The 57,671-nt window shown below is 39.2% G+C and carries 55 protein-coding genes, 1 tRNA gene and 1 pseudogene (2 of these 57 running past the window's edge); 32 read left to right on the top strand and 25 right to left on the bottom strand.

The window, feature by feature from the left end; genetic code table 11:
* Positions 1-912: the 5' portion of a dicarboxylate/amino acid:cation symporter gene (locus MJX77_RS11490; RefSeq protein WP_049837098.1), read on the bottom strand. It extends 447 nt beyond the left edge of the window; 912 of the gene's 1,359 nt are visible here — the first part of the coding sequence; its start codon is at positions 910-912; its stop codon lies off the left edge, out of view.
* 505 nt (positions 913-1,417) lie between these two features.
* Here MJX77_RS11490 and MJX77_RS11485 point away from each other — a divergent pair.
* Positions 1,418-2,431, top strand: coding sequence for a glycosyl transferase family protein (locus tag MJX77_RS11485; protein WP_252059109.1), 1,014 nt, complete (start codon positions 1,418-1,420; stop codon positions 2,429-2,431).
* Between the two features lie 201 nt (positions 2,432-2,632).
* Here MJX77_RS11485 and MJX77_RS11480 read toward each other — a convergent pair whose 3' ends face one another.
* Positions 2,633-2,905 carry a YeaC family protein gene (locus tag MJX77_RS11480; protein WP_004791223.1) on the bottom strand — a complete coding sequence of 91 codons (273 nt, stop codon included), beginning with the start codon at positions 2,903-2,905 and terminating at the stop codon, positions 2,633-2,635.
* A complete protein-coding gene (locus MJX77_RS11475) occupies positions 2,902-3,810 on the bottom strand; it encodes an NAD(+) kinase (RefSeq protein WP_004791221.1) in 909 nt (302 codons plus the stop codon). Before MJX77_RS11475 ends, MJX77_RS11480 begins: the two co-directional genes overlap by 4 nt.
* 185 nt (positions 3,811-3,995) lie before the next feature.
* On the opposite strand from MJX77_RS11475, the gene mrcB reads away from it, so the two are divergent.
* Together mrcB and MJX77_RS11465 are read left to right on the top strand one after the other, a co-directional pair.
* Entirely contained in the window at positions 3,996-6,392 is a 2,397-nt protein-coding gene (mrcB, locus tag MJX77_RS11470) for a penicillin-binding protein 1B (protein WP_252059108.1), read from the top strand.
* Between the two features lie 21 nt (positions 6,393-6,413).
* The gene (locus tag MJX77_RS11465; protein WP_191899952.1) at positions 6,414-6,962 is read left to right on the top strand and encodes a tetratricopeptide repeat protein; all 549 of its coding nucleotides are present in this window, start codon (positions 6,414-6,416) and stop codon (positions 6,960-6,962) included.
* Between the two features lie 22 nt (positions 6,963-6,984).
* On the opposite strand, the gene MJX77_RS11460 is transcribed toward MJX77_RS11465, so the two are convergent.
* The gene (locus MJX77_RS11460) at positions 6,985-7,887 is read right to left on the bottom strand and encodes an NUDIX domain-containing protein (RefSeq protein ID WP_252059107.1); all 903 of its coding nucleotides are present in this window, start codon (positions 7,885-7,887) and stop codon (positions 6,985-6,987) included.
* A gap of 136 nt (positions 7,888-8,023) precedes the next feature.
* Between MJX77_RS11460 and hemP the strand changes: the two genes are divergently transcribed.
* Positions 8,024-8,194: a hemin uptake protein HemP gene (gene hemP / locus MJX77_RS11455; protein ID WP_004643472.1), complete on the top strand. Its 171-nt coding sequence runs from the start codon at positions 8,024-8,026 to the stop codon at positions 8,192-8,194.
* 72 nt (positions 8,195-8,266) lie between these two features.
* On the opposite strand, the gene MJX77_RS11450 is transcribed toward hemP, so the two are convergent.
* The 4 genes from MJX77_RS11450 to tfpB form a co-directional block, all read right to left on the bottom strand.
* Positions 8,267-9,607 (bottom strand): ATP-binding protein, encoded by a 1,341-nt coding sequence (locus MJX77_RS11450; RefSeq protein WP_252059106.1) that lies wholly within the window; start codon positions 9,605-9,607, stop codon positions 8,267-8,269.
* Entirely contained in the window at positions 9,604-10,266 is a 663-nt protein-coding gene (locus MJX77_RS11445; RefSeq protein ID WP_005307039.1) for a response regulator transcription factor, read from the bottom strand. The genes MJX77_RS11450 and MJX77_RS11445 overlap by 4 nt, the downstream gene beginning before the upstream one ends.
* A 107-nt stretch (positions 10,267-10,373) precedes the next feature.
* Positions 10,374-10,733: a NirD/YgiW/YdeI family stress tolerance protein gene (locus MJX77_RS11440; RefSeq protein ID WP_005307042.1), complete on the bottom strand. Its 360-nt coding sequence runs from the start codon at positions 10,731-10,733 to the stop codon at positions 10,374-10,376.
* A 75-nt stretch (positions 10,734-10,808) separates the two neighbouring features.
* On the bottom strand, positions 10,809-12,566 hold the full coding sequence (gene tfpB, locus MJX77_RS11435; protein WP_252059105.1) for a type IV pilus assembly ATPase TfpB: 1,758 nt from the start codon (positions 12,564-12,566) through the stop codon (positions 10,809-10,811).
* 258 nt (positions 12,567-12,824) lie between these two features.
* Here tfpB and MJX77_RS11430 point away from each other — a divergent pair, with 258 nt between their 5' ends.
* Positions 12,825-14,096: an MgtC/SapB family protein gene (locus MJX77_RS11430; protein ID WP_107882640.1), complete on the top strand. Its 1,272-nt coding sequence runs from the start codon at positions 12,825-12,827 to the stop codon at positions 14,094-14,096.
* 18 nt (positions 14,097-14,114) lie between these two features.
* Here MJX77_RS11430 and tsaA read toward each other — a convergent pair whose 3' ends face one another.
* Complete coding sequence (gene tsaA / locus MJX77_RS11425; RefSeq protein WP_252059103.1) at positions 14,115-14,837, bottom strand: tRNA (N6-threonylcarbamoyladenosine(37)-N6)-methyltransferase TrmO; 723 nt, start codon at positions 14,835-14,837, stop codon at positions 14,115-14,117.
* A gap of 101 nt (positions 14,838-14,938) precedes the next feature.
* Here tsaA and MJX77_RS11420 point away from each other — a divergent pair, with 101 nt between their 5' ends.
* Positions 14,939-15,718, top strand: a complete 780-nt coding sequence (locus tag MJX77_RS11420) for a ferredoxin--NADP reductase (protein WP_005307052.1) — start codon at positions 14,939-14,941, stop codon at positions 15,716-15,718.
* Positions 15,719-15,772: 54 nt separating this feature from the next.
* On the opposite strand, the gene MJX77_RS11415 is transcribed toward MJX77_RS11420, so the two are convergent.
* Complete coding sequence (locus MJX77_RS11415; protein ID WP_252059102.1) at positions 15,773-16,642, bottom strand: PhzF family phenazine biosynthesis protein; 870 nt, start codon at positions 16,640-16,642, stop codon at positions 15,773-15,775.
* 230 nt (positions 16,643-16,872) lie between these two features.
* On the opposite strand from MJX77_RS11415, the gene MJX77_RS11410 reads away from it, so the two are divergent.
* The 4 genes from MJX77_RS11410 (at position 16,873) to abeS (ending at position 20,598) form a co-directional block, all read left to right on the top strand.
* Positions 16,873-18,339, top strand: coding sequence for an aminotransferase-like domain-containing protein (locus MJX77_RS11410; RefSeq protein ID WP_252061329.1), 1,467 nt, complete (start codon positions 16,873-16,875; stop codon positions 18,337-18,339).
* 56 nt (positions 18,340-18,395) lie between these two features.
* Entirely contained in the window at positions 18,396-19,766 is a 1,371-nt protein-coding gene (trhP, locus tag MJX77_RS11405; RefSeq protein WP_252059101.1) for a prephenate-dependent tRNA uridine(34) hydroxylase TrhP, read from the top strand.
* Between the two features lie 2 nt (positions 19,767-19,768).
* The gene (locus MJX77_RS11400) at positions 19,769-20,032 is read left to right on the top strand and encodes a YfhL family 4Fe-4S dicluster ferredoxin (protein ID WP_174744659.1); all 264 of its coding nucleotides are present in this window, start codon (positions 19,769-19,771) and stop codon (positions 20,030-20,032) included.
* Positions 20,033-20,268: 236 nt separating this feature from the next.
* Positions 20,269-20,598, top strand: coding sequence for a multidrug efflux SMR transporter AbeS (gene abeS / locus MJX77_RS11395; protein ID WP_252059100.1), 330 nt, complete (start codon positions 20,269-20,271; stop codon positions 20,596-20,598).
* Positions 20,599-20,672: 74 nt separating this feature from the next.
* On the opposite strand, the gene MJX77_RS11390 is transcribed toward abeS, so the two are convergent.
* The 5 genes from MJX77_RS11390 to MJX77_RS11370 all read right to left on the bottom strand — a co-directional run bounded on the left by MJX77_RS11390 (position 20,673) and on the right by MJX77_RS11370 (position 24,939).
* A complete protein-coding gene (locus MJX77_RS11390; protein WP_252059099.1) occupies positions 20,673-21,449 on the bottom strand; it encodes an ABC transporter ATP-binding protein in 777 nt (258 codons plus the stop codon).
* Positions 21,450-21,458: 9 nt separating this feature from the next.
* Positions 21,459-22,172: an ABC transporter permease gene (locus MJX77_RS11385; RefSeq protein ID WP_005307068.1), complete on the bottom strand. Its 714-nt coding sequence runs from the start codon at positions 22,170-22,172 to the stop codon at positions 21,459-21,461.
* The gene (locus MJX77_RS11380; RefSeq protein WP_087399935.1) at positions 22,169-22,858 is read right to left on the bottom strand and encodes an ABC transporter permease; all 690 of its coding nucleotides are present in this window, start codon (positions 22,856-22,858) and stop codon (positions 22,169-22,171) included. Before MJX77_RS11380 ends, MJX77_RS11385 begins: the two co-directional genes overlap by 4 nt.
* A 91-nt stretch (positions 22,859-22,949) precedes the next feature.
* Positions 22,950-23,735, bottom strand: a complete 786-nt coding sequence (locus MJX77_RS11375; RefSeq protein WP_252059098.1) for an ABC transporter substrate-binding protein — start codon at positions 23,733-23,735, stop codon at positions 22,950-22,952.
* Positions 23,736-23,910: 175 nt separating this feature from the next.
* Positions 23,911-24,939: a LysR family transcriptional regulator gene (locus MJX77_RS11370; protein ID WP_005307076.1), complete on the bottom strand. Its 1,029-nt coding sequence runs from the start codon at positions 24,937-24,939 to the stop codon at positions 23,911-23,913.
* Positions 24,940-25,140: 201 nt separating this feature from the next.
* Here MJX77_RS11370 and adeF point away from each other — a divergent pair, with 201 nt between their 5' ends.
* The 3 genes from adeF to MJX77_RS11355 are packed head-to-tail and all read left to right on the top strand — an operon-like array spanning position 25,141 to position 31,035.
* Positions 25,141-26,361: a multidrug efflux RND transporter periplasmic adaptor subunit AdeF gene (gene adeF, locus MJX77_RS11365; RefSeq protein ID WP_013197220.1), complete on the top strand. Its 1,221-nt coding sequence runs from the start codon at positions 25,141-25,143 to the stop codon at positions 26,359-26,361.
* 6 nt (positions 26,362-26,367) lie between these two features.
* Complete coding sequence (gene adeG / locus MJX77_RS11360; RefSeq protein WP_049837112.1) at positions 26,368-29,547, top strand: multidrug efflux RND transporter permease subunit AdeG; 3,180 nt, start codon at positions 26,368-26,370, stop codon at positions 29,545-29,547.
* Between the two features lie 12 nt (positions 29,548-29,559).
* A complete protein-coding gene (locus tag MJX77_RS11355) occupies positions 29,560-31,035 on the top strand; it encodes an efflux transporter outer membrane subunit (RefSeq protein WP_252059097.1) in 1,476 nt (491 codons plus the stop codon).
* Between the two features lie 61 nt (positions 31,036-31,096).
* On the opposite strand, the gene glyA is transcribed toward MJX77_RS11355, so the two are convergent.
* Entirely contained in the window at positions 31,097-32,350 is a 1,254-nt protein-coding gene (gene glyA / locus MJX77_RS11350; RefSeq protein ID WP_032052288.1) for a serine hydroxymethyltransferase, read from the bottom strand.
* 61 nt (positions 32,351-32,411) lie between these two features.
* Here glyA and MJX77_RS11345 point away from each other — a divergent pair.
* A pseudogene (locus tag MJX77_RS11345) lies at positions 32,412-32,504 on the top strand (hypothetical protein); the annotation flags it as partial.
* Positions 32,505-32,596: 92 nt separating this feature from the next.
* On the opposite strand, the gene MJX77_RS11340 reads toward MJX77_RS11345, so the two are convergent.
* Positions 32,597-33,826 (bottom strand): alpha/beta hydrolase, encoded by a 1,230-nt coding sequence (locus MJX77_RS11340; protein ID WP_252059096.1) that lies wholly within the window; start codon positions 33,824-33,826, stop codon positions 32,597-32,599.
* Between the two features lie 248 nt (positions 33,827-34,074).
* On the opposite strand from MJX77_RS11340, the gene MJX77_RS11335 reads away from it, so the two are divergent.
* The 10 genes from MJX77_RS11335 (at position 34,075) to MJX77_RS11290 (ending at position 42,220) form a co-directional block, all read left to right on the top strand.
* A complete protein-coding gene (locus tag MJX77_RS11335) occupies positions 34,075-34,761 on the top strand; it encodes a 3'-5' exonuclease (protein WP_252059095.1) in 687 nt (228 codons plus the stop codon).
* Positions 34,762-34,905: 144 nt separating this feature from the next.
* Positions 34,906-35,544, top strand: coding sequence for a hypothetical protein (locus MJX77_RS11330; protein ID WP_502806541.1), 639 nt, complete (start codon positions 34,906-34,908; stop codon positions 35,542-35,544).
* A gap of 101 nt (positions 35,545-35,645) precedes the next feature.
* Positions 35,646-35,722, top strand: a tRNA-Arg gene (locus tag MJX77_RS11325).
* A gap of 117 nt (positions 35,723-35,839) precedes the next feature.
* Positions 35,840-36,775, top strand: a complete 936-nt coding sequence (locus MJX77_RS11320; RefSeq protein ID WP_151821294.1) for an ABC transporter ATP-binding protein — start codon at positions 35,840-35,842, stop codon at positions 36,773-36,775.
* The gene (locus tag MJX77_RS11315) at positions 36,772-37,545 is read left to right on the top strand and encodes an ABC transporter permease (RefSeq protein WP_004791025.1); all 774 of its coding nucleotides are present in this window, start codon (positions 36,772-36,774) and stop codon (positions 37,543-37,545) included. Before MJX77_RS11320 ends, MJX77_RS11315 begins: the two co-directional genes overlap by 4 nt.
* Positions 37,542-38,354, top strand: a complete 813-nt coding sequence (gene queF, locus MJX77_RS11310; protein WP_192454941.1) for an NADPH-dependent 7-cyano-7-deazaguanine reductase QueF — start codon at positions 37,542-37,544, stop codon at positions 38,352-38,354. The genes MJX77_RS11315 and queF overlap by 4 nt, the downstream gene beginning before the upstream one ends.
* A 23-nt stretch (positions 38,355-38,377) precedes the next feature.
* Positions 38,378-39,028: a hypothetical protein gene (locus tag MJX77_RS11305; protein ID WP_005307108.1), complete on the top strand. Its 651-nt coding sequence runs from the start codon at positions 38,378-38,380 to the stop codon at positions 39,026-39,028.
* 127 nt (positions 39,029-39,155) lie between these two features.
* On the top strand, positions 39,156-40,298 hold the full coding sequence (gene rodA / locus MJX77_RS11300; protein ID WP_252059093.1) for a rod shape-determining protein RodA: 1,143 nt from the start codon (positions 39,156-39,158) through the stop codon (positions 40,296-40,298).
* Between the two features lie 19 nt (positions 40,299-40,317).
* On the top strand, positions 40,318-41,319 hold the full coding sequence (gene mltB / locus MJX77_RS11295) for a lytic murein transglycosylase B (RefSeq protein ID WP_004791015.1): 1,002 nt from the start codon (positions 40,318-40,320) through the stop codon (positions 41,317-41,319).
* A 289-nt stretch (positions 41,320-41,608) separates the two neighbouring features.
* Entirely contained in the window at positions 41,609-42,220 is a 612-nt protein-coding gene (locus tag MJX77_RS11290; protein WP_004791014.1) for a septal ring lytic transglycosylase RlpA family protein, read from the top strand.
* Between the two features lie 221 nt (positions 42,221-42,441).
* Here the strand turns inward: MJX77_RS11290 and MJX77_RS11285 are convergent, their stop codons facing one another.
* Positions 42,442-42,663: a hypothetical protein gene (locus MJX77_RS11285; protein ID WP_252059092.1), complete on the bottom strand. Its 222-nt coding sequence runs from the start codon at positions 42,661-42,663 to the stop codon at positions 42,442-42,444.
* 129 nt (positions 42,664-42,792) lie between these two features.
* On the opposite strand from MJX77_RS11285, the gene MJX77_RS11280 reads away from it, so the two are divergent.
* The gene (locus MJX77_RS11280; protein WP_252059090.1) at positions 42,793-43,242 is read left to right on the top strand and encodes an Mpo1 family 2-hydroxy fatty acid dioxygenase; all 450 of its coding nucleotides are present in this window, start codon (positions 42,793-42,795) and stop codon (positions 43,240-43,242) included.
* Positions 43,243-43,285: 43 nt separating this feature from the next.
* Here MJX77_RS11280 and MJX77_RS11275 read toward each other — a convergent pair whose 3' ends face one another.
* The 6 genes from MJX77_RS11275 to rpsB form a co-directional block, all read right to left on the bottom strand.
* Entirely contained in the window at positions 43,286-43,603 is a 318-nt protein-coding gene (locus MJX77_RS11275) for an AzlD domain-containing protein (protein WP_252059088.1), read from the bottom strand.
* 1 nt (position 43,604) lies between these two features.
* Positions 43,605-44,321 carry an AzlC family ABC transporter permease gene (locus MJX77_RS11270; RefSeq protein WP_252059085.1) on the bottom strand — a complete coding sequence of 239 codons (717 nt, stop codon included), beginning with the start codon at positions 44,319-44,321 and terminating at the stop codon, positions 43,605-43,607.
* Positions 44,322-44,414: 93 nt separating this feature from the next.
* Entirely contained in the window at positions 44,415-45,239 is an 825-nt protein-coding gene (locus MJX77_RS11265; protein ID WP_252059083.1) for a helix-turn-helix transcriptional regulator, read from the bottom strand.
* A gap of 104 nt (positions 45,240-45,343) precedes the next feature.
* A complete protein-coding gene (locus MJX77_RS11260; RefSeq protein WP_252059080.1) occupies positions 45,344-45,829 on the bottom strand; it encodes a DUF3465 domain-containing protein in 486 nt (161 codons plus the stop codon).
* A gap of 65 nt (positions 45,830-45,894) precedes the next feature.
* Positions 45,895-46,770, bottom strand: coding sequence for a translation elongation factor Ts (tsf, locus tag MJX77_RS11255; protein WP_004791001.1), 876 nt, complete (start codon positions 46,768-46,770; stop codon positions 45,895-45,897).
* A gap of 137 nt (positions 46,771-46,907) precedes the next feature.
* A complete protein-coding gene (gene rpsB / locus MJX77_RS11250) occupies positions 46,908-47,660 on the bottom strand; it encodes a 30S ribosomal protein S2 (protein ID WP_002118204.1) in 753 nt (250 codons plus the stop codon).
* Positions 47,661-47,870: 210 nt separating this feature from the next.
* Here rpsB and map point away from each other — a divergent pair, with 210 nt between their 5' ends.
* The 5 genes from map (at position 47,871) to MJX77_RS19335 (ending at position 53,284) form a co-directional block, all read left to right on the top strand.
* Entirely contained in the window at positions 47,871-48,695 is an 825-nt protein-coding gene (gene map, locus MJX77_RS11245) for a type I methionyl aminopeptidase (protein ID WP_004790999.1), read from the top strand.
* Between the two features lie 207 nt (positions 48,696-48,902).
* The gene (locus tag MJX77_RS11240) at positions 48,903-50,021 is read left to right on the top strand and encodes an OmpW/AlkL family protein (RefSeq protein WP_252059079.1); all 1,119 of its coding nucleotides are present in this window, start codon (positions 48,903-48,905) and stop codon (positions 50,019-50,021) included.
* 405 nt (positions 50,022-50,426) lie between these two features.
* Positions 50,427-51,773 (top strand): MFS transporter, encoded by a 1,347-nt coding sequence (locus tag MJX77_RS11235; protein WP_004790995.1) that lies wholly within the window; start codon positions 50,427-50,429, stop codon positions 51,771-51,773.
* Between the two features lie 172 nt (positions 51,774-51,945).
* Positions 51,946-53,160: an MFS transporter gene (locus tag MJX77_RS11230; protein ID WP_252059077.1), complete on the top strand. Its 1,215-nt coding sequence runs from the start codon at positions 51,946-51,948 to the stop codon at positions 53,158-53,160.
* A complete protein-coding gene (locus MJX77_RS19335; protein WP_286089229.1) occupies positions 53,150-53,284 on the top strand; it encodes a hypothetical protein in 135 nt (44 codons plus the stop codon). The genes MJX77_RS11230 and MJX77_RS19335 overlap by 11 nt, the downstream gene beginning before the upstream one ends.
* A 119-nt stretch (positions 53,285-53,403) precedes the next feature.
* Here the strand turns inward: MJX77_RS19335 and sthA are convergent, their stop codons facing one another.
* Positions 53,404-54,816: a Si-specific NAD(P)(+) transhydrogenase gene (sthA, locus tag MJX77_RS11225; protein WP_004790990.1), complete on the bottom strand. Its 1,413-nt coding sequence runs from the start codon at positions 54,814-54,816 to the stop codon at positions 53,404-53,406.
* Positions 54,817-55,012: 196 nt separating this feature from the next.
* Between sthA and lipA the strand changes: the two genes are divergently transcribed.
* Together lipA and MJX77_RS11215 are read left to right on the top strand one after the other, a co-directional pair.
* Positions 55,013-56,026: a lipoyl synthase gene (lipA, locus tag MJX77_RS11220; RefSeq protein WP_003650609.1), complete on the top strand. Its 1,014-nt coding sequence runs from the start codon at positions 55,013-55,015 to the stop codon at positions 56,024-56,026.
* Between the two features lie 281 nt (positions 56,027-56,307).
* Positions 56,308-57,671, top strand: the 5' portion of a protein-coding gene (locus MJX77_RS11215) for an acyl-CoA dehydrogenase (RefSeq protein ID WP_252059075.1). 1,099 nt of this gene lie beyond the right edge of the window; the window shows 1,364 of its 2,463 coding nt (coding positions 1-1,364); its start codon is at positions 56,308-56,310; its stop codon lies beyond the right edge, outside the window.

Below are 57,671 nucleotides of genomic sequence, written 5' to 3'. Positions count from 1 at the left end.
TACAGACTTTTCACAACCTGCAATTTCGAGTTTACGCAACATGCGAGGTAAAACAGATTCAGAAGAAGATGTACCAAGTACAATTAATAACTCTTCACGAATCATGCGAATCATTTTGAGGATACTGAATCCACTCATACGGCTGATTGTACCCAAAATCAAGAAGATAAAGAGTAGACACGTAATATAGAAGCAGAGAATTAATTGCCCTAATTGTACAAGTGAACCAACGCCATATTTACCAATGGTGAATGCCATTGCACCGAATGCACCAATCGGAGCCAGCTTCATAATCATATTCACAATGTTAAAGAACACATGTGCAACTTGATCAATAAATTTTAAAACTGGACGTCCTGCATCACCTAACTTATGTAAAGCAAAACCAAAGAGAATTGCAAAAAGAAGGACTTGTAAGATTTCACCATTTGCAAATGCGCCAACAACCGTATCTGGAATGATGTGCATTAAGAAATCAATGGTAGATTGTGACTCACCAGAACTGACGTATTTTTGAATGCCCGAGGTGTCTAGAGTTGTAGGGTCAATATTCATCCCTACACCCGGTTTAGCAATGTTAATTACAACAAGGCCAATCAGAAGTGCAATTGTTGAAACAACTTCAAAATATAACAACGCGACGCCGCCAGTTTTTCCGACTGACTTCATGCTTTCCATGCCAGCAATACCGCTGACCACGGTACAGAAAATAACTGGAGCGATGATCATCTTGATCAAACGAATAAAGGCATCACCTAATGGCTTGAGTTTCTCACCTAAACCTGGGATATGCTGTTCAACACCATTGACAATTTGCGTTGAGCTTGGGGAAAAATGCCCTACCAAAACACCCGCAATAATCGCAATAATCACCTGAAAATAAAGTGATTTATAAATCGGTTTTTTAGCCATAACTTTACTTCAATCTATATTTCCAAGTCCGTTGGAAATACCAAAATGAAACGTCTATTCTTTACGAATACACAGCCCTAACCTTTCACATGAACACCGCAAAAGGGAAACGGTTCTTTGTAAACAAAAAACCTTCCTACTACCTCAATGAAAACAAAAAAAGTTGTTTTCTAAAACAGGAGAATACCTGAAGTTTCTAACCACTTTGAGTAGTTAGAAATAACCTCTTACTTTTTCAATAAAAAGCTGAAGATATAGGAGAATCACAGAAAATTATGATATGAGTGCTCAAAAAAGCACGAGAAAGTGTACTCGAATTAAATAATGATTCGGTTAAATTTTTAGCTAATACGCGCAAAAAACACTCATGCAGCCTTAAGACTTTAGTATAAGAAACACTTTTGATATTTTTTCGACAGTTTTTTATGTCATATTGATTAAATACTTGTGGACATTTCATTCTGAGCTGCCTACATCCCATCATTTTTATTGTTTTTGAACCACCATGAATACTAAACGTAATATCTATAAAGATGCTGAACACCCATTCGCTCAATATGTCCGTATTTTAGGTAAGGGAAAAAGTGGTTCACGCTCTTTAAGCTATGAAGAAGCTTATCAAGCATTTAGCATGATTTTAAAAGGTGAAGTGCTTGATGTGCAGTTAGGTGCTTTTTTAATGCTACTTCGTGTTAAAGAAGAATCTATTGATGAACTCGCGGGATTTGTTCAAGCCACTAGAGATCAACTCAATTTTCAACCTTTAGACGTTGATTTAGACTGGTCATCTTATGCGGGTAAACGTAAACATTACCCATGGTTTTTGTTAGCAGCTCTCACACTTGCACAGCATGGCCATAAGATTGTTATGCATGGTGCATCAGGCCACACGCTTAACCGTGTCTATACCGAGCAAGTTTTAGAATATCTAGGTTATCAAATTTGTCACTCTGAACAAGAAGTGCGTACACAACTAACAGAGCAAAATTTCGCATACTTACCACTAGATGTGATTTCACCAGTTTTAAGTGAACTAATTTCTTTAAGAAATGTAATGGGTTTACGCTCACCTATTCATACTTTAGCCCGTTTAATTAATCCTTTTAATGCTAAAGCTACCTTACAAGCTATCTTTCATCCAGCGTATAGGACCTCTCATCAGCATAGTGCGCTTCGCTTAGGCTATCAAAATAGTGCAGTCATTAAAGGTGAAGGCGGTGAATTTGAGCGAAACCCCGATGCTAAAACTCTCATTTGTGGTATTAAAAATGGTGAGCTCTATGAACATGAGTTGCCAAAGCTTACGCCTGAACGTAGCCCAATTGAAGAAGAGTTAGATTTAGCAACGTTTAAAGCGGTCTGGCTTGGTCAGCAGCATCATGAATATGGTGAAATGGCAGTAACAGAAACCATGGGTATTGCGTTATATACCATGGGCGTTGTTGCGAGTTTTGAAGAAGCAATGCAGAAAGCAAAAGTATTATGGGAAACAAGAAATTTAAGCAATCTTAATTCGTAGTTAACAAATGCTATCGTGAAAGTCGATATGGATGTCGACCGTATCACTGCGATACATGGAAGTATCGTCAGTGATACAAAGGATTTTTGGTTACTTTTGATCCTTCAAAAGTAATAAAAGCCTATATGCTATAACTTTTGAAAAACATGGTATTCAAAGCTATATGGAATAACCAAAAATAATTTTCTATCTTATTAATTTTTAAACAAAACGAATAGGTTTAAACTCTGGCTCATGTTTGTGGTGATCATCTTCACAAACCTCACCTTCTTCTTTCGTACCGCGGTCAATATAACCACTACGCTGCTCTTCTGGTAAGTTCTTTAACTCCCAAGCAATTACAGCTTGCATACAAGTTTCACGCTGCTCTTTTGTTAAAACAACGCCGTTTGGCCATTTACCAATTTCTACTGCTGTTTTTAAACGCTCTACAATCTCAGGGTTTAAAATAGATAGCATTTGTTCAATATTCATGATTCATCTCTTTGGAAAGATTCAAAATCTTGGTTCCAACCAAGTTTGGTACGGCAGGCCATATAAAAATCATAACCTGGTGGATGCAATAAACTTAGTTTAAATGGATGTTTGCGGATGTGTAAACTATCTCCAACATTGAGCGATATGCTATGTTGACCATCTGCACTCACCATCGGTAACACCCGATTTTCGCGAATAACAATCTTAATTTCGCTTTGTCCACCGACTACGATGGGACGTGATGACAATGTGTGAGGATGCATTGGAACTAATGCAATAGCGTCCATACTTGGATGTAAAATTGGTCCACCACCTGACAACGCATAAGCTGTTGATCCAGTTGGAGTCGAAACAATTAAACCATCACTATGTTGGCGATAAACATATTGGCCATCAATGTTGAGTTCAAAGTCAATCATGTGGACCGACTTACCCGAGTGCAAAACGACATCATTTAAAGCAATGGCATCATAAATGACTTCGCCATTTGTTCGCACTTCCATTTCAAGTAAGAAACGGCGATCAAGTTGAAAATGCCCTTGAAGCACTTGGTCAAGTTTAAAAATCGCTTCTGACGGTTTGATATCGGTTAGAAAACCTAATCGCCCACGGTTGATACCAATAACAGGGGTATTGTAACGAACCAAAGCTCTTGCCGCGTGGAGTAAAGAACCGTCCCCGCCAACTACAATAACTAAATCAGCAACTTCACCTAATAAATGACGGCTTACTACCTGTGCATGATCATAAGGCACTAATTCAGCAGTTTCCTGATCAAAAATGGGGTTTAAACCTAGGTTCAATAAATGATCATGAATTAAACATAGTGTTTCTACAACTGATGATTTATCTGGTCGACCGATTAACCCGACGTTTCTGAAGGACTTATGTGAAATTTGCACGAATGAGTAAGCTCCGCTGCGATACTTGCCTATAATAACATTAACCTGATTAATTTAAAAAAACATAACTACAAGATGCTGTAAAATTCAATCTAAGTTTTCCAATTATTCACAGTTTTATCATTGCAAATTGATGACAAGCTATCGCATCATTACAGGCATTGTTAGGGTTTTATCTCATTTTTATGAAGTTTGAACGTGGTATCGGTTTCTTTGCACTAATCTTTTCCATTTTGGTCATTGGTGCTTTTATTGCTCTTAGTATCTATCTGATTCGTTTAGATAATATTATCCGTGAAAAATTTGAAGGACAACGGTGGGATATTCCTGCCAAAGTGTTTGCACGACCTCTGGAAATTTATAACAACGCGCCTATTTCCCAAGCAAATTTCACTCAAGAATTGAAGCTACTGGGTTACAAAACTTCAAGTAATTATGACAAATCGGGAAGTTATGTTGCTCAAGGCAGCAACATGTATATTCACACACGTGGTTTTGACTACGGTGACAGTGTTGAACCTGAACAAGTCTTAGAGTTAAGTTTTGCAAATGATCAAGTTGTTGAAGTTCGAAGTACCAAACCTTCTTCAACTGGCGTTGCACGCTTAGAACCGTTACTCATTGGAGGAATTTATCCTCAACACAATGAAGACCGTGTACTCATTAAACTGAATAATGTCCCTAAACCACTCATTGAAGCTTTAATTTCTACAGAAGACCGCAATTTTTATCATCATCATGGTATTTCAATTCGCGGTACGGCTCGTGCACTAGTGAGTAATATCACAGGTGGAAAGCGTCAAGGTGGCTCAACCCTGACTCAACAATTAGTTAAAAACTTCTATCTCACACCTGAGCGTACATTAAAACGTAAAGTTAATGAGGCCTTAATGGCTTTGCTCATCGAGCTGCATTACAGCAAAGATGAAATTTTAGAAGCCTATTTAAATGAAGTGAATCTGGGCCAAAACGGTAGCTACTCAATTAATGGCTATGGTTTGGCTTCACAATTTTATTTTGGTTTACCATTACGTGAACTTAGCGTTGCACAACAAGCTTATCTAGTAGGTTTGGTACAAGGCCCTTCTTTATATAATCCTTGGAAAAACCCTGAAGGTGCAAAAAAACGCCGCGATACCGTATTAAACAACATGCGTGTGATGGGTTATTTAACTCAAGCCGAATATGAAGATGAAATTGCACGTCCTTTAAATGTATTAAGTAAACCAAGTTTAGGGCCTGCAAAATTCCCAGACTTTTTAGATATTGTACGTCGTCAGTTGCGTACAGAATATCAGGAAAGTGATTTAACCAATCAGGGCTTACGTATTTTTACGACCTTAGACCCAATTACTCAAACTCAAGTTCAAAATGCGTTTAAAGCTTCAGTAGATCGCTTAGCAAACAGCAACCCAGCACGTTTGAAAAACCTACAAGGTGCTGTACTGATTGCCCATCCTGAAAATGGTGAGCTTGTTGCAGCAGTTGGCTCTACACAAGACTTTACTGGTTTTAACCGTGCTTTAGATGCAAAACGCCAAGTCGGTTCTTTATTGAAACCTGTCATTTATTTGAGTGCGATTGAATCTGGACGTTATAACTGGGCAAGCCAAATTGAAGATGCTCCAATCAGTGTTCCTGTAGATAGCGGTAAAAGCTGGACACCTAAAAACTATAGTGGTGGTGGACATGGTGTAGTAAGTCTGAGCGAAGCATTAGCAAACTCATACAACCTTTCTGCTGTACGTTTGGGTCAAGAATTTGGTTTATCAACATTTACCAATAATCTAAGAAAGTTTGGTGTTGAGTCAACGATTCCTGCCTACCCTTCTATTTTCCTTGGGGCAGTCAATATGTCACCAATGGAAGTGCTCGGAATCTATGAGAACTTCGCTACAGGCGGCTTTAAATATCCAACTCGTGCAATTCGCTCTGTGGTAGATGCCAATGGTCGTTTACTTGACCGTTATGGCCTGAATGTTCAACAAACGATTGATCCGGCTGTTGGCTATATCATGAATTATGGTTTACAACAGGTCATGTCTTCGGGTACTGGTCGTTCAGCCTATAGCAGCTTATCTCCAGCTTTAAAATTGGCAGGTAAATCAGGTACGACTAACGATACACGAGACTCATGGTTTGCAGGTTATTCGGGTAACCATGTCGCTGTAGTATGGTTAGGTTTAGATGACAACAAAGTAACAGGTTTAACTGGTTCATCTGGTGCATTGCCAGTATGGACTAACGTGATGAAACAGTTACGCCAAACTCCTGTGAATATACGTCAGCCAGACACTGTACAGTGGCAGTGGATTGATCGTGCAACGGGTGATTTATCTGCTCAGGCTTGTGATGGCGCTATGTATATTCCGATGCTAACACATACGGTTCCACACCGCGCTACGCCATGTGGAGCACCTTATTATCAAGTTGATCCAACATATACGCCACAAAGTGATAACACAACGCCTGACTCTCAGGATGATAATACCGACAGTTATATTCGTGAAAGTGAAAGTCAGATGCAACAAGATCTGTCAAATAACTCACGTGTAATTTCAAGTGGTAGTTATAACAACTAAGCGTAAACAGGAAATTAGGATATGTTGAAGAAAGGTGTTTTTTATATTGGTGCTGTTCTTATGGTCGGCTGTACAACTTTGCCTGATCATTCTGACTCCAAAGAGAAAACACCTACTCCTCCAGTCAAAAAGACGGAAACTCCATCGGGTGTAAAAATTACACCTTATGATCATCCGGAAATTCAACGCAAAAATTTACAGGTGATCGTTCCTCAACAGAAAAAGCCTCAACATTTTAGTGATGATGGCAGCCAGTTACCTGCATTTAAAGTCTTAATGCAGAAAACACAGCAGGCTTATAAAAACCAGCAATGGTCAGAGGCTGAACGCTATGCACTTCAGGCACAGCGTTTAGCACCTCAAGCAGCTGAGACCTATTTATTTCTTGCACTTACTGCAAATCATAAACAGCAATATTCTAATGCTGAGTCCCTTGCCAGACGTGGTTTGAGTTTTGCCCAAAGTCAGGCCATGAAAAAACAGCTTTGGCTAACCATTTTAAAAGCTGGGCAACAGCGTAATAATCAAAAAACTGTTCAAGAAGCACAGCAAGCATTAAAAGCACTCTAGCTTTTAATGCTTGTATGTCTTACTAAAAATTACGAATACCCGCCAAGCCATACGCACCATGTTGCTGTGCTGTGACTAAATCATCAGGACTCATGCCTCCCAAAGCGAATACGGGAATCTGGCATTTCTCAATCAAGTCATTTAAACGATCCCACCCTAATGCGCTCGCATCTGGATGGGTCTCTGTTACTTTGACAGGACTTATAAAAACAGAATCACAGCCAATTTGCTGAGCATGCTGTAAAGAAACTGCATCGTGGCAAGCAGCAATAAAACGCACTCCCACTTCCAAGTCGCCTTTATGCAAACTCATTAATTGGGATTGCTTAAGATGTACCGTTTTTATATGAGTTTTTAATTCAGGTTTTAGCTTATGCCAAACATCAACATTCACGATTAATTTTGAAAGCTGATTGGTATCTAAAAGAGCTAATTTTTCTATATCTGCCTGATCAAAACTATCTTTTTCACTACGCCAATACACTAAAGTGTCATCATTTTCGACTGGTGTCAGCGTAGGACTAATTTTAATAAAATGCGGCCAATACAATCTTTTTATGATGTCTTTATTGGCTTTTGGAAAGTTTAAGTGAAGTAATTGTTCACGTGTGTACCATGCCCATGGTTGATGAATAAGATTTAATAGTTCATCAGGTACATAACTATGGAATAAATGTAAATTGACAATAATGTCGTCATATTCATGATAAATATAATCAAATTGATGCCAATCTTTTAAACCAATACCCACTTCTTCATAGATTTCACGGCGACAGGCTTCTTCGGGTGTTTCACCCTGCTCAACCTTCCCCCCCGGAAACTCATGCTTTCCACCTTGATGCTGCTGCTCTTCGCGCCATCCAACTAGTATTTTTCCACGATGGATCAAGATTGCTATAGCGACATCGACGATTGGTTTGGGCATTTTTTTACTCTCTAAAACTTTTCTCAAGTGTAAGCAAATTTTATCATTTTATAAAATCTTAAAAATCTCATTGACAGATCTATTCGATAATGATTATCATTTAAATCGTTCAAGAACATACCACGGAGCACAACAAATGAACGCACCTTTTAGCTTATTTACTCGTAACAATGAAACAGCTCATGCCTTACCAATGTTACATTCTAATAACCTCTTTGCATTAGGCCGTGAAATCCGCATTATGCATGCTGGCGAGGAATATCGTTTACGCCTCACTCGCAATAATCGCCTAATTTTAACTAAATAAAAAATACACTCGCGTTTCAATAATATTCGTGGGAAAACAAAAAATGGATAGCATGGGTAACCATGCTATTTTTTATAATGGAAGATTAACCTCTACCCTCAAACCACCCTGTTCAGCATGCATAAAACGCAATTCACCATTATGCAATTCAATAATTTTTCTTGTAATTGAAATTCCCAATCCTGAACCTTGCTGCTGAGTACCTAATACTCGAAAAAAACGCTGTCCTAAGCGTTGCAATACCTCATCATCTACACCATTTCCTGTATCTTCTATAGCAACTTTAATTTGCTGTTCGTCCTGACTAATCTCGACATGAATAGAACCTAAATTCGGGCTATAACGAATGGCATTATCAAATAAATTTCTAAAAGCAATAAACAGTAATTCTTCATTCGCAAAGGTTTTAGTTTCTGTCGATAAGGTATTTGTCTCTATCAACATCTGTTTAGCATTCGCATCTAAAGTTACAGTTTCAATGACTCTAGCCAATAAATACTTTAAATCGATAACTGTTTTAGGAAGTTGTGGCTGCTCTGCTTCATTGGGTTCCAAGCGAGCCAGAAGCAGTAAGTTTTCAAGTACTTTTGTACTTCTTGAAACGTCTTCTTGTATACGCTCAAAGTCTTGATGAAGTTCTGGAACATGTTGATATTTACGCTGTAAAACCTGAAGGCGCATTTGTATGGCAGACAACGGAGAACGTAGCTCATGGGAAGCATCCGCTGTAAAACGCTGCTCAGCCACTAATGCTCTTTGCAATCTTGCAAGTAATTGGTTTAAAGCATCAATCACAGGTTGAATTTCGGTAATGACATCTGGGTCTTGAATTGGTTCTAAATTTGAAGCTGTTTTTTGGGCAATACGTATAGAAAGTAAATTTAGCGCAGCCAATTGTTGCTCGGTACGCCAACTTACAATGACCCATTGCAGCAACCAGAACAACACCATAAGACCGCTATAGCCTGCAAGTGCTTTGAGTACTTCTTCAATACGTGTACTCATTGGCTGAAAGACTTCAACTTCTAGTTGAGAGTCTTCTTGTTGTGCAGCCAAACTCCGCCATAATTGACCATCAAACCAAAAATATGAAAAACCTTCAGATAACTTTCCTTGTTCAAAAAGTTCATGCTGATAACTATGAGAATGAGTAAGTAATTGCCCAGAGCTTAATAACTCATACTGAATATCAAATTCATCACTGAGCTGATCAAACTGTTTCATAGAATGTTTAGAAAGGTCAGAAACCAGCAAAGTATCTGAAATTTCATCCATGATTTCATCTTGCACTGACATGTTGTGATAAACAGAAAATATGGTAAGTAAGCTTAAAGCCACCAAGCCCACCACCACACTACTCCACATTGTGGTTTTAACCAGTTGTGACTGCAAAGATGAGCGATTCGATTTCATTTTAAATCTCCCATACGGTAACCTAGCCCCCGTATGGTTTTAATGCAGCTACTTCCAATTTTTTTTCGAAGCTGATAAATAAATACTTCGATGGCGTTACTTTCAATTTCCTCACCCCATGCATAGAGTGCTTCTTCTAATTGATCACGGGTAATAATATGTTCAGGATGAACCATCAGCTTACGCAATATTTGAAATTCTTTTGCCGTTAAATCGATAGACTTGCCAGCGCTTAATACAACTTTCGCTTGTGTATCAAGTTGCAAATCACCCCACGTTAAAATCGATTGCTGACTTAAAGTTTGTTTACGCAATTGAGCGCGAATTCGGGCAGAGAGTTCTTCTAAACTAAAAGGCTTAACCAAATAATCATTTGCGCCTAAATCTAGTCCTTCTACGCGATCATGAATGCTGTCACGTGCGGTAATAAAAATAACAGGAACATTTTTTTGTTTATAACGGATCGTTGTTAGAACTTTCTCACCCGCTAATTGCGGCAGTCCCCGATCAAGTAAAATACAGTCATAGTCATGCTGCTCAATTGCCGTAAGCGCATAATCACCTCTTTCCACCCAATCGACCTGATAACCATCTAACTCTAACCATGATTGAATACTTTCAGCTTGAGAGCGATCATCTTCTGCAAGCAAAATTCTCATCTATTTTTCCTGTTATATGCTGTTTTAATCTTGCCAAGCCTTTATAAAAAAAGCAAAGCCGCATCATTTAAATGCGGCTAAAAGTAGTAGATTCAGAGATCAATGAATTAGAACTGAACTTGATCGACCTCAATTTCTACACGTTTTAAAGGTTTATAGTCGATGTCTACTTCACCAATTAGAGTGACATTTGTATTTGCTGAAATAGGACGACCCTGCCAAAGCTCATCATCTACATCCACTGTAATGCTACCTGTCTTGTCACGAAATTGATATTTTTCATCACCTAAAGATTTTACAACCTGCCCATGTAATTTGACTGGTGTATTATCTTTTGCCGTTAATGCATGCTTAACAGTTGTCAGAGTTGCTGGTGCAATTGCTGCCTGATTCACAGGTGTATTTGCCATAGCTACGCCAGTAACAGTTAGACCCGTAGTCATTAGTATCGCTTTAAGCATTTTCATAAGATCACCTTTTTAACCACATCTTCGAATAGCGTAAGTACAACAGGCATAGATGAGGTGAATCTTAAGAAAAAGTTAATTTAATGGCACAACCCGCAATACCTCTTCTAATGTTGTAAGACCATCAATCACTTTACGAGCACCTGCAATTCTTAAGGGTTCTATACCTTCTTTTTTAGTTTGCGTTCTCAAATCATTTAAGGTCATATGGCTACTAATAAGATGCTTAAGCTCAAGACTGACTGGCATAAACTCATAAATACCGACTCGCCCTTTATAGCCTGTATGACGACATTGTTCACACCCTACTGCCTGATAAACTTTTTCTGGCATGTCCATAATGTAGTCGAATGTTAAATGTTGCCATTCATCCTCATTAATATGAGTTTGCTGTTTGCAGTGTGGACAAAGTTGTCGCACTAAACGCTGAGCCAATACACCTAAAATAGTTGCTGCTGTTAAAAATGGCTGCACACCTAAATCATGCAAGCGAGTCAAACTGGACGGCGCATCATTGGTGTGTAAAGTTGATAATACCAAATGACCTGTAAGTGCCGCCTGAATGGCCATATTTGCTGTATCTTGATCGCGAATTTCCCCAATCATAATAATATCTGGATCTTGTCGCATAAGTGCACGAACACCATCTGCAAAACCTAATTCAATTGCGTTATTGACCTGCATTTGGTTAAAACTAGGCTCTAGCATTTCAATCGGATCTTCAATGGTACAGACATTGACCTGATCAGTTGCAAGCTGCTTTAAAGATGAATATAACGTTGTGGTTTTACCTGAACCTGTGGGGCCAGTAACCAAAATAATCCCATGGCTATTTTTTGTTAATTGCTGCCACTGTTGTAATAAACTCTCTTCAAAACCAAGCTGATGAAAAGAACGTACCAACACATCGGGATCAAAAATACGCATGACCAGTTTCTCACCAAACGCTGTGGGTAAGGTTGATAAACGGAGTTCAGTTTCTTGACCTTTAGGTGTCCGTGTTTTTAATCGACCATCTTGCGGTTTACGTTTTTCCGCTACATTTAAACGTCCTAAAATTTTAATTCGGGAAATCACGGCGGTCAGTATATTGGATGGCATGTTATAAATGGTGTGCAACACACCATCAATACGGAACCTGACTTTACCGTTATCTTTACGCGGTTCCATGTGAATATCACTGGCACTCTGCTCGAATGCAAACTGTAAAATCCAGTCAACCAATTTCACAATATGCTGATCATTCGCATCTGGGTTCTGACTATCGCCAAGCTGCAAAAGCGCTTCAACATTTTTAGTGTCACGTTCATGAGCTGCATCTTTTTGAGCGGAGTTTACAGCACGACTGACCTGATAATATTCACGTAAATAGCGTTGCAACTGTTCAGGATTAAGTAATACTCGTTCAATTTTTTTAGGCGCTAGACTTCGCTCTAAATTGTTTAGCCAATCTGTTTGAAATGGTTGATCTGTTCCAATCACGATTCGATCAGCATGAATTTCCACAGCTAAAATATGATTGCGAATAGCAAACTCTTGTGACATTACTTGCGTTAAAGCACTAACATCTGCCTTTAAAGGATCAATCACAAATAAAGGGAGCTGAACCAGATCTGCAAACCATAAACACAAGCGGTTTAAACTTAAATGAGCGTGTGTGTGCTGCTGATCTTTTAAATTAAAATGTGCAATCCACTGTAATGGATGCCACTTTAACTGGTCTTTTTGGCGGTGGCTTGACTGTACCAGTAATTTATCTCGTTCTGTAATACGGCCTTCTTGTAATAGTTGTTCTAGACACCAATACGTATCTATTTGTACATGTGCATTCATGCGTTATCCCCAATATATTTTTATAATATAGCAGAGATGTTTTATATTTAAATATCCTTTAACATCAGTTAATTAAACCAATTCTCATCTTAATATTTTTTTTGTGCCACAGGTCATATTTATAGAAATATTTTCTACATGGTTTTGTCTAAAAAAGACACTATGCTCACTATAATAAAAAGCATAAACTGAACGTGAATATATGATTTTTAAAACGATTCAAATCTACTTATAACAATAAACCAAAGAGGAAGTAATATGGAGCTTCCAATGACAATGTCATTACAAACAACTTCATTTGAAGAATTCATTACCGTTATTGCTGCGGCGCTCGGTTGTGGCTTATTAATTGGTTTAGAACGTGAGCGAAGTAAGCTTAAACATGAATACAAAACTTTTGCCGGATTTCGTTCTTTTGCAATTAGTTCATTATTAGGCGCCATCTGTTTTTTATTCGGCACTGAAATTGGAATTGTAGGTGCCCTTCTCATTGGGGCAATTAGTATTGTATCTCTCAAAAATCAGCCTAATGACCCCGGTGTGACTACCGAACTTGCCTTTATTATGACTTACTTTATTGGGGCACTTTGTATTTGGAATATTTCGCTTGCTGCTGGCCTAGCTGTGATCATGACCATTATTTTATTGGCAAAGCAGTCTATGCATGGCATTGCCAGTCAGTGGATTACTGAATCGGAATTGCGTGATGGTATTTTTCTACTTGCCTTACTTTTAATAGCGCTGCCTTTAGTGCCCAATAAACCCTTTTGGGGTCCAGTTTTAAATCCGCATGTGATTTTAAAATTACTCACTTTAATCTTATTTGTACAGGCACTCGCCCATATTGCGAAACGGTTACTCTCCTCTAAAAACGCTTTATTACTCTCTTCTTTAGCTTCGGGATTTGTTTCCAGTACAGCAACCATTGCCAGTTTAGGTTTAGAAGTACGCTCTGGCAGGGCCAATGCAACTACAAATGCAGGCGCTGCATTAATGTCGTGTGTTTCAACACTCATTCAAACTTTAATTATTGTGATTGGGATTAGCTTTGCTTGGTTTAAGCTGATTATATTTCCTACACTTATTGCATTAGCAGTTTTAGCAATCTGGGCTTTCATTTTATTGCGTAAAGCAGAGCCCAGTACAACTTCACCCGAACTTGACTCAAGAATGTTCAGCTTAAAAGAAGCCATTATTATTGCAGGCACACTCACCCTCATTCAGGCAGGTGTTTATGGCTTAAGTATCTCTTTAGGCGATGCTGGATTAATCGCAGGTACTCTGCTCGCATCTTTATTTGAAATACATGCAGCTATTGCGGCAGTCATTGTGCAAGGTGAACCTGATAGTACCCATATGACACCTTTATTAATTGCATTTTTAGGAGGCTTTGCAGTTCATGCGCTTGCCAAAAGTGTGAACTCTGCAATTTCGGGCGGGCTACGCTATGCCCTTGCTTTCGTTCCCGCCCAACTCATTCATATGGCTATATTTATTAGTTTACTTTGGCTCAACATCCATTGGTTTTAAAGATTTCTACTGTGCAAGCTAAGAAGTCTTCACCACATCAATGACCGTAACTACAAATTGATCGACTTTAAAATGAATATCAAAGTCTGAAAATTTCATTTTATAGATTCGTTCAGCGTCTTCTTGATAGGCAGGCCGAGGATCTAAAGCTAAAACTTGCTCAAGCTCATCAATGTACTGTGAATTCATTTCATTATTTTGCAGAAAATATTTTTGCGCTGTTAACGCAGCTTCTGACCAAATGACTGACTTCCGTTCAGGTTCTGCATGTGCATAACCACTTTCCGCATCAATAATTGCATCAGAATATTGAATATAAGGCTTGATATCTAAAATTGGCGTGCCATTTAATAAATCACTTCCTGTGATATAAACTCGAACAGACCTACCGACTTTTTCCACTTTATTAAGTTTTACAACTGAAAGTCCGATTGGAGCAGGTCGATACATGCTACGTGTAGCAAACACCCCAATTTTCTCATTACCGCCTAAACGTGGTGGACGAACCTGTGGACGGAATTTATCGGCACTCCCCTGATTTTTATTGTCATGAAACTGCCAAACTAGCCAGAGATGACTGAACTGCTCAATTCCCTCAAATGCCAATAAGTCATTATAAGGTTCTACCATATCAATATAAGACTCAATATTTACCAAATTAGGCTGGCGTGGAATGCCAAATTTTTCACGATATGGGGAACACATGTGGCCAATTATGGGGAAGGTGACAGAATTGTTCATCACTTTTTCTTATAAACACAATTAAATATATTCAGTTTATCGGGAATGAAATTAGATTAGAATAGCTATCTGTTTTCTTTTAATCGTGATCGAGACCTTTAATGGCTGCTTTTAACGTCGAACGCATTACTCATGTTCACCACTGGAATGACACACTTTTCAGTTTTAAAACTACACGCGATACTAGCTTACGTTTTAAAAATGGTCAGTTCGTAATGATCGGACTAGAAGTGAATGGCAAACCGTTAATGCGTGCGTATTCGATTGCAAGTGCAAACTACGAAGAAGAGTTAGAATTTTTCTCAATTAAAGTACAAGATGGTCCTTTAACTTCAATTTTGCAAAAAGTACAAGTTGGCGATGAAATCTTAATTTCTAAAAAACCGACAGGTACTTTGGTTCATGATGACCTTTTACCGGGTAAAAACTTGTACCTTTTATCTTCTGGTACTGGCCTTGCACCATTCTTATCAATTATTCGTGACCCAGAAACTTACGAACGTTTTGAAAAAGTAATTGTTGTTCATGGTACACGCTATATTTCTGAATTAGCTTACCAAGATTTAATTTTGGATGAACTTCCAAAAAATGAATTCTTTGAAGAGTTAGGTATTAAAGACAAACTTGTTTACTACCCTACAGTAACTCGTGAACCTTTCCACACTCAAGGCCGTGTAACAACTGCAATTGAAACTGGTGCTTTATTTGAAAAAATCGGTTTACCACGTTTTAACCGTGAAACTGACCGCGCAATGCTTTGCGGTAGCCCTGCATTCTTAAAAGACGTTGCTGCGTTACTTGACCAACACGGTTTAGTTGAATCACCTCGTATGGGTGAAATGGGCGACTACGTAATTGAACGTGCGTTCGTAGAAAAATAAGATTTTTCTAATTAAAGAAACCGAGGCAAAGTCCTCGGTTTTTTTATATCTGTTTTATAACTTGATTGTGCCATCAATACAGGTAACAGCCGTTCCACCCACTAAAATTTTGTCTTGATACAAATTTAGTTGAAGCTGTCCGTCACGACCTAAAGCTTGCCCCTGTGAAGAAAGAACGACATCATTTTCTGCTGGTAAAATACCATGGTAACGAATAAAAGATGCTACGCTGCCATTACCACTGCCACAAACTGGATCTTCATTTATTCCAATTGAAGGAGCAAATGAGCGGACTTCTATATGTTTTTGCTCATCATTATTTTCATAAAAACCATAAACCGTTGCTCCACCAACTTTTATTTCTAAATCATGTTCTTTTAGAGCAGCAAAGTCTGGTTGGCTATCTAAAACAGCTTCGGCATTCACCGCTTGTAATACAATCCAACGCGCCCCTACATCAACCAATGTGGCATTCCATTGAGTATCAATCTGACATTTTAAAATCTTTGCTAACTTCTCAGTGTGCATTGCATCAAGTGGAGTAATTTTAGGCTTAGGTAGTTCAAACGAAATATGCTTTGAGTCACTCACTGTAAGAGCAACTAAACCCGCAGCACATTGCTGTACCAGCTTACCTTCTTTGGCTGTCACGAGGCCCGCTTCAAGCAAAGCATAGGCAGTTCCAATTGTAGGATGTCCTGCAAATGGCAACTCACTTTGCGGAGTAAAAATTCGAACCTGATAATCAGCTTGAGAATCGGTCGCAGGGAGCACAAATGTCGTTTCAGAAAGATTTGTCCAATTCGCAATTTCCTGCATCTGTTCAGATGTTAAGGTACTGGCGTCCATAATGACTGCGACAGGATTACCTTTAAATGCTTGTGAAGTAAAAACATCAACTTGTTTAAATGCAACAACAGACATAGACCACTCCTACTGATTTTAAAATTAAAAAATATGGTTTTTAAGTCCTTACCATTTTTTGATCTTACTGATTTATTTTTAATGGTCACAGCATCAGTTAATATGAAAAATAATAGACACAGTTTTTAAGTTTAGATTTGTGTCAAATGAACCAATCAAAAGCAATCACAATATTTGAGTTAAATAAAAGATCACGATAAAGTGTATCCATTGCTTTGGCTTTTTAATGAATTGACATGTACAAATATAAAAAAGTGAGTGATGACCTCACCCTTCAAATTCAGAATGGCAGGCAGCCTATTGGTTCACGCTTACCATCAATTCGCGACTGCGCAAATCATTATCAGGTCAGCATTAACACCGTAAAAGAAGCTTATCGTCAGCTTGAAGATAAAGGTTTGATTTCTGTTCGTCCACAGTCTGGTTACTATGTTTGTCATGCACCTTCAAACTTACTAGAACTCGAAGAGCGTTATGTCAGTGAAGAAAAAGTATCTCTTTCAGGAATTAGTTGTTTTCTCGCGCAAATTGTTAAAAAACAGATGAACCCCCACTATGTCAATTTGGCTCTGGCTTGTCCTACAGGTGAAAACTTCTATCCAATTGAACGCTTAAAACGCTTAACTGCTCAAGTTTTACGGACACAGCCAGACATTTTTAAAAACTATACTTTACCGCCCGGCTCTATACGTTTACGTACTCAAATTGCGAGGCGAGGCTTACAGCTTGGTATGTTTCTTTCAGCCGATGATATTGTACTCACTCACGGCACCATGGAAGCTTTAAGTCTCGCGATTATGGCAACAACTCAAGCGGGTGACAGCATTGCTCTTGAGATTCCTACTTTTCATAACCTGTACCCACTGCTTCATAATTTAGGTCGAAAAATTGTAGAAGTACCGACCTCGCCGCATACAGGTATGTGCCTAGATGCTCTTGAAGAACTGTTAAAATCTAAAAGTGTACAAGCCATATTAACTATTCCAACAGGACACAATCCTCTCGGTTTTAGCATTCCTGAAAGCAACCGTCGTCGCTTAGCAGAGCTTGCTAATCAGTTTCAAATCCCTGTCATTGAAGATGCGATGTACGCCGAACTGCAACTGACTGAACCGCTCTTACCCAACATTAAGGCATTTGACCAAAATGGATGGGTTTTGGTATGTGGTAGCTATACGAAAACCGTAGCACCCGACTATCGAATTGGTTGGTTAGAAGCTGGGCGCTTTCGTAATATTGTGCAGCAAATTAAATTAACAACGACAGTTGCCGAGCCAGCTCTACTTACAGAAACTTTAGGGCTTTTCTTAGAGAATGGCGGTTATGACCTGCATTTACGGCAGCTCAAAAAACGCTATCAACAACAAATTGACACCATCAAATCTTATATTTGTCGTTATTTTCCACTCGGTACTCGAGTCAGTCGTCCGCAAGCAGGATTTATTTTATGGTTAGAGTTGCCTGAATCTATCGATACATTAGAACTTTTTCATCAGGCAATGGATGAAAAAATCTTATGTATGCCGGGAATTTTATGTTCGGCTGATAAACGTTTTAGCCATTGTTTACGTATAGCAGCGTGTTTCGAATTAAATCCTAAAATGTTAAATGCTTTGATGCGCTTAGGAGAACTAGCTAAAAATATGCTACCCGCACAAAAAGATATAGGCCAAATCCCTACTAATTCAGTAGGTTGAATCAAAAATACAGAGTTAATAAAATAAAACCATATATTTTTTATGCCTTTTATTTTATGAAAACTGAACTCCTCTCTCCCGCAGGTTCACTAAAAAACATGCGCTATGCATTTGCCTATGGTGCAGATGCCGTATATGCCGGCCAACCACGTTACAGTTTACGTGTGCGTAATAATGCTTTTGATCATGACAATTTAAAAATTGGTATTGATGAAGCCCACGCTTTGGGTAAAAAGTTTTATGTTGTGGTGAATATTCAGCCACATAACAGCAAATTAAAAAACTTTATTCGTGATCTTGAACCGATTATAGCGATGCAACCAGATGCTCTTATTATGTCTGACCCAGGCTTGATCATGATGGTGCGTGAGCATTTTCCAGAAGTACAAATTCATCTATCTGTTCAAGCCAACGCCATTAACTGGGCCACTGTTAAATTTTGGAAAGATTACGGTTTAAGCCGTGTCATTTTATCTCGTGAGTTGTCATTAGAAGAAATAGAAGAAATCCAGCAACACGTACCAGATATTGAACTCGAAGTTTTTGTACATGGCGCACTATGCATGGCCTACTCAGGCCGTTGTTTACTTTCTGGTTATATGAACAAACGTGATGCCAACCAAGGTGCTTGTACCAATGCTTGCCGTTGGGACTATAAACTGCATGAAGCTCAAGAAGATGCAAACGGCGATGTAATTCCAGTTACTCAGCTCAACACCTCAGAAAAGTCTTGCTGCTCATCAGCACAATCAGAAAAAACTTCGAATCAAACTTTGCTTGTACAACGTAATGATGAAGAAATGTTTGCTGCCGAAGAAGATGAACACGGCACCTATTTTATGAACTCCAAAGATTTACGTGCGGTACAGCATGTAGATCGTTTAACCAAGATAGGCATCGCCTCACTGAAAATTGAAGGCCGTACTAAATCCTATTTTTATTGTGCCCGTACTGCTCAAATTTATCGAAAAGCCATTGATGATGCTTTAGCAGGTAAACCATTTGACCCAAGCTTAATGACTCAGCTCGAAGGGTTGGCAAATCGCGGTTATACCGAAGGTTTTTTAAGACGTCATGTTCATAGCGAATATCAAAACTATGCTGATGGTTCATCACACTTTGACTATCAACAATTTTGTGGAGAGGTTTTAGAACGCCACGGCGATTATATTCGCATTGAAGTTAAAAACCGTTTTGTAGTTGGTGACTCACTTGAGCTGATGACGCCTCAAGGCAACATCACCTTTACCTTAACCGAAATGCGTGATTTAAAAGGTAACCCAATTACAGATGCTAAAGGTTCGGGGCATTTTGTTGAAATTCCACTCTCACAAGATGTTGACATCAGTTATGCCCTACTCGTACGCAATTTGCCGCATGCGAAAGAAAGTATTACTGCATCTACATTGGCTTATTCAGTGAGTTAAATATGGCGCTTTTGATTACTAGTGACTGCATCAATTGTGATATGTGCTTACCTGAATGCCCGAACATCGCTATTTTTGAAGGGAGCAAAGTTTATGAAATTGATCCACTTCGTTGTACCGAGTGTGTAGGCTTTTACGATGCGCCTACGTGTAAGGCGGTTTGCCCTATCGATTGCATAAAACCAGACCCTGCGCATATTGAGAATAAAGAGCAACTACTAGAGAAATTTAAAGGGTTAAATTTACTCGGCGAATCTATTTCTTAAAAAGACTATCGAGGATCAGGCTAAAGTTCCGGATCCTCTTTTTATGACTATGCAGCTCAATGATTAAATAAATGAATAAATAGCTGAGAACACTTTGCTAGTGATAAAATCAATTTATCAGTTCAGTTTGATTTACTGGTCATTTTGTACCAAAAAAATTAAACAATCGTTAAAACTGCCAAACCATTTCAACATTTCATGTAGATTGATTAAAACTCATTCTGGCGCAGCTCCCCATGTCTTATCTTTATTTAGCAATTGCGATTGCTTGTGAAGTCATTGCAACTTCAGCTTTAAAAGCATCTCAAGGTTTTACGGTTCCTATTCCATCCATCATTACAGTTGTGGGTTATGCAATTGCTTTTTATTTATTGTCTCTTACGCTAAAAACGATTCCGATCGGAATTGCATACGCCATTTGGTCTGGCGCGGGTATTATTTTAATTTCTGCAATTGGCTGGATATTGTACAAACAGCATTTAGATTTGGCGGCCTGTATTGGTCTTACTTTAATGATTGCAGGTATTATCATTATTAATGTGTTTTCTAAAAATACCCATCTATAAAATATAATTAAAAAAGTAACCGAGTAAGATGAAAATTCTTTTAGAAAAATTTCACCTTACTCGGTATAAACAGCTTATTTCAAACTGCCCGTCAAAAATTGCTTTAAACGCTCACTTTTCGGATTGTTGAGTACTTCATCAGGATGGCCCTGTTCCTCAATTTTCCCTTGATGCAAGAAAATCACTTGATTAGACACATGACGTGCAAAGCCCATTTCATGTGTCACCACAATCATGGTACGGCCTTCTTCAGCCAAACTCTGCATAACCTTGAGTACTTCACCCACCAACTCAGGATCAAGTGCACTAGTTGGTTCATCAAATAGCATCACTTCCGGTTCCATTGCCAAAGCACGAGCAATTGCTACACGTTGCTGCTGGCCACCAGATAAAAATGCTGGATATTTACTCTCAACGCTTTCAGGCAATCCAACTTTACGTAGATATTTCCGTGCACACTCTTCTGCTTCAGCACGTTTTACTCCAAGCACATGAATTGGCCCTTCAATGACATTTTCAAGCACTGTCATATGTGACCATAAATTAAAGTGCTGGAACACCATCATCAGTTGGGTACGCATTTTTTGTAGTTGCTTTAGATCAACCACTTTTAAATTGCCTTTTTTATCAAAGACTGTGCGTAATTTTTCACCATTGAGTTTAATGGTGCCATTGCTCGGTTGTTCTAAAAAGTTGATACAACGCAGCAAGGTACTTTTACCTGAACCGGATGAACCAATAATACTAATCACATCGCCAGCATTTGCATCAAGTGATATCCCTTTCAGTACTTCATGATCGCCAAATGTTTTGTGTAAATCACGAATCACTAGTTTTGCAACGTGTTCCATTTATGTCTCCTAATGATTCGATGGCTTTAAAAATGCCAACCAACGTTTTTCCAACTTACGAAATATCCAAATCAAAATAAATGCCAACATCGCATATAACACCGCGGCAATCCCAAAAGCATTGAAGGTGTCATAGGTTGCCGCATTTACATCACGCGCAATTTTTAAAATATCTGGAACAGTTGCTGTAAATGCAATGGTTGTCGCATGCAACATCAAAATGACTTCGTTACCGTAAAATGGCAAAGCACGGCGTAACATCGATGGAATGATAATACGTGTGTAGAGTTTCCATTTGGACATACCGAAAGCTTGGGCGGCTTCAATCTCGCCATGTGGAATAGAACGAATCGCTCCAGCAAAGATTTCAGTCGTATATGCACCAGTATTGAGCGCGAATGCCAAAATGGTGCAATTTATGCCCTCTCGGAAAAATGCATCGAGCGTCTGATGTTCATGGACGTAATCAAAGCTGTAAATACCTGAATAAATAATTAACAGTTGGATATACAGGGGCGTGCCACGAAAAACGTAGGTAAACAACCAAACTGGACCACGCAACCAAAGATTTTCTGATACTCGTGCAAGTGATAAAGGCACAGCAAGCACAAAGCCAATACCAATAGAAAGCACCAATAACCAAGCAGTCATCGCGACACCGGTCATCTGTAGGCCATCGGTCCAAAGGTATGCCTGCCAATATTGTTGAAGGATTTCAATCATAATTGTCCCTTCCTCACACCAGCAGAATAACGACGTTCAAGCCACATTAAAATCAGGTTCGACACGGTGGTAATTGCCAAATAAATCGCAGCAGCCACGATGCTGAAAAAGAACAATTGCATGGTACTTCTACCCGCATCTTGCGTAATTTTTACAATATCAGTCAGGCCAATAATTGAAACCAGTGCTGTTGCCTTAATCAAAACCTGCCAATTATTACCAATACCCGGCAATGCAAAACGCATCATTTGAGGGAACAATACACGTCGAAAAACCTGCCAAGGGGTCATACCATAGGCCTTTGCTGCTTCAATTTGACCCGTTGGAACCGATTGAAATGCACCACGAAAGGTCTCGGTAAAATATGCACCATAAATGAACGCTAAAGTAATCACACCAGCCACAAATGGGTTGATATCAATCTGGTCCATTTGCAATGCTTCAGTAATTTGGTTTAAACCTAACTGCAAGCTATAAAATAACAGCAGCATAATTACCAAATCAGGCACACTACGAATGAGCGTGGTATAGGCGGTCGCAATATAGCGTAAAGCTTTAATATTAGAGAGTTTTGAACTCGCACCAATTAAGCCAATAATGACGGAAAGCAAAAGTGACAACAGCGCAAGCTGTATGGTCATCCATGTTCCGCTGAGAAGGAGTGGCCCATAGCCAGATAAAAACATGACTCATCTTCTCCTTAAAAACAATATCTAATATTGATGAGATGAGAATAGATTTTAAAATGTCGGCACTAAGCCGACATTTTTCACATCATTAGTAAATGTTAAAGGAGAAATATTTTTTCTCTAGTTTCTTGTATGTGCCATCCGCAATGATTGCTGCGAGAGCTTTGTCAATATTCGCTTTCAAATCTGCATCTTCTTTGCGTAAACCAATCGCTGCGCCTACACCCAGTGTTTTTGCATCAACCACATTGCTACCGACAAAAGTAAAGTTTTTGCCTTTTGGTTGTTTTAAGAAAGCACCATCAACCATGATTGCATCTTGTAAAGTTGCATCTAAACGACCTGACATCATGTCTTGATAAATCAAATCTTGGACTGGATAAGGTACAACGTTTACACCTTTTGTTGCCCAATAGGTTTTAGCATAAGTTTCTTGAATTGTGCCCTGTTGTACCCCTACACGCTTACCTTTTAATGATGCAGCTGTTGGTAATAATGGTGAGCCTTTTTTTGCAACCATACGCGTTGGTGTGTTGTAGATTTTGCTACTAAACAAAATTTGTTTCGCACGTTCATCAGTCACCGTCATTGATGAAAGAATACCATCAAATTTTTTCGCTTTAAGTGCTGGAATCATCCCATCAAAAGAGTTTTCAACCCAAACACATTTGGCTTTGAGTTTTGCACAAATAGCATTACCCAAATCAACGTCAAAACCAGTTAACTTGCCATCTGGGGTTTTATATTCAAATGGTGCATAAGAGGACTCAGTACCAAAACGAATCACCTTCCAATCCTTTGCTTGAACATTCGTTGCAACAGCAGCCAAAACTAAGGTTGTTGAAACGAACATTTTTTTCATAAAGCTTGCCATCTTGAAGCTTCTCCTTAAAATCCAAATAAGGTGATAAAAACTTGAGTAATTTCTAAATTACTCTTCTGCCGAAATAATTGCAATTTCTATACCAGTAAATTAAGGATTTATGAAGATATCAAAACAGCGGATCGTATTACCTCATTAAATGTTGAAAAATCACTCAAATTTTAAGTTAGTTTTTGAGTGTGTAGGCCTCTGCCATATTTTCATTTTGAACCAATGTCCGAATGGTGTATTCATGGTTGTGTTCTTTGGCACTGGCAAATTCACATTTTTGATCTAATGACATTGAGCAACCACTCAGCAATGGACAACCTGCAAATAATTCGGCTACCCAATCTACAAATACACGGACTTTAGGCGATAAATGACGGTTTTGTAGATAAACGACTGATATTGGCATAGGAGCAGGCAACCATTCAGTCAATACCTCCCTAAGCGCACCAGATTCTAAATGTTTCGCCACCATATAATATGGACATTGAATTAGACCAAAACCTTGTACAGCCAAATCAATATATGAATCACCATCATTGACAGAAACGCGCCCTTTCACGCCAACGCTGTGAATTTCCCCATCAACCATAAAATCCCAGTCGATATTACGCCCAGTACGACTATTAAAGTAATGCACGACTTGGTGTTTTTGTAGATCATTAATAGTTTTTGGTTCGCCATGTTCCGCCAAGTAACGTGGTGCAGCAACCGTCACACACTGAATTGTTCCGATACGACGTGCCACCAAACTTGAATCTTTCAACTGACCAATACGAATGACACAATCCACCGCATCTTGCACCAGATCTACGGGGCGATCACTCATTCCAATCACCAAATCAATATCAGGATATTTGGAATGAAAATCACACAGCATCGGAATCAGAATCAACCGCCCGATTGAAGCTTTAACATCAATGCGCAGTCGTCCTCGAGGTCCACGTTCTGAATCATGAAAAGTCGATTCAACGTCTTCGACATCGGCTAAAATTCGCGCAGTACGCTCATAATAAACCGCACCATCTGGTGTCAAACTGAGTTTCCGAGTGGTCCGATTCAATAAACGAACCTGTAAATGTTTCTCTAAACCCTGAATGGTTGTAGTCACTGAAGCGCGCGGTAGGCCTAAACTGTCAGCCGCTAAACTGAAACTATTTGTTTCAACAACTTTGTTAAATACTTTCATCGCATGAAATAGATCCACACGCACACTCCTATCAATTAATGCATTTTTTCATTCAAACACATCAATTATTATAAAAATACGAATAGTGTTATCGAATTTAATATATTTATTCGTGATTGACAAACTTTTATGCTCCGTCCATCCCATAAACCCTGTTTCTCCCATACGGACCATAATTAAAAGTCTGAAAACAGGTATCCAAATAAGTAGGAGCACCTCATGTCATTTTCCCGCAAACAGTTTGCGCTGTCTGCCATCTTTGTCGCCATTTTGGCAACGGGTGGCAGTTTTATGTTTTTACATGAAAATGCCGATGCAAAAGCTGCACCGACCACAGCTCAACAAGCTGCTACTGTTGATATTTCGAATGTCATCAGCAAAACCATTACCGATTGGCAAGAATATTCCGGTCGCTTAGAAGCCATTGATCAAGTCGATATTCGGCCACAGGTTTCAGGTAAACTCATTTCCGTACACTTCAAAGATGGCAGTCTGGTTAGAAAAGGCGAATTACTTTTTACCATTGATCCGCGTCCTTTCGAAGCAGAACTCAATCGTGCCCAAGCTCAACTCGCCTCAGCTGAAGCACAAGTGACTTATACAGGTTCTAATCTTTCTCGTATTCAACGTTTAATTCAAAGTAATGCTGTATCTCGTCAAGAGCTAGATCTAGCTGAAAATGATGCACGCTCAGCCAGTGCCAACCTGCAAGCCGCTAGAGCAGCCGTTCAATCTGCACGTTTAAATCTTGAGTACACGCGCATTACTGCACCAGTCAGTGGTCGAATTTCTCGTGCCGAAGTGACAGTGGGCAACGTGGTTTCTGCGGGTAATGGAGCACAGGTTTTAACAAGTTTAGTCTCTGTATCTCGCCTTTATGCATCTTTCGATGTTGATGAACAAACTTACCTCAAATACATCAGCAACCAGCGTAATTCAGCACAAGTTCCTGTCTATATGGGACTTGCCAATGAAACTGGGTTTTCTCGTGAAGGAGTCATCAACTCAATCGACAATAACCTAGATACAACCTCAGGTACGATTCGTGTTCGCGCGACTTTCGACAATCCAAACGGAGTTTTATTACCGGGTTTATATGCTCGAATCCGTCTGGGTGGTGGTCAACCTCGTTCAGCAATTCTGATTAGTCCAACAGCGGTCGGCGTCGACCAAGATAAACGCTTTGTTGTTGTAGTCGATGCTAAAAATCAGACCGCTTACCGTGAAGTAAAACTTGGCACACAACAAGATGGCTTGCAAATCGTAAATAGCGGATTACAAGCGGGTGACCGTATTGTGGTGAATGGTTTACAGCGAATTCGTCCGGGTGACCCTGTGACCCCACACCTCGTTCCGATGCCAAATGCGCAAATCACTGCAAGCAGCACTACTCCTCAACCTCAGCCAACAGAAAAAACATCAACTCCGGCAAAAGGTTAATCACATATGAATATTTCTAAATTTTTTATTGATCGGCCGATCTTTGCTGGTGTGTTATCAGTACTGATTTTACTTGCCGGCTTACTTTCGGTATTTAAATTACCGATTTCAGAATATCCGGAAGTTGTTCCACCATCTGTGGTGGTACGTGCTCAATATCCGGGTGCAAACCCGAAAGTCATTGCTGAAACTGTTGCTTCTCCGCTTGAAGAGTCGATCAATGGCGTTGAAGACATGTTGTATATGCAGTCTCAGGCAAACAGTGACGGCAACTTAACCATTACAGTGAACTTTAAGCTCGGTATTGACCCAGACAAAGCTCAGCAATTGGTTCAAAACCGTGTATCTCAGGCCATGCCTCGTTTGCCTGAAGACGTACAGCGTTTAGGTGTTACTACGTTAAAAAGCTCACCGACTTTAACCATGGTTGTGCATCTGACTTCACCAGATAATCGCTATGACATGACCTACTTGCGTAACTACGCGGTGCTCAACGTAAAAGACCGTTTGGCTCGTTTACAAGGTGTAGGTGAAGTCGGTTTATTTGGTTCGGGTGACTACGCAATGCGTGTGTGGCTCGACCCACAAAAAGTAGCGCAACGTAATCTCACAGCCACTGAAATTGTGAGTGCAATCCGCGAACAAAACATTCAGGTTGCAGCAGGTACCATTGGTGCATCACCAACAAATTCTCCTGTACAACTTTCAGTGAACGCTCAAGGTCGTTTAACCACTGAGCAAGAATTCGCAGATATCATTTTAAAAACTGCACCAGATGGTGCGGTCACTCGCTTAGGTGATGTTGCTCGTGTTGAACTTGCAGCTTCACAATACGGCTTACGTTCATTACTCGATAATAAACAAGCGGTTGCTATTCCAATTTTCCAAGCGCCAGGCGCTAATGCTTTGCAAGTTTCTGATCAAGTGCGTAGCACGATGAAAGAACTTTCAAAAGATTTCCCATCTTCAATTAAATACGACATTGTTTACGATCCTACCCAGTTCGTACGTGCCAGTATTAAAGCGGTTGTTCATACCTTGCTTGAAGCGATTGCACTGGTTGTTGTGGTTGTGATTTTATTCTTACAAACATGGCGTGCTTCAATTATTCCATTACTTGCCGTACCAGTTTCAATTATTGGTACATTCGCGCTCATGCTTGCTTTTGGTTACTCGATCAATGCGCTTTCACTGTTCGGGATGGTACTTGCCATCGGGATTGTGGTCGATGATGCCATTGTCGTCGTCGAAAATGTCGAGAGGAATATTGAAGCAGGCTTAAGCCCAAGAGATGCAACTTATCGCGCGATGAGAGAAGTGAGCGGACCGATTATTGCCATTGCTTTAACGCTGGTTGCCGTGTTCGTTCCACTTGCCTTTATGACAGGCTTAACAGGGCAATTTTATAAACAATTTGCCATGACCATCGCCATTTCAACTGTCATTTCGGCATTTAACTCGCTGACGCTCTCGCCTGCTTTAGCAGCCATGCTACTAAAAGGACATGATGCTAAACCTGATGCATTAACCCGCCTTATGAACCGTGTATTCGGACGTTTCTTTGCGCTGTTTAACCGCGTATTTACCCGTGCGTCAGACAACTATGGTAAAGGCGTAAGTCGCGTTATCTCCCATAAAGCATCGGCAATGGGTGTCTATGCAGCACTTTTAGGTTTAACCGTTGGGATTTCTTATATTGTTCCGGGTGGCTTTGTTCCCGCTCAAGACAAACAATATTTGATTAGCTTTGCTCAACTGCCAAACGGCGCGTCTTTAGATCGTACCGAAGCAGTGATTCGTAAAATGAGTGACACTGCTCTTAAACAGCCTGGTGTAGAAAGTGCAGTTGCCTTCCCTGGCCTATCAATTAACGGTTTTACCAACAGCTCAAGCGCTGGTATTGTCTTTGTGACCTTAAAACCATTCGATGAACGTAAGGCTAAAGACTTATCTGCAAATGCAATTGCTGGTGCGCTCAACCAGAAATATTCAGCCATTCAAGATGCCTATATTGCGGTTTTCCCACCACCACCTGTGATGGGTTTAGGCACCATGGGCGGCTTTAAACTCCAACTTGAAGACCGAGGCGCCTTAGGCTATTCAGCCTTGAACGATGCTGCTCAAAACTTTATGAAAGCAGCACAATCAGCCCCTGAACTTGGTCCAATGTTCTCAAGTTATCAAATTAACGTACCTCAGCTGAACGTAGATCTTGACCGTGTAAAAGCCAAACAACAAGGTGTTGCAGTAACAGATGTTTTCAACACCATGCAGATTTATTTAGGTTCTCAGTACGTTAACGACTTTAACCGCTTTGGACGTGTTTATCAGGTTCGAGCACAGGCAGATGCCCCGTTCCGTGCTAATCCTGAAGATATTTTGCAGCTTAAAACCCGTAACAGTGCTGGACAAATGGTTCCGTTATCTTCACTAGTGAATGTGACTCAAACTTATGGTCCAGAAATGGTCGTTCGTTATAACGGCTATACCTCAGCGGACATTAATGGTGGCCCTGCACCGGGTTATTCATCTAGCCAAGCAGAAGCTGCGGTTGAACGTATTGCTGCTCAAACTCTACCACGTGGTATCAAGTTTGAATGGACAGATTTAACTTACCAAAAAATCTTGGCTGGTAATGCAGGACTCTGGGTATTCCCAATTAGCGTCTTACTGGTGTTCTTAGTTTTAGCCGCTCAATATGAAAGTCTAACTTTGCCTTTAGCTGTAATTTTAATTGTACCAATGGGAATCTTGGCGGCTCTAACAGGTGTGTGGCTGACAGGTGGAGATAACAACATCTTTACCCAAATTGGTCTGATGGTACTGGTCGGGCTGGCCTGTAAAAATGCCATCCTAATTGTCGAGTTTGCACGGGAACTCGAAATGCAAGGTGCGACTGCATTCAAAGCTGCTGTAGAAGCCAGTCGTCTACGTTTACGACCAATTCTAATGACTTCTATTGCCTTCATTATGGGTGTAGTCCCACTAGTTACTTCAACTGGTGCAGGTTCTGAAATGCGTCATGCGATGGGTATTGCAGTGTTCTTCGGCATGATCGGTGTAACACTGTTTGGTTTGTTCCTGACCCCTGCCTTTTATGTCCTGATTCGTACACTGAACAGTAAACATAAATTGCATTCAGCAGCAGTTCATGAAGCGCCTTTATCTACCCCACATGATCATTAAGGAAGATATTTGATGGCTACAGCAAAACAAAGCTTATTATTGTCCTCACTCATGGGGAGCCTGCTGCTTGCAGGCTGCTCTTTGGCTCCTGAATATCAACCTGCAAAAGTGATAGTTCCAGTCAAATTTAAAGAGTCTGACCCAAAACTTGAAGACAATAATTGGAAAATTGCCCAACCTGCCGATCAGCAGATTCGAGGTGAGTGGTGGCGTGTTTTTAATGATGCTCAATTGAATGAGCTCGAACAACAAGCCATTTCTGGAAACCAGAGTCTTAAAGCGGCAGCGGCTAATATTCAAGCTTCACGTGCGTTACGTTCCGCAGCACAAGCTGAACGTTTGCCAAGTATTGGTGCTGGCTTTGGCCCAACTCGTCAAAAACCCTCTCCTGCTTCATTAGGTTTAGATGACAATGCCCATACATCTGCACAAACCTTATGGCGTGCTCAAGCGAATGTTTCATATGAGCTCGATTTATTTGGTCGTATCGCCAGTAGTGTCAATGCAGCAACAGCTGATGTACAGCAACAAGAAGCTTTATATCAGTCGGCACTTTTAGCTTTACAAGCAGATGTTGCCCAAGGTTACTTTCTCATTCGTCAGCTTGACGCTGAACAAGCAATTTATAATCGCACTATTAAACTGCTTGGCGAGACACGTGACTTAGTTCAAACCCGATTTAAGAATGGTTTAGTCAGTGAATTAGATGTTTCTCGCGCACAAACTGAACTGGCTACCGCCCAAACCAATGCACTGAACATTGCTCGTAACCGAGCCAATGCAGAACATGCACTTGCAGTATTGTTAGGCAAAACACCAGCTGAATTTAGCTTGGCAATTCAACCTTTAACTGCAAACAACCTCCGTCTGCCAGCAGGTTTACCTTCAGCTTTACTTGAAAGACGACCTGACATTGCTGCTGCCGAACGTGCTATGGCAGCAGATAATGCGCGTATTGGAATTGCACGTGCTGCGTTCTTCCCAAAACTAGACCTGACCGGTGCACTCGGTTATGAATCATCAACTTTAGGTGATTTAGGTAAATGGTCTAGCCGTACATTCTTACTTGGTCCAGTCGCAGGCACTATTTTATCTTTGCCATTATTTGACGGCGGACAACGTAAAGCTGGAGTCGCTCAAGCACGAGCTGCCTATGAAGAAAGCGTCGCAAACTATCGCCAAACTGTATTGAATGCATTTCGCGAAGTTGAAAATGGTTTATCTGACCAAAGAATTCTCGATCAGCAAATTCAGGCTCAAAGCCAAGCACTTTCTTCTTCTCGTTATGCAAATCAATTGTCTCATCTACGTTATCGAGAAGGTGCTATTAGCTATCTTGATGTGATTGACTCGGATCGGACTATTTTGCAACAAGAGCAACTTTCTGCACAGCTTAACGGCACTAGAATGATGGCTAGTGTAAATTTAATCCGCGCATTAGGTGGTGGCTGGCATAATGCCGAGTCATCGGTAAAATCTGAAAATTAATTTTCCCCTAATTAACTTGATATAAAAAAAGCGCCATACGGCGCTTTTTTATATTTACAACTTATTGTGCGTATACAGGGAATTTTGCACAAACAGTTTCAACTTTCGCTTTTACGTCAGCAATAACTTTTTCGTCACCTTTGCTGTCAATCACGTCAGCGATCCAACCAGCAAGCTCACGAACTTCAGCTTCACCGAAACCACGAGTTGTTACCGCTGGAGTACCGATACGGATACCAGAAGTCACGAATGGAGAACGTGGGTCATTTGGAACTGAGTTTTTGTTCACAGTAATGTGAGCAGCACCTAACCAAGCATCTGCATCTTTACCAGTTACATCTTGCTTGATTAAAGATAACAAGAATAAGTGGTTTTCTGTACCACCAGAAACAACGTCATAACCACGAGCGATTAACACTTCAGCCATAGCTTGAGCATTTTTTACAACTTGTTGTTGGTAAGCTTTAAACTCATCAGACATTGCTTCTTTGAAGCAGATTGCTTTAGCAGCAATCGCATGCATCAATGGACCACCTTGGTTACCAGGGAATACAGCTGATTGAAGTTTCTTCTCGATTTCTTCATTCGCTTTCGCAAGGATTAAACCAGAACGTGGACCACGAAGTGTTTTGTGAGTCGTAGTTGTAGTTACGTCAGCAATTTGAACTGGGTTTGGATATACGCCAGCAGCTACAAGACCTGCAACGTGAGCCATATCAACAAAAAGGTAAGCGCCAACTTTGTCCGCGATGTCACGGAAACGTTGCCAATCTACAACACGGCTGTAAGCAGAGAAACCAGCAACGATCATACGTGGCTTGTGCTCTAATGCTAAGCGTTCAACTTCTTCATAATCGATCTCGCCAGTTTCAGCGTTTAGACCGTATTGAACTGCATTATAAGTTTTACCAGAGAAGCTTACTTTAGCACCGTGAGTCAAGTGACCACCGTGAGCCAAGCTCATACCTAAAACAGTATCGCCTGGGTTAAGAAGCGCTAAATAAACAGCAGAGTTAGCTTGTGAGCCAGCATGTGGTTGAACGTTTGCGTAATCTGCACCAAAAAGTTCTTTAGCACGATCAATCGCCATTTGCTCAATGATATCCACATATTCGCAACCGCCATAATAGCGTTTACCTGGATAACCTTCTGCATATTTATTCGTAAGTTTTGATCCTTGCGCTTCCATCACAGCAGGAGAGCAATAGTTTTCAGAAGCAATTAACTCGATATGTGCTTCTTGACGCTCACCTTCAGAAGCAATTGCTTGAGCTAATTCTGGATCAAATTCAGAAATGGAAATATTGGCAAACATTAGCGGGGGTCCTATAAAATTAGGGCTTTTAAGCCGTGCTAAGATTGCGACATATTGTAGCATGAACTTTATAATTAAACAGAATGAAGTTAGCTCAGTTTTAAATAAAAATGGCTCAAGTTTTATAAAAAATGAGCCATTGTTTATAAATCAATAAAAAAGCTGGTTTAAAGCTTATATTTAAAATTTTTTCCTCATTCACTTTAGCTTACAATAAGGTTAAAAATACTTTAAATATCAATAACTCTATTGTGCTGTTAGCAAAGTCTGCACATTTCCAACAATGTTGTCTACATTACTACTCATTGCCGTGTTATGGTCCCAGTTACCAGTCACATAACTATTAATTTTAGTACCTACGCTAGTGGCATTAAATATCAATAAATCAGTTGCCAATTTAGGTACTGTAGGATCAGCTATCCCTTGATAAATGATGATAGGTGTAGTGACTTTTACTTGTAGCGGCTGTGAATCTTTTTCCAAAAACGTCTTAACTAGCGGCACTGCCATAAAATTAGGTTGTGTACGCGTATAACCATCTAATGTTTCCCCATGAGTTGCAATATAAACTTGCATAGTAGCGCTAAAATCCCCGAGTAAAGGTTCATAACAAAAACCTTCAGCGTCTTGTGCAATCCTTGCAGTAGATTCAGTAAATACTTGAAGATAATTAAAGTCTGGATGGGTATTACGAATTCCTGCTACAACAAGCGCTGTAAATGCATCAAGCTGCGCATAGATTGCCTTTTTTTCATATACTGATGCACTTGCAGCTTTTAATTCTCCATTTAAAAGAATACTCCCTAAATTAGAAGCTGGTGCTACAGCTACAGTACCTTTATAGTCGAGCTGTGCACGACTCGCATATTGTGCAGCACCTAATGCAGCATGTCCGCCTTGTGAGTGCCCAACTGTTAACCATTTTTTTGAAGTTAATAAATTACGCTGTAATAAATAGTTACGCGTTGCAACCACAGCATCCGTAATTGAGAAAGCCTCACTTTTAACATTTAAAAATGGATGTATGCCTGGGGTACCTAAACCTTCATAGTCAGGTGCGACAACAACATAACCTGCTGCAAGTAATTTACTAATTAAATCTTTTGTACTGTCTGTTAAAGCTGCCTTACTTGGTGCACAAGCATCTGCAACACCCGTAGTGCCATGTGCCCAAACGACAATTGGCCAACCGCCTGCTGGTGCTGGTGTATTTGGTGTGAATACCAAACTAGTTGCCTGTACTTCTTGGCCACTTTGACCTAACATTTTATAGGTCAAAATACTACTTTCAGCAGCAACTGATCCTAAGTTGGTGCTCGTGTAAGCATCTATCTTAACAACTGGATTTTTAATATTATTGGTTGGAGTACCTGATGGGTCGACAATGGCTGAGTTATCATCACTACTCCCCCCTCCACAAGCGACTAAAAATAAACTCGTACTAAGAACACTGGCCATGAACAGTTTCATTTTCATTGGTATATCTTCCATTAAATTCCATTTTTGTTTTGCTTTAGTTTTTTAATCAACATTTTCTAATGCCTTAAAAACAATTACGCCTAAACTTAATTTTTGGCAAGTTCTATTGGATGAAATTAATCTATGAAAACTTTATTTTTAATATAAATGACGTTCTCGCTACTTTATAGCCTCACTTCATGTTTTAAAGTGAACAACCAACTGTTAACATTCATAGCTACTCGTGATTGTTTAAAGGGCCAGTTATGCAAACCATTATTTTAGATACAGAAACGCATACACTAAATGGTTTGCCTATTGAAATTGCTTATGCCCCGATTGAAATTAATGAAGGCAAGCTCACCTTAGATAAAAGCAAATTGTTTGATCAGCTCTATCAAGTCGGTGCCCCTATTTCTTACGCCGCTATGGCAGTTCACCATATATTAGAGTCAGATTTAGAAAATCAGCCCCACTATAAAACCTTTGAATTACCAGAGAGCACGACTTATATTATTGGTCACAATATTGATTACGATATTGCCGCGATTGCACGTTGCGGTGTAGATGTATCGAATATTAAACCGATTTGTACTTTAGCTTTAGCGCGTAAAGTTTGGCCTGAAGCAGAAGCACATAATATCTCCGCCCTCATCTATATGATTTCGCAAGGCAGCAGTAAAGCTCGTGAATTACTCAAAGGTGCACACCGTGCCGATGCAGATATTATTTTGACTGCTAATATTTTGATGCATATTGTCTATCATTTAAATATTCAAGATATTGAAGAGCTATACCGAGTTTCTGAAGAAGCACGTATCCCCACAACGGTTAACTTTGGTAAGCATAAAGGCACAGCAATTGCTGAACTTCCTAAAGACTATATTCAATGGTTATTACGCCAAGATGAGCTTGATATTTATCTTCGCAAAGCATTAGAAAGTGTGCTTTAATGATTTAAATAGATGATATTCATCAATTCTTCATCATATTGTCATTTTTGAGTTTTATGGTTAACCCCATTTATATTTTATTAAAAACAGCACTGTTCAACTCAGAAAATTGAACGGTCTGATCTATTTTTATATTGGGGAAACATCATGGCTGGTTTTTATAGAACCAATTTAGGAAGAGTTGCGCTTCAACAACGCAATATTGTTTTAAATGCAAAACAAAGACGTTTATTACTCTTAATAGACCATGAAGATTTTCAAAACTTAAATGGTGAATTTAAAAAACGTATTGCTTCTCCAGAATTGATTCAACAGCTTGTCGACTTAGAACTTATTGCCCCAACTGCCTCTACCGAAACGTTAACTGATGAAAAAATTATTTTAAAAACATCCCCACTAAATAATAAAGTAGAAGAAAATCAAACAGAATCTGTTGGTAGCTCCATAGCACATTCCCCAAATATTGTTGGAGAAATCCAGCTTTCCGAACAAAAAACTTTTGATCAGTCCAGTACTACATATTTTCAACCAGTAACACCTTCTCAGATTCTTTCTTTCGAAGAAATACAACTATTAATGATGAAAACGCTTAGCAGTTATTGTGGACTAATGACTAAACCACTTGTTCAAAAAATAGAGAAATCCACAACAATACAAGAGCTTAAACTATGCCAAATGCAATGGATTACAAATTTACAAGAATCACGCATTCCCCCTCAGGAACTTGCCACAGCTTTACGTACAATTAACTATTCAATTCAGCTTCTTCAAGAAAGTATATAAAATATTGAACAACTTGCTGTTTAATTAAGCATTAAAGTCACTTGGCACGTATTTCGTGCTTTACCTGCCAGTGTTTTTTTCCTATGATGTGCCCCACGCATGCGCTCGTAGCTCAGTTGGATAGAGTACAGGTTTCCGAAACCTGGGGTCGTGGGTTCGATCCCCGCCGGGCGCACCAGCTTTTATATAATAACTTCATAAATTTATCTCAATTTTATAAAATTCCGACTATTTTACTTGGTTTATTAATCATTATCGCTCAAAATATACCCCTCTTTCATAATGTGAGAATTTCATGACTGATGCTTTGGTTTTAAGAGATTTGTCCAAAACATATCGTAATGGTTTTCAGGCGTTAAAAGGTATTAACCTCACTGTGCCTGAAGGTGAATTTTATGCGTTGTTAGGCCCAAATGGTGCCGGCAAATCAACAACCATTGGTATTATCAGCTCCCTCACGAAAAAAACCTCAGGAACAGTTGAGATTTTTGGGCACAATCTCGATACCCATCCATCTCTGGCAAAACAGCAGCTTGGTGTCGTTCCTCAAGAATTTAACTTTGGACAGTTTGAAAAAACATTCGATATTTTAGTCACTCAAGCTGGCTATTACGGCATCCATAAAAAGATTGCAGAAAAACGTGCCGAACATTATTTAGAAAAGCTCGGTCTGTGGGAAAAACGTAATATACAAGCACGTATGCTGTCTGGTGGTATGAAGCGTCGTTTAATGATTGCCCGTGCCATGATGCATGAGCCTAAACTTCTTATTTTAGATGAACCTACTGCCGGTGTAGATATTGAATTACGCCGTTCTATGTGGGATTTTCTGACTGAAATGAACGAAAGCGGTACTTCTATTATTTTAACGACCCACTATTTAGAAGAAGCAGAAATGTTGTGTCGTCAAATTGCGATTATTGACCGCGGTATAATTAAAGAAGACACCAGCATGAAGAACTTCCTTAATCAGCTCAATGAAGAATCATTTATCTTCGATTTAGCCGAACCGATTGGGCCGCTTCAGTTAAATATTATTGGTGTAAAGTTTAACTTAATTGATAGCAATACATTAGAAGTAACGATGGATAGAGCGCATACATTAAATGACCTATTCCAGCTATTAGAATCTCAAGGTATTCGTGTTCGTAGTATGCGTAATAAATCGAACCGTTTAGAAGAGTTATTTGTCAAAATGGTCGAGAAAAATCTTGAAGGAGAGGCAAAATGAATTTTAGCCAACTGCAAATTGCTCTCTGGACCATCGTTCGTAAAGAAGTACGCCGTTTTCTACGCATTTGGCCACAAACCTTATTACCACCTGCGATTACGATGAGTTTGTACTTTGTCATTTTCGGTAATTTGGTGGGTTCACGCATTGGACAAATGGGTGGCGTGAGCTACATGCAATTTATCGTACCCGGCTTAATTATGATGGCGGTCATTACCAATAGTTATGCCAACGTTTCTTCAAGTTTCTTTAGTGTGAAATTCCAAAAAAGTATTGAAGAACTCATCATGAGTCCCGTTCCACTCCATATCATTTTATGGGGCTATGTAATTGGGGGTATTTGCCGTGGTGTATTAGTGGGCGCTATTGTGACTGCAATGAGCATGTTCTTTACTGACCTTTTCATACACAACTGGTTCGTAACTATATATACAGTCTTAATTACGTCGGTTCTTTTCTCATTAGGTGGTTTTATTAATGCAGTCTATGCAAAATCATTTGATGATATTTCTATTATTCCAACATTTGTACTTACTCCACTCACCTACTTAGGTGGTGTGTTTTATGCCATTAGTGCACTTGGTCCTTTTTGGCAAAAACTTTCTTTAATTAACCCTATTGTTTATATGGTTAATGCTTTCCGTTTCGGCATTTTAGGTCATAGCGATGTGAATGTTTCATTCTCTTTAATCATTGTGACATCATGCTGTGTTGTACTTTACGGAATTGCTTACTATTTACTTGCTCGTGGTTCAGGAATGCGTGAATGAGTGTCGAACAGTCTTTATTGGGTAAAGAAACCCAATATCCAACTAATTATCAACCTGATGTTTTATTTCCAATTGCCCGTGCTCAATCTCGTGAAAGCTATTCACATATTGAAGGCATTACTCAAGGTAAAGATTGGTGGCATGTTTTTGAAATCTCATGGTTAAACGCTCATGGTATTCCACAAGTTGCGATTGGCAGAATTACACTGCCCGCTTCTTCACCGAATTTAATTGAGTCAAAGTCATTAAAACTTTACTTCAATAGTCTTAATTTCACTCAATTTGATTCGAAAGAGTCATTCATTGAAACGGTTGAAAAAGATCTCTCAGCTGCTGCGGGTGCAAAAGTTGAATTAACCTTATTTCAGGTTGATGATTTAGAGATTTCTAAACCTCAAGGCATTTGTATTGATGACCTTACTCCAGAACGTTTAGAGCAACATCCTGATGCGACTCTTTTAAAACGAGATGAGTCTGGTGAAGAAGTTGAAATTGAGCTGTATTCTCATCTTTTGAGAAGTAACTGCCCAGTCACGGGACAGCCGGATTGGGGTACAGTTTTTATTCGTTTTAAAGGCAAAAAACCTTGTTATCGTAGTGTTTTAGCTTATATTATCTCGTACCGTCAGCATAACGGCTTTCACGAACAGTGTGTCGAACAGATCTTTGCCGATATTTGGCAAAATCTAGAGCCTGAGAAGCTGATGGTTTATGCAACTTATACTCGTCGCGGCGGACTTGATATTAACCCTTGCCGAGTATCGGATCTTTCATGGATGCCAAAACCGATTCGATTGGCACGACAATAAAACGAATAATTTGAGGATACACCATGCCGTTTTTTGGTTTTACCCCTTCTGAAGGCTTATTGAACGATATACAAACTGGAATTGCGAATAAAAATTCTAGCGAACCTTTATATCCACTTCGCGATAAGATTGCTTTACAACTTAATGAAGAGATTATTGATAATGTCTTAATTCAGTTAGTTCAGCATTTTCCTGCAAGTGAAAAGCGCGATACTGCCGAAAAACTAGCAGGCTATGTCAAATCAACTGTTGCTGTTCTTTTAAAGCAATTGTTAAGCAAAGCACCAAATGATGTGGTTAAACAATCAGTAGAGTTTTCTGAAAAAAGCTTATTTAAAGACCCACAAGGCCAATATAAAGTAGGCGTAAATTTAGATGCAGGTTTAGTGACTAACCTTAAGCATAACTTTACTGAACTTGAAGCAGGCAATGACATTAATAAAGCTGCTTTAGCTGAGTTATATAAACAATTCGGCGATGCCATGATTAAACACTTCATGTCTGATTTTAATAAAACATTAGACCTTGGCATGATTAAACGTAAAGCAGCCGATATTGGTGCAGCAGCTGTAACAAAAGCTGTTCACATTGCGATCGACAAATTGATTCCAAGCTTAAATCGTACTGAACTAAAAGCGATGGCTGAATATCATGATGGCTTATTCTTTAACTAATAAAAAATAGACTATCGGAAACCTAGCGAAAGCTAGGTTTTTTTATTGCAAAATATTGATATACATTGCCATTAACCAAGTTTATGTTAGCATGCGCCAAGCACTGATTGACCTTAGTTAACGCCGCATGTCTCCTAGTCCGCAATATAAATTTTTACGCCAAGCTCCTCGAGATGGTCTTAGCACTGCTATGCAACCATCAAAGTGGCAACAACTTCATGTTGACCCTTGGCTATGCCTATTTCTGCTCTTAAATGCGCTATTAGGTTTAACCGTACTATATAGTGCTTCTGCACAAGATGTGGGGTTAGTAAGTAAACAAGCCATGAGTTTTGGTATTGGCTTTTTAGTGATGTTTGGTCTAGCCCAAATTCCGCCAAAGGTCTATCAAGCTTTTTCACCATATTTTTATTTATTTGGCTTATTTTCACTTTTGGCAGTCATGATATTTGGTGAAGTCCGAATGGGTGCTCAGCGCTGGATTGATATTCCCGGTTTCGGAAGTGTCCAACCCAGTGAATTCATGAAAATCGGCATGCCCATGATGATTGCCTGGTTTTTAGCACGTAAACCACTTCCCCCTAGTTTTTCACAAGTTGTTTTATCATTAATATTAATTGGTATTCCTTTTTTACTGATTGCAGAACAACCTGACTTAGGGACATCACTTTTAGTATTAGCAAGCGGTATATTTGTTTTATTTTTAAGTGGACTATCGTGGCGTATGATCGGTGCTGCAGGAGCCTGTGCTGCGGTGGTCATTCCGATTGCTTGGGAATTTCTTTTACACGACTATCAACGTCAAAGGGTTTTAACTTTACTTGATCCAGAGGCAGATGCGCTCGGTACAGGTTGGAATATTATTCAATCTAAAACTGCAATTGGTTCTGGTGGTTTTTCAGGTAAAGGATTTCTTGAAGGCACCCAGTCACATTTACACTTTTTACCTGAAGGTCATACCGACTTTATTATTGCTGCGTATTCCGAAGAGTTTGGGCTCATCGGTGTACTTATTTTAGTGATTCTTTATTTTGCTATTATTTTTAGAACATTCCAAATCGGTTTACAAAGCTTCCATAACTATGGACGTTTAGTTGCTGGTGCCTTTGGTTTGTCTTTTTTTGTTTATGTATTTGTAAATGCGGGAATGGTCAGTGGTATTTTACCTGTAGTAGGTGTTCCCTTACCTTTTATGAGTTATGGCGGAACAGCTATTATTACTTTAATGGCCACCTTTGGTTTAGTCATGTCCATTCATACACATCGATAATCTGGAATTTTAAAACGATATGTTGTCTCAACACTTAAATAAAACTTTAAAAATGCTTGCTTTATGTACTGGTTTAATCAGTACAAGTCACTTCGCTCAGGCCAACGATTTTGCAACACATCCTGATTATGTAAATTTTAAACAAAAAACGATGAGCGCTTATGGGTTAAGTGGCGATCAAGTTGATGCAGCTATGAATGGTGCAAAAAATTTACCAAACATTCTAAATATTATGACTCGTCCAGGTGAAAGCAAACCTTGGTATGACTATCGCTCTATGTTTTTGGTTGAAGGGACAATTCAACGTGGTGTCCGTTTTAAAAACCAATATGCAGATGCTTTAAACCGTGCTGAACAACAATATGGTGTATCTCAAGCTGTCATTTTGGGTATTTTGGGTGTCGAGACAGGTTATGGTGCAAATAAAGGTTCATTTATTACACGTGATGCATTAGCCACACTTGCTTTTGGCTACCCTCGCCGTGCTGAATATTTTGGCGATGAGTTAGCTGCTCTTATTGCATGGACCTATAAAGAAGGTTACCCAACAAGTAGTATTGTAGGTTCCTATGCAGGTGCAATTGGCTATCCTCAATTTATGCCGAGTAATATTAGTAAATATGGGGTCGATTATGATGGTAATGGACACATCGATTTAAGAAATTCTGCAGAAGATGCAATCGGTTCAATCGCAAACTACTTAGCAAAACAAGGATGGCAACGCGATCAACCTATCGGGTTTATGGCACGTTACACAGGGTCAAATCCAGATAGCGTTATTGCTAAAGATTTAACTCAACCTTTTCCATATGGTGCATTAAAGACACTCGGGGTTTCACCTTTAAATCCTTTAGTTAAAATTGATGATCTGGATATGGTGAATGTTATTCAATTACAAGACTATAATGGTCCAATTTACTATTTGACTTACCCGAATTTTCAAGTGATTACGACCTATAATAAGAGCCGTATGTATGCTACTGCTGTATGGTTATTAGGCACTGAAGTGGCTAGCCGATAGGCTAGCTTTTTTATGAGTTATGTAAAAGTCAATAAATATTTTTGTTAAATAGATCACAATACGCACAAATTTAATATCTTGTTACACTTGTGATCGTTTTTTAACCCAGAACTGTAAGTTTTTGCCCTTTTTGTAACTATTTCTCGTTAAAGACTAGACACTCTCCGTAAGCGATGAATATTATCCACCCCAATGTAGCAATTGCAAAAGTGAATAATAAGACATGTTCACTTTAAATTTCAGTCAATCGCTGAAAGAAAAAAGTACATGTTCTCAGGAGTTTATACAAATGCAGTTATCGCTGAAATACGTTCTTGCACTGACGGCTAGTTTAAGCATAGCCCCATTGCACGCTGAAATGGTGCAATCTTCATCATTAAATAGTGATGTAGATGGTTCTAATTTAGCAGCTCGTGTATTGAGTAAAGATACTCAAAATTTTAATTCTCGTTTTTCTAACATTAACAGTCTTTCAATCACTGAACGTTCTGGCGATCAAATCCGTCGTCAAGCTATCGCAGCAAAAATTGAAATCCCTGAAGATGAGCCTTCAGTGATTGAAAAACTTAACACAGTAGCTTCAAACACTGTTCGTAAGTTTAGCCAAACTGGTATGGCTTCATGGTATGGTCGTCAATTCCATGGTCGCAAAACAGCAAGTGGTGACACATTCGATATGAATGCTCTTACTGCTGCTCACCGCAGCCTACCGTTAAACTGTTACATTCGAGTAACGAATAAAGACAATGGTAAAAGTGTGGTTGTAAAAGTAAATGACCGTGGTCCTTTCCATGGCAATCGTGTACTTGACCTATCTTACGGCGCAGCTAAACGTCTTGGTATTACCAATGCTGGAACTGCAAAAGTAAATATTGAGCGCGTTGATGGTCCAACTTCATAAGTTATAGACTCTAGAGCTCATGTAAAAAGCCGCAATTTTTTCTGCGGCTTTTTTATATTTTAAACTATGAAAATAATTTCTAGCTTAGGGTAAAAAAATTATCTTTTTCAACCCTTCTCCAACCCCAGTTTTGATTATTTTTCGAACAAAAAATTGCATTTATTTTATCAAAGTCTATTTCGCTTCTAAATTGCGCTTAGAGCGACTTTAATAAATTTGCGCTACCCTAGTACCATTTTTCTAAAATAAGGGCTATTTATGGCGTTTTTAGAGTAGATGAGTAGAGCTTTTTCACACAATTTTCCCACCCATCTCAAAATTACACTTTTTTGGGTGTTTTCATCATTGAGCAACACAGAAAAAATATTATGAAATATTGCACCCTTTTTTGAGTTCAAATGGACTATTTTTTCAATCAGCGCCACATTATTTTTTTCTTCCACCCCTTCCTCAGTTTTTACTGCCAAGTCGCTATAGTTGAATAGTGTTGGTTTCTTGTCGAATTTCTCCAGAACAGGCTAAAATATATCCAGAAAAAAGAAATCAAAGTTAAAACAAGGAGTGTGCCATTAATGAAATCCGTTACAGAATGGTTTGACGAATATAGCGAAAGCCATCAAAACCCAACCAATAAACAAATCCACTGGCTCTGCGTTCCTGCCATTTTATTTTCTATTATCGGAATCATTGCCCATTTCAGCACTTTGCTTACTTCTCTACTACTTGTACTCACTTTAGTATTCTATGCCCGTTTAGATCTTGTACTTGCTGTTGCCATGGCAGCTTTACTTGTTGTTATGGCATGGCTTATTTACACCCTACCTGTAGGAGTAGGATTTTATATTGCTATTTTTGTGATTGCTTGGATCGGACAGTTCTATGGCCATAAAATTGAGGGCAAAAAGCCATCGTTCTTTAAAGATTTACAATTTTTACTCATTGGCCCGGTCTGGTGCATGGATGCCTATCTAGGAAAAATCTTACCTAAATGGAAAAGTAGACAAAAACACGCTATATCCTAATTGTTCAACTAAAGCTGGATCACCTCGATTCAGCTTTTACATTTTAGTAATTTATTAGAAAATTTATAAAATAGAAAAAAACCAAACTAGCGATAACACTTAAAAGCACTTTTTTCAGATAAATGGCAATCACAATACAAAAGATTGCTGCATAAATATAAGGATTATCAATAATTCCTTTTAAATTATCGCCATCAAAAAAAACAACTGGAATACAAATTGCTGTTAATAAACAAGGTGCAGAATAATTAAGCATCTTATTCATAATAAGCGGTAATTTAATTTTAACAGTGGGTTCTAAAAAATAATAACGATTAAAAAAGACGATTGCTGCCAAACCTAAAATCATAAACCAAGACATATTATTGCTCCTTACTTATTTTTTCAGTTAACACAGCAACCAACATCCCGATTAATCCTGAAAGTAAAATCGCTCCTTCAACTTGATAAAATTTAAAGAAAAATCCGCTTAAACAAGTCATTAGCACACCAGCAACTACAGGCAGCCCCTTACATAGCGGCACGATCATGGCAATAAAAATAGCCACAATTGAAAAATCTAAATGATAATTTAGTAAATCTGGAATCACTGTTGCCAAAAGTATTCCAACCAAGCTAAAAACTACCCAGAATAAATAAAAAGACAGACCTGCACCTAACAGATATTCTGGCTGTCTTTTTTCACCAGATGCATATACCGCAAATAATTCATCCGTTAATAAAAAACCCAAACTTAACCGTTTCGAAAGAGACAAAGCAGAAATGTCATTTCTTAAAGTTAATGCATAAATAAAATGCTGAGCCGTTAAAAAGAAAATCGTCACATAAATTGTAAAAGTAGATGCCCCTTCCATTACCATGCTTAAACTAACTAATTGAGCTGCTCCAGCAAAAACAATTCCCGACATCGCAAGGGCTTTATAAAAAGATAAACCTGCATGAATTGCCATAGAACCTGCCAAAATTGCCCACGGAATAACAGAAATTGACAAGGGCAAAATATCCATTGCACCACGTAAAAAAAGATAGGATGGCTTATTTTTTGGAAACCTCACCAACTGATGAAGCTGAATATTCATATATAAAATCCAAGATAAAAGATCTCTCTATAAAATGCGTAATGAGAGTTGATTTATATTGAATAAAATTGCTGTAAATAAATTTTTAATAATCTAGTTATTTAGGCTAGCTACATATTGAGTAGGCGTCACTCCCATTGCTTTTTTAAAGTGACGATTAAAATGGCTTTGATCAGAAAAACCACATTGCTGTGCCACCATCGCAATTTGGTCACCCTGTTTTAATAATTGTCTTGCTTTTTGTAAGCGTGCTTGAACAAGCCAAGCATGAGGTGGCAAGCCCACATATTTTTTAAATTGTCTTAAGAAATGCCATGCACTTAGACCCACCATGTCAGCCAGATCTTGCAAAGAAAAGTTTGTTTCAGGTATTTCTACCAGTAATTCTTTAACTCTTAATATTTTTGAATATGCCTCTGGTAACTCACAAAAAGTATGATTTGATTTACCATGTCGCTTCATTAGACAGGCTAAAGTCGATAAATACATCGTTTCTTTGAGTAAAAAATTATCTTTTTGTTCTAATAAATCAAAGAGTAAACAAAGTTGCTGAGCCAAACCCAAGTCACGAATGACAGCTTGAGGAAACCATGGCGCCCCACGTGAATTTTCAAAAAAATCTTGGCTGACTTCTGCCAACATTTCAGGTGTAGGATAAATTGCTCGATATCGCCAACCTGACTCTACCGCAGATGAACCCGTATGAATTTCGTCAGCGTTTACTAAAATAATGTCGCCTTTAGGAGCTACATGCAGCTGGCCCGTCCTAAAAAAAGACTGTGCTCCTTCTTCAATCACACCAATACAATACCCTTCATGAGTATGCTTCGAAAATTGTGTTTGGTGATAATGTGCTTTTAGTAACTCTAAACCGCCCAGCTCTCGCACATGCAGATAATCGGCTTGCTCCCGCTGCATAAATACGTCTCATCCATTCAATAAAAAAACCATAGCATGTTTTAAGAAACTGAATAGAATAAAATTGCTCTATAAAAACAATCTCTTTATTTGTTTATTCGGCTTTATTGGTAGATTTGCCCATCATGTTTGAGCCAACCGCTTTCATGACGATTTTGTGGATCACGATGAGTCCAGTGCAATACACCACCTTTTGGGTTATATTCATATTCACCGTAAAACTCTACGACATCACCTTTTTTCAAATTAGGAATTTTAGGTGCTAAATCAATATTATGTGCGACTAAAATTGAAAGGCCATTTTTTAGTACAAGAATAAATTTCTGGTGTCTCGACCCATCATTATCATCTCTTAAAATTGCTTTTACTCGGCCACTTCCCTGCACTTGAACATTACTTTGTCTCTGCTGATAAGCAGCTTTTATTGTATCAACCCCATTATTTGAAAGTGTAGTTTCAGTATGCTGAGCTTCGGGCATGACTGATGATGGCGATTGATTTTGCTTATGCCCAGATAAATCCAGACCAAAATATGCAGCAATCAATAAAATTATGACACCACCAATACTGAGATTTTTTTTATTTGTCATTGTCTACCCTTAATTTAACTGAGATAAAAAAAGCCCCAATGGGGCTTTTTTTATTGTGATACGAATTACTTCGCAGCAGCTTGAGCAGCAGCAACTTCTTCAGCGAAGCTCATTTCTGCTTTTTTCTCAATACCTTCACCAACTTCGAAACGTACGAAGTTAGCAACAGTAGTACCAGTTGCTTTTAATACATCAGCAACTTTTTTGTCGTTGTCGATTACGTACATTTGACGATCAAGAGCAACTTCGTTCAAGTATTTATCAACTGAACCAGTTACCATTTTCTCAACGATGTTAGCTGGCTTACCAGATTCTAACGCTTTCGCTTCAGCAATTTCTTTTTCTTTAGCGATAAGGTCAGCAGGAACAGCTTCAGCATTTACAGCTACTGGGTTGAATGCAGCAACGTGCATTGCAATACCTTTACCAGTGTCAGCATCACCAGTATAAGAAACTACAACACCGATTTTTAAACCGTGTTTGTAGATAGCCAAGTTTTCGCCTTCAACGATTTTCGCACGACGAACTTGGATGTTTTCACCGATTTTTTGAACAAGCGCAATACGAGCTTCTTCAACTGTTTGACCGTCTGCTAATTTTAATTCAGCGATTTTAGCAGCATCAGTTTCACCAGCAGCTAAAGCAGCAGTAGCAACAGCTTTAGAGAAGTTAGAGAAGTTTTCGTCTTTAGCAACGAAGTCAGTTTGACAGTTAACTTCAACTAGAATTGCTTTGTTGCCTTCTTGAACGATTGTGATTGCACCGTCAGCAGCAATGTTACCAGCTTTTTTAGCAGCTTTAGCTTGACCAGATTTACGAAGGTTATCAATAGCAAGCTCGATGTCACCGTTCGCTTCTGTTAATGCTTTTTTGCATTCCATCATTGCAAGACCAGTACGGTCACGTAATTCTTTTACCATGCTTGCAGTAATTGCAGTCATGTTGATCTCCTAAAATCGGTAGAAAATAAATCTTTTCAACAAAAACGGCCCAAAGAAACTCTGGGCCGTTTGCACTCTCGACGCTTAATTTGCCACCATTACATGTCGCAAAAATGACAAGCCTGCGTCAAAACGCATTAAGCCTCAGAAGCGTCTTTCGCAGCGTCATCGCCTTTTGCTTGAGCGTTCGCTTGAGATTGAGCGTATTCTTTACCAGCAAGAATTGCGTCAGCCATAGCTGAAGCATATAGAGTTACTGCACGGATCGCATCGTCGTTACCCGGAATAACGTAATCAACGTTGTCTGGGTTAGAGTTTGTATCAACGATACCGATAACAGGAATACCTAAGTTCTTCGCTTCTTTGATTGCAATCGCTTCGTGATCAACGTCGATTACAAATAATGCGTCAGGTAAACCACCCATGTTTTTAACGCCGCCTAAAGAACGCTCAAGTTTTTCCATCTCACGAGCACGTTCTAAAGCTTCACGTTTAGTAAGCTTAGCAAAAGTACCGTCTTGAGATTGAGTTTGAAGATCTTTTAAACGGTTGATAGATTGGCGAAGTGTTTTCCAGTTCGTCAACATACCACCTAACCAACGGTGATCTACATATGGTTGACCAGCGCGTTGAGCTTGTTCACGGATGATGTTAGAAGCAGCACGTTTTGTACCAACGAACAAAACCTTGTTCTTTTTGCTTGCTAATTGGTTAGCGAAGTTCAAAGCATCATTTAACGCAGGAACAGTGTGCTCAAGGTTGATGATGTGAATTTTGTTACGCGCGCCAAAAATGTATTGACGCATTTTTGGGTTCCAGAAACGAGTTTGGTGACCAAAGTGCGCGCCTGCTTGAAGAAGGTCACGCATGCTTACGTTGTAATCTGCCATTTTCTTTACCTTAAAAGTTGGGTTAGGCCTCCATATATCCGCATTCTCCACCCTTTTACAGGCACCCAGAGTAATGTGACGATATATGTGCGGATTTTTTACTCCATCTATCAAATTTGTTCGTAAAAGATATTCACGAAAAGCATTTGATAAAATGGGCGGCTATTTATACCATAGACACTTGTAAATTACCAAAAGTTTTTAGAGATCATGAACAGTACTTATACAGCTCCACGTCGATTAATCAAAACTCCAGATGAAATTGAAAAAATGCGCATTGCAGGACGACTGGCGGCTGAAGTTCTAGAGATGATCAAGCCGTATATCAAGGCGGGTGTAAGTACACTTGAACTTGATACCATTTGCCGTAATCACATTGAAAATGTACAACATGCTATTCCCGCCTGTGTCGGCTATGGTGGCGCTCCTGGACGCCCTGCTTTTCAGCACTCTATTTGTACTTCGGTTAACCATGTTGTCTGCCATGGCATTCCTTCTGAAAATAAAACGTTAAAAAACGGCGATATTTTAAATATTGATGTAACTGTGATTAAAGATGGTTATCACGGCGATACAAACATGATGTATATCGTTGGTGGTGAGACGTCTATTTTAGCCAACCGTCTATGTAAAGTTGCCCAAGAAGCGATGTATCGAGGCATGGCAACTGTTAAAGATGGTTCATATTTAGGTGACATTGGTCATGCAATCCAGAAATATGTCGAATCAGAGCGTTTTAGTGTAGTACGTGAATATTGTGGTCACGGTATTGGTACCGTTTTTCATGATGAACCTCAAGTATTACATTATGGTCAAGCTGGAACAGGTATGCGTCTGGAAGCTGGTATGACTTTTACGATTGAACCTATGGTAAATGCTGGCGTATGGCAAACTAAACTATTAGGCGACAAATGGACTGTTGTAACGAAAGACCATAAACTTTCAGCTCAATATGAACATACTATTTTAGTGACTCAGACAGGCATTGAAGTTTTAACTGCACGCCCTGAAGAGGACTTATCTCGCTTCAACTAATAGTTTAACAAACTTAAATAAAAGGCTGCTTTATGTAGCCTTTTATTATTTATTATGTATTTAAAATTAACAAATATTGCCAAATACAAACAATTATTTCAAAAAAATTACAATTATTAATTTTTAATAAACAATCATTTTAATAAAACGCGGTATGGTTGGCTCAATAAAAATCAGTAAACAAAAGTTCGGACATGGAGTCCTTTTATGATGAAAAAGTCATTATTTTGTATGACAGCTGCCTGTTTTGCCCTGCCAACAATCACTAACGCCGCTTCGCCATATTTTAGTTTAAAAGATGGTGATGGCTTCAAACGTTTTTCAGTCTCTGCTGGTTGGTTACATGCAATGCCTCAAGGCTCAGGAAACCCTGTCAATATCAATACTAGCGTTGCAGAAGGTACACAATCTAAAGTTGGAGATGTATCTACAAAAGCCGTTTTAGAGGCAATCGACCAAAGCAAAACTTCAGGAAAATTCTGGTATAGCACTATTGGATTTCTTGATAAGTTTACAGATACTCTTCCCTCTTCACTTGCAGGTACAGCAGAAGTTAATGGTCTTTCTCAATGGCAACAACAAGGTTCTGGCTTAGAAGCTAGTGATGTTGATACTGTTGGTCTTATGTTTAACTACAACTTTACGGACAATTTATCTTTAGAAATTAAAGGGGGTATTCCCCCTAAAGTGGATATTAATGGAAAAGGTAATATTTACGCTCCCCTTTCTGGAAAAGCGACTCCACTCAAAGATGGATCTTCAATTGGAGAAATCATAGGAGGTGGAATTTCCGGGGCGGGTGGAGATATTCCTTTAAAACAAGACCTTCATATTACTGATCTTTCTCAGGGAGGTAAGGCTGCGACCGCACGCGCATGGTTACCAGCCGTTGAACTACATTATCAATTTGGTAAAACAGGTGTAAATAAGTTCCGTCCTTATATCGGAGCTGGCGTGATGTATGCATACTTTAATGATTTAAAAATGAATTCTGGTATTGAGGCTGATTTAATTCAAGCGGGACACATGATCCAGAATATCCATGATGGTAAAGCTGGTGCAGCACTAGATCGCAAAACATCATCAGCAAATCCTATCGTGAAACTAGAAGCGACCGATACTTTTGCACCTATTGTAACTTTAGGTGCAACTTACGACTTCAACCCAAATTGGTTTGCTGTTGGTTCAGTTTCGTATTCAAAAATGAATAGTGAAGCAAAAATCTATGTGACTGACCAAAATACAGGTAAAGAGCTAATTAAAGCGAATACCAAAATTGATATTGACCCACTCATTTCATATGTTGGTGTTGGTTACCGCTTCTAACCCTGCATAAAGCTATAAAGACTTGTATAAGTTTTTATAGCTTTCTTTCACTCTATTTCTCCTAAAAATTGCTTCTTTTTAAATCAAAATGCTAAAAAAATGAGCATTTTTTATAAAAAATACAGATATAAAAAACTTCTCAAACTTTTATTACTACCCTCTTATTTTTCCCAATTTTTTATTATTTTTCTATTCACAAACTAACTCAATAAAATTAGAAAGTAATTTTTCCTTTTTAGTAAAATTCATTTTTTGGCACAAGCTTTGCTTTACTCATTACATGATGAATCAATGATGATTCAATGAATAAACAAAGACGGCCAACGATGTCCGCTCTGATCGGTCTGCAGATAGGCAATAAATTGCCATGCAAATTAAATTTCGTTCAGTTCAGAGGGACGGCGTATGTCTTCAAATATCCAATTAGATGCAAAAAAAGCAACTGAAATTAAATTATTCAGTTTTTCAACTCCAGCAATGCGTGCCTTCCACATGACATGGCTCGCTTTCTTTGTATGTTTCTTTGCATGGTTTGCGTGTGCACCATTAATGCCCGTGATTAAAGGCGAGTTTGGCTTAACAAAAGATCAAATTGCTAATATTAATATTGCTGCTGTTGCTATTACTATTTTAGTTCGGCTTATTGTCGGACCACTCTGCGACAAATATGGCCCACGTATTACGTACACCACTCTCCTATTAGTTGGCAGCATTCCAGTATTTGGTGTAGCTGCTGCCAATAGTTATGAATCTTTTCTATTCTTTCGCTTACTTATTGGTGCGATTGGGGCAAGCTTCGTCATTACTCAATACCATACAAGTGTCATGTTTGCACCTAACGTTGTAGGAACAGCAAATGCGGCAACGGCTGGCTGGGGAAATGCTGGCGGTGGAGCAACACAAGCTTTAATGCCTTTATTGCTCGGTGCAATCGTGATGTTTGGTGTTGAACAAACCATGGGATGGCGCGTGGCATTAATCGTACCTGGCGTAATGATGGTTATTGTTGGCATTCTTTATTGGAAATTAACTCAAGATTGCCCTCAAGGAAACTTTAAAGAAGTTCGCGCGCAAGGTATTGAGGTCGGAAGTGGTAAAAAAGGTGGTACTGCCATTTTAATGCAAGCCGCTCGCAACTATCGTGTCTGGATTTTATTTTTGGCATATGGCGCAAGTTTTGGTATTGAGATTTTTATCCATAACGTGGCGGCAATGTATTATGTCGATCAATTTAAAATGGATTTAAAAACGGCTGGACTAACTGCCGGAATCTTTGGTCTTTTAGCATTATTCGCTCGAGCGCTTGGCGGTATTATTTCCGACAAAGTAGCACTCAAGAAAGGGTTAGATGGCCGTACGAAAGTACTTGTGCTCATGATTTTGGGTGAAGGTTTATTCTTAATCCTCTTCTCTCAAATGAATGCCGTTGCGCTCGCAATTATTTCCATGACTATTTTTGCATTGTTTACGCATATGGCATGTGGAGCAACTTACGCTCTCGTACCCTTTATCGATCGTACTGCATTAGGTGGAGTCGCAGGAATTATTGGGGCGGGTGGCAATGTTGGTGCAGTTGCAGCAGGTTTCTTACTTAAAGGCTTACTCGATGTTCAAACTTGCCTGTTTATTTTAGGCGGTCTGGTTATGGTCGCAGGCTGTAGCGTAATTTTGATTCGCTTCACAACTGAACATAAAGAAAAAGAACAAGTTCTTTTTGAACAAGCATTACTTGAACGTAATTCAACAGCTTAATTTTTATAAGAAGCAGAGATCAAAATGGTCTCTGCTTCTTCAAATTTCTTATCATAAAATATTTACATTACTCACTTTTTAATTCTTCTTAAATATTCTTGTCATCTATATCGATATTTCTCGATATATCTTCTACAATAAATGACCACATTATTATAATTTTCCATTAACGATGACTAAAACTGCTCACAACTTTTCCCAGCCACTTATCTATATGCTGATTGGTAGTGCTCTTATTTTGGCTCTTTCTTTAGGCGTTAGGCATGGTTTTGGACTTTATTTGGTCCCAATGAGCCATGAGTTTGGCTGGGGCCAACATGTTTTTAGTCTTGCAATCGCCATGCAGAACCTGATCTGGGGTGCAGTTCAACCTTTTACTGGCGCAATCGCAGATAAATATGGCAGTAAAGTTGTGGTTGCTGTTGGCGGATTACTTTACGCCCTTGGCTTACTGTTAATGGCTTTTAGTTCAAGTGTACTCATTTTGAATTTAAGCCTAGGTCTTATTATTGGTTTAGCTTTATCAGCAACCTCCTTTACAGTTTTACTTAGTGCAGTAGGTCGAGCTGCACCTCCAGAAAAAAGAAGTATGGCGATGGGGATTGCAAGTGCAGCAGGTTCTTTCGGTCAGTTTATTATGTTGCCCTCTACCCTTCTCTTACTCAAAAATGTTGGATGGTCAGCAGCCCTAATGGTCAGTGCGCTGTTAATTGCTCTTATTATTCCCCTTGCATGGATGTTAAAAGGACCAAGCAATCAAACACCGAAAGCAATTGCACAACCTCAGCTTACATTTAAACAAGTACTGAATATTGCCAGAAAACATAAACCCTTTTGGTGGTTAGCTTTAGGTTTTTTAGTTTGCGGATTCCAAGTGGTTTTCTTAGGTGTACATTTACCCGGCTATTTAATTGACCACGGTTTTGATGCAGCTACAGGAACTGTGTTTCTGGCCCTAGTTGGACTATTTAATATTGTGGGGACTTATGGTGCTGGTTGGTTAGGAGACCGATTCTCAAAACCTAAATTATTAATGGCGCTTTACGGCAGCCGTGGCATCACGATCATTGCCTTTTTGTTATTACCGTTAAGCACTTATACAGTATATGCTTTTGGAGTCATTATGGGCCTTTTATGGCTCTCTACTGTTCCGCTCACGAACGGTATTGTGGCAAATATGTTTGGTGTTAAATACCTTTCAATGCTGAGCGGCATTGTGTTTTTCACCCATCAAGTCGGTTCTTTCTTTGGCGGTTGGCTTGGCGGTGTTAACCATGACTTAACAGGTAATTACAATGCAATTTGGCTATGTTCTATAGCATTAAGTATAGTAGGTGTGATCGTACACTTCTTTGTGAATGAGGAGGCCGTTATTCATGACGCATAATGCCTTACTTTTGAAAACGATTGTGACTTTCCTCATCGTAGCTCTTCTGGTTCTTTCTATCGCATTATGGAAGCAGACACCTGATTTATTTGAATATTTTAATCAAGCATTTTGTCCACACTAGAGAGATGAGACGCTAAAATCATCCCTTTGATTGTCATAAAAATATAAAAAACCTATGGTCTAATGAAAATAAAAAAGCCCGCAAGTTTGCGGGCTTTTTTATTAAAAACTTATTTAAAATCAAAACAAACGATTCATACCATTAAGTGCAGCTACACGATATGCTTCAGCCATTGTTGGATAGTTAAACGTCGTTTCAACAAAATATTTCAAGGTATTGTTTGGGCTGTGCATAACTGCTTGCCCAATGTGGATAATTTCGGCAGCGTTATTACCAAAACAATGAATACCTAAAATTTCCATAGTGTCGCGGTGGAAAAGAATTTTTAACTCACCCACTGTATCACCAGTAATTTGTGCACGAGCTAAATGACGGAAAGAAGCTTGACCCACTTCATACGGAATTTTTTCTTCCGTTAATTCCTGTTCATTTTTACCAATTGATGAGATTTCAGGAATGGTATAGATACCAGTTGGAATGTCACGTACTGGCTTCGCATCTTCACCACTCATGTTTGCGCCAGCACAGCGCCCTTGGTCATAAGCAGCAGAAGCAAGTGATGGCCAACCAATCACGTCACCAGCAGCATAAATATTTTCAACTTCAGTTTGATATTGATCATTTACTGAAAGCTGGCCGCGGTTGTTTGGAACTAGTCCAACGTTCTCAAGACCTAAGCCTTCTGTGTTACCTGAACGGCCGTTACACCAAAGAATGGCATCGGCTTTAATCTTTTTACCACTTTGTAAGTGTAAAACAACATGGTCATCAAACGTTTCAAGATGATCCATTTGTTCGTTGTGACGAATTAACACACCTTGTTCACGTAAGTGATATGACAAAGCATCAGCAATTTCATCATCCAGATAACTTAATAGTTTTTGCTGAGTATTAATCAAGTCAACTTTATGGTCTAGACCAATAAAGATTGAGGCATATTCACAGCCAATAACGCCCGCGCCGTAAATAATAATTTTTTGAATTGAATAATCAAGATCAAGAATCTTGTCCGAATCAAACACGCGAGGATGATCAAAGTCGAGACCTTGCGGATGATAAGGACGACTACCTGTCGCAATCACGATTTGCTTACAGATAATTGTCTCTTTAATGCCTTCATGGCTAAAAACTAAGACTGTATTTTTATCTTGAATATATGCACGACCATGGAAGACACCAATCTTGTTACGGTCATAGAAACGTGTATGTGTATCAACCTGTTGTTGAATCACTTTGTGTGCATTACGCAAAACCTGTTTCATGGTGAACTGCTTCCATTCACCTACTTTTTGAAACATTGGATCACGCTGATAGCGAATAATACTAGAAACTGTTTGACGTAATGCTTTACTTGGAATCGTTCCTACGTGTGCACAGTTACCACCAAGTTGATCACGCACATCTACAATTGCAACACGCTTACCAGCTTTTGAAAGCTTCATTGCCGCGCCTTCACCCGCAGGTCCAGAACCGAGAACTACCGCATCGTATTTAACGAAATTCCCACTAACGACCTCTTTTTTACGTGGCATTGAAAGCTCCTTCCTCTCTTGAATGACCATATTTTATAATAGATTATGACTAATATGCGGTGAATTTATGTATTTCTCAACCCTATATTTCTGAATAGCCACATTTATTATATGAATAGTTATTTTCCGCTATTAACTGAAGAACTTCGCTATAATACAATGTCAATGTCTCTATAAACGAGTGGAAAAGTTAGATATGTCAGAACACCGTAAACCTGAACAGGGTGTAAAACTTCGTGGCGCAGAAAAAGTCGCAAGAATTCCTGTAAAAGTTGTACCTACGGTTGAAGTGCCGCGTAAACCTGACTGGATTCGTGTCAAGATGACGGCACCAGAAGAAGTTCAGCGTATTAAAACGACTTTACGTGCTCAAAAACTCCATACCGTTTGTGAAGAAGCTGCTTGCCCTAACCTCCCAGAATGTTTTGGTGGTGGTACAGCAACATTCATGATTATGGGCGATATTTGTACACGCCGTTGTCCTTTCTGTGATGTAGCACATGGTCGTCCAAATGCACTCGATGCTGACGAACCTCGTCACATGGCCGAAACCATTTCTAACCTAAAACTCAAGTATGCAGTAATTACTTCTGTTGACCGTGATGACTTACTTGACGGCGGTGCACAACACTTTGTGGACTGTATTAAAGAAGCTCGCGCACTTAGCCCGACGACATTGCTTGAGATTTTAGTACCAGACTTCCGTGGACGTATGGATATTGCTTTACGCATTATGACTGAATGTCCGCCAGACGTATTTAACCACAACATTGAGACTGTGCCTCGTCTATATAAAGCAATGCGTCCAGGTTCAGACTATCAACATTCTTTAACTTTATTAAAAATGTTTAAAGAATACTGCCCTGACATTCCAACAAAATGTGGTTTGATGGTCGGTATTGGTGAAACTGAAGAAGAAGTGATTGCATTGCTTGATGACTTACGTGCTCACGATGTTGACTATGTGACGATTGGTCAATATTTACAGCCATCTAAACAACATGCGCCAATTGACCGCTTTGTAACGCCAGAAGAGTTTGAACGTTATGCAGAGCATGGCCGCAAACTTGGCTTTAGAAATATTTGGTCTGCACCAATGGTTCGTTCAAGCTATTTTGCTGATCGTCAATACCATGGTGAACCAGTACCAGAAGTTCGTCGTAAAGTAGATCCAGCTAAGAAAATCGCTGTTCAAGTTGTCGAAGCTTAATAAATTAAATATCTACAAAAAGCCCTCTAACACAGAGGGCTTTTTATTTGTATAAGAAAATCAATAACATTTCTTGACAAATCGATAAAACAAGCCATTACACTTTCACAGAAAAATATCTTATACCTAAAAGTACGATATATCCCTGCTCTAGCATATACATCAATTGCGATATAAAAAATTAAATTTAAACAGCATTAAAATTAGCTAGTTAAGCCTTAAATCTCTCCTCGCTTTTTTCGTAACTTCTAACTTGAGGGCTTATCTAGCAAGGAGCAAGTATGATTTTCCTACTCTTTGTTTTAAGCATCGTCATTCAGCTTTTTGCAATATGGGCAATTTTCTTTTTTAACCTGAATCGAATCATTGGCAGTGTAATTACGATTGCGGTAGCTATATTTACTGCACTCATATTAACGCCATGGGCTCTCATTTTAGGTATCCCCCTCATTGCCCTTAGTATCATTATTTTATTTGCACCATTACGCTTTAACCTGATTACTAAACCTGCCTATAAAACATTAGCAAACTCAATGCCGAGCATCAGTACGACTGAACAAGAAGCCTTAGAGGCAGGTACCAGTTGGTGGGAAAAAGAATTGTTTATGGGGGCACCCGATTGGTCCCAATTTGAAAAGTATCCCTATCCAACGTTGTCAGAAGAAGAACAAAGTTTTATTGATAATGAAGTTGAGCTCCTTTGTAGCATGCTCAATGAGTGGGAAATTCATCATCACTTAAAAGATCTTCCACCAGAGGTTTGGCAATTTATTAAAGACAAAGGTTTTTTAGGTCTTATTATTCCAAAGTCATTTGGCGGTAAAGAATTTAGCTCATTTGCTCAAAGCCGCATTATGAGCAAAATTGCTTCACGCTCACTCACCACTGCAGTGAGTTGTATGGTTCCAAACTCGTTGGGACCGGGTGAGCTACTCATGCACTACGGTACTGATGCTCAAAAGCAACAATATTTACCGGGTCTTGCTAAAGGTGAAGAAATCCCATGCTTTGGTTTAACCAGTCCAGAAGCGGGTTCAGATGCTGGCGCCATTCCAGATTCAGGTGTTGTTTGCTACGGCGAATATGAAGGTGCTCAAGTTCTTGGTTTGCGCATGAATTTCTCTAAACGCTGGATTACCCTTGCGCCAATTGCCACAGTCGTAGGTCTTGCATTTAAACTATATGACCCTGAAGGGTTACTCGGCGATAAAAATAAAACAGAGTACGGTATTACCTGTGCACTCATTCCTGCTAGTCATGCAGGCGTCAAAATAGGAGCGCGTCATTTTCCAGGTTCTCCATTTATGAACGGAACCGTAGAAGGAGAAGATGTTTTCATTCCAATTGACTGGATTATTGGTGGACAAGAAAATGCCGGTAAGGGCTGGCGAATGCTAATGGAGTGCTTAGGTGTTGGCCGTGGTATTTCCCTTCCAGCTTTAGCAACAGCAGCAGGTGAAATGAGCTATTTAACCGTTGGTGCTTTTGCAAAAATTCGTCAACAGTTCAATATTTCAGTAGGTAAATTTGAAGGCGTACAAGAAGCGACTAGTGAAATTGCCAGCGATGCCTATATGCTTGAGGCATTCCGTTATTTAGTCACATGTGGCCTAAATCAAGGTGGAACACCTGCCGTGATGACTGC

Origin of the sequence: Acinetobacter sp. AHP123 (genome assembly GCF_023757925.1) — a bacterium.
Taxonomy (GTDB): Bacteria; Pseudomonadota; Gammaproteobacteria; order Pseudomonadales; family Moraxellaceae; genus Acinetobacter; species Acinetobacter oleivorans.
Note: the sequence above shows the minus strand (reverse complement) of the source record. Positions and strands in the feature narration are given on the sequence as shown.

What these genes read in the sequence shown, in the direction of transcription:
- MJX77_RS11290 (WP_004791014.1), top strand. Translation starts at nt 41,609, where the DNA reads ATGCAGTTATCGCTGAAATACGTTCTTGCACTGACGGCTAGTTTAAGC.
- MJX77_RS11375 (WP_252059098.1), bottom strand. Translation starts at nt 23,735, where the DNA reads ATGGCAAGCTTTATGAAAAAAATGTTCGTTTCAACAACCTTAGTTTTG.
- abeS (WP_252059100.1), top strand. Translation starts at nt 20,269, where the DNA reads ATGTCTTATCTTTATTTAGCAATTGCGATTGCTTGTGAAGTCATTGCA.
- tsaA (WP_252059103.1), bottom strand. Translation starts at nt 14,837, where the DNA reads ATGAACAATTCTGTCACCTTCCCCATAATTGGCCACATGTGTTCCCCA.
- MJX77_RS11235 (WP_004790995.1), top strand. Translation starts at nt 50,427, where the DNA reads ATGTCTTCAAATATCCAATTAGATGCAAAAAAAGCAACTGAAATTAAA.
- MJX77_RS11320 (WP_151821294.1), top strand. Translation starts at nt 35,840, where the DNA reads ATGACTGATGCTTTGGTTTTAAGAGATTTGTCCAAAACATATCGTAAT.
- MJX77_RS11485 (WP_252059109.1), top strand. Translation starts at nt 1,418, where the DNA reads ATGAATACTAAACGTAATATCTATAAAGATGCTGAACACCCATTCGCT.
- MJX77_RS11355 (WP_252059097.1), top strand. Translation starts at nt 29,560, where the DNA reads ATGGCTACAGCAAAACAAAGCTTATTATTGTCCTCACTCATGGGGAGC.
- lipA (WP_003650609.1), top strand. Translation starts at nt 55,013, where the DNA reads ATGTCAGAACACCGTAAACCTGAACAGGGTGTAAAACTTCGTGGCGCA.
- MJX77_RS11415 (WP_252059102.1), bottom strand. Translation starts at nt 16,642, where the DNA reads ATGTCTGTTGTTGCATTTAAACAAGTTGATGTTTTTACTTCACAAGCA.
- MJX77_RS11450 (WP_252059106.1), bottom strand. Translation starts at nt 9,607, where the DNA reads ATGAAATCGAATCGCTCATCTTTGCAGTCACAACTGGTTAAAACCACA.
- MJX77_RS11480 (WP_004791223.1), bottom strand. Translation starts at nt 2,905, where the DNA reads ATGAATATTGAACAAATGCTATCTATTTTAAACCCTGAGATTGTAGAG.
- MJX77_RS11420 (WP_005307052.1), top strand. Translation starts at nt 14,939, where the DNA reads ATGGCTGCTTTTAACGTCGAACGCATTACTCATGTTCACCACTGGAAT.
- sthA (WP_004790990.1), bottom strand. Translation starts at nt 54,816, where the DNA reads ATGCCACGTAAAAAAGAGGTCGTTAGTGGGAATTTCGTTAAATACGAT.
- map (WP_004790999.1), top strand. Translation starts at nt 47,871, where the DNA reads ATGAACAGTACTTATACAGCTCCACGTCGATTAATCAAAACTCCAGAT.
- MJX77_RS11265 (WP_252059083.1), bottom strand. Translation starts at nt 45,239, where the DNA reads ATGCAGCGGGAGCAAGCCGATTATCTGCATGTGCGAGAGCTGGGCGGT.
- glyA (WP_032052288.1), bottom strand. Translation starts at nt 32,350, where the DNA reads ATGTTTGCCAATATTTCCATTTCTGAATTTGATCCAGAATTAGCTCAA.
- MJX77_RS11260 (WP_252059080.1), bottom strand. Translation starts at nt 45,829, where the DNA reads ATGACAAATAAAAAAAATCTCAGTATTGGTGGTGTCATAATTTTATTG.
- MJX77_RS11400 (WP_174744659.1), top strand. Translation starts at nt 19,769, where the DNA reads ATGGCGCTTTTGATTACTAGTGACTGCATCAATTGTGATATGTGCTTA.
- mrcB (WP_252059108.1), top strand. Translation starts at nt 3,996, where the DNA reads ATGAAGTTTGAACGTGGTATCGGTTTCTTTGCACTAATCTTTTCCATT.
- adeG (WP_049837112.1), top strand. Translation starts at nt 26,368, where the DNA reads ATGAATATTTCTAAATTTTTTATTGATCGGCCGATCTTTGCTGGTGTG.
- trhP (WP_252059101.1), top strand. Translation starts at nt 18,396, where the DNA reads ATGAAAACTGAACTCCTCTCTCCCGCAGGTTCACTAAAAAACATGCGC.
- MJX77_RS11275 (WP_252059088.1), bottom strand. Translation starts at nt 43,603, where the DNA reads ATGTCTTGGTTTATGATTTTAGGTTTGGCAGCAATCGTCTTTTTTAAT.
- MJX77_RS11305 (WP_005307108.1), top strand. Translation starts at nt 38,378, where the DNA reads ATGCCGTTTTTTGGTTTTACCCCTTCTGAAGGCTTATTGAACGATATA.
- MJX77_RS11460 (WP_252059107.1), bottom strand. Translation starts at nt 7,887, where the DNA reads ATGCCCAAACCAATCGTCGATGTCGCTATAGCAATCTTGATCCATCGT.
- MJX77_RS11430 (WP_107882640.1), top strand. Translation starts at nt 12,825, where the DNA reads ATGGAGCTTCCAATGACAATGTCATTACAAACAACTTCATTTGAAGAA.
- MJX77_RS11340 (WP_252059096.1), bottom strand. Translation starts at nt 33,826, where the DNA reads ATGAAAATGAAACTGTTCATGGCCAGTGTTCTTAGTACGAGTTTATTT.
- MJX77_RS11335 (WP_252059095.1), top strand. Translation starts at nt 34,075, where the DNA reads ATGCAAACCATTATTTTAGATACAGAAACGCATACACTAAATGGTTTG.
- MJX77_RS11440 (WP_005307042.1), bottom strand. Translation starts at nt 10,733, where the DNA reads ATGAAAATGCTTAAAGCGATACTAATGACTACGGGTCTAACTGTTACT.
- MJX77_RS11240 (WP_252059079.1), top strand. Translation starts at nt 48,903, where the DNA reads ATGATGAAAAAGTCATTATTTTGTATGACAGCTGCCTGTTTTGCCCTG.
- MJX77_RS11465 (WP_191899952.1), top strand. Translation starts at nt 6,414, where the DNA reads ATGTTGAAGAAAGGTGTTTTTTATATTGGTGCTGTTCTTATGGTCGGC.
- rodA (WP_252059093.1), top strand. Translation starts at nt 39,156, where the DNA reads ATGTCTCCTAGTCCGCAATATAAATTTTTACGCCAAGCTCCTCGAGAT.
- tfpB (WP_252059105.1), bottom strand. Translation starts at nt 12,566, where the DNA reads ATGAATGCACATGTACAAATAGATACGTATTGGTGTCTAGAACAACTA.
- hemP (WP_004643472.1), top strand. Translation starts at nt 8,024, where the DNA reads ATGAACGCACCTTTTAGCTTATTTACTCGTAACAATGAAACAGCTCAT.
- MJX77_RS11380 (WP_087399935.1), bottom strand. Translation starts at nt 22,858, where the DNA reads ATGTTTTTATCTGGCTATGGGCCACTCCTTCTCAGCGGAACATGGATG.
- MJX77_RS11390 (WP_252059099.1), bottom strand. Translation starts at nt 21,449, where the DNA reads ATGGAACACGTTGCAAAACTAGTGATTCGTGATTTACACAAAACATTT.
- MJX77_RS11315 (WP_004791025.1), top strand. Translation starts at nt 36,772, where the DNA reads ATGAATTTTAGCCAACTGCAAATTGCTCTCTGGACCATCGTTCGTAAA.
- rpsB (WP_002118204.1), bottom strand. Translation starts at nt 47,660, where the DNA reads ATGGCAGATTACAACGTAAGCATGCGTGACCTTCTTCAAGCAGGCGCG.
- MJX77_RS11445 (WP_005307039.1), bottom strand. Translation starts at nt 10,266, where the DNA reads ATGAGAATTTTGCTTGCAGAAGATGATCGCTCTCAAGCTGAAAGTATT.
- tsf (WP_004791001.1), bottom strand. Translation starts at nt 46,770, where the DNA reads ATGACTGCAATTACTGCAAGCATGGTAAAAGAATTACGTGACCGTACT.
- MJX77_RS19335 (WP_286089229.1), top strand. Translation starts at nt 53,150, where the DNA reads ATGACGCATAATGCCTTACTTTTGAAAACGATTGTGACTTTCCTCATC.
- mltB (WP_004791015.1), top strand. Translation starts at nt 40,318, where the DNA reads ATGTTGTCTCAACACTTAAATAAAACTTTAAAAATGCTTGCTTTATGT.
- MJX77_RS11270 (WP_252059085.1), bottom strand. Translation starts at nt 44,321, where the DNA reads ATGAATATTCAGCTTCATCAGTTGGTGAGGTTTCCAAAAAATAAGCCA.
- MJX77_RS11385 (WP_005307068.1), bottom strand. Translation starts at nt 22,172, where the DNA reads ATGATTGAAATCCTTCAACAATATTGGCAGGCATACCTTTGGACCGAT.
- queF (WP_192454941.1), top strand. Translation starts at nt 37,542, where the DNA reads ATGAGTGTCGAACAGTCTTTATTGGGTAAAGAAACCCAATATCCAACT.
- MJX77_RS11230 (WP_252059077.1), top strand. Translation starts at nt 51,946, where the DNA reads ATGACTAAAACTGCTCACAACTTTTCCCAGCCACTTATCTATATGCTG.
- adeF (WP_013197220.1), top strand. Translation starts at nt 25,141, where the DNA reads ATGTCATTTTCCCGCAAACAGTTTGCGCTGTCTGCCATCTTTGTCGCC.
- MJX77_RS11280 (WP_252059090.1), top strand. Translation starts at nt 42,793, where the DNA reads ATGAAATCCGTTACAGAATGGTTTGACGAATATAGCGAAAGCCATCAA.